We start from the raw sequence: 57,496 nt of genomic DNA, 5'->3' as shown, positions 1-57,496 counted from the left end.
ACCGACCTCACGAAGGCCCTGGCGACCCCCGGCCCGTCGGTGGTGGTCCTCCCGGCCGTACTGCGCATGTTCGAACCGACGCATCTGTGAGACCCACGCGGATACCGGCCCCTGGTCCTAGGACCAGGGGCCGATCTTGTCCCGGCTTCTGTTACGGCGGGATGAAATCGCAGCCCGGCCGCGTTGGAGCCTTCCGGTAGAGCAGGACGAACGGGAGGCACACGTGGCCGCGGCGGGGCGAAAAGAACAGGGGTGGGCGCGCAGGCTCGCCGGGTATGCCTGGCGGTACAAGGCCAACGTCGTGCTCGCCCTCGGGTCCTCCCTCGGCGGGATGGCGCTCCTCGCGCTCGTGCCGCTCATCACCAAGGTGATCATCGACGACGTCATCGGCGCGAAGACGCGGTCCCTGACCGTCTGGACCGGCCTCCTCATCGGCGCCGCCCTCCTCGTCTACGGGCTCACGTTCGTCCGCCGCTACTACGGCGGGCGCCTCGCCCTCGACGTCCAGCACGACCTCCGTACCGAGATGTACGGCACCATCACCCGCCTCGACGGCCGCCGTCAGGACGAGCTGTCCACCGGGCAGGTCGTCGGGCGGGCCACCAGCGACCTCCAGCTGATCCAGGGCCTGCTCTTCATGCTCCCGATGACGATCGGGAACTTCCTCCTCTTCCTGATCTCGCTGGCCGTCATGGCCTGGCTCTCCCTGCCCCTCACCCTCGTCGCCCTCGCCGTCGCCCCCGCCCTCTGGTTCATCGCCAAGCGCAGCCGCACCCGCCTCCACCCCGCCACCTGGTACGCGCAGGCGCAGGCCGCGGCCGTCGCCGGGGTCGTGGACGGCTCGGTGACCGGCGTCCGGGTCGTGAAGGGCTTCGGGCAGGAGGACCAGGAGACCGGGAAGATCCGCGCAGCCAGCCGCAAGCTCTTCGCCGGGCGGCTGCGCACCATCCGGCTGAACTCCCGGTACACCCCCGCCCTCCAGGCCGTCCCGGCCCTCGGCCAGGTCGCCGTCCTCGCCCTCGGCGGCTGGCTCGCCACCCGCGGTGAGATCACCCTCGGCACCTTCGTCGCCTTCTCCGCCTACCTCGCCTCCCTCGTCGGCCCCGTCCGCATGCTCGCCATGGTCCTCACCGTCGCCCAGCAGGCCCGCGCCGGCGTGGACCGCGTCCTGGAGCTCATCGACACCGAGCCGGTCATCGAGGACGGCACGAAGGAGCTGCCGGCGGACGCCGAGGCCACCGTCGAGTTCGACGACGTCGGCTTCGCGTACGAGGACGGCCGGCCCGTCCTCGACGGGTTCTCCCTGGAGATCCGGGCCGGCGAGACCGTTGCCGTCGTCGGCGCCTCCGGCAGCGGCAAGTCGACCGTCTCCCTCCTCCTGCCGCGCTTCTACGACGTCGACCACGGAGCCGTCCTCGTCGGCGGCCACGACGTCCGCGAGCTGACCCAGGACTCCCTGCGCGCGGCCATCGGGCTCGTCCCCGAGGACAGCTTCCTGTTCTCGGACACCGTCCGGGCCAACATCGCGTACGGCCACCCCGACGCCTCGCAGGAGCAGATCGAGACCGCCGCCCGCGCCGCCCAGGCGGACCGTTTCATCGCCGAGCTGCCCGACGGCTACGACACCAAGGTCGGCGAGCACGGCCTCACCCTCTCCGGCGGCCAGCGCCAGCGCATCGCACTCGCACGCGCCATCCTCACCGACCCCCGGCTGCTCCTCCTCGACGACGCCACCTCCGCCGTCGACGCGCGCGTGGAGCACGAGATCCACGAGGCCCTCGCCTCCGTGATGGCCGGCCGCACCACCCTCCTCATCGCCCACCGCCGCTCCACCCTCGGCCTCGCGGACCGGATCGCCGTCCTCGACGGCGGCCGGCTCTCCGACGTCGGCACCCACGAGGAGCTGGAGCGCCGCTCCCCGCTCTACCGCAGGCTCCTCACCGACCCGGACGAGCTGGGCGGCGTCTCGCCCGGCCACGTCGTCCGCGCCGAGGTGCCCGAGGACCGCACGCTGCGCGCCGAGCTGGACGCCGAGTTCGACGCCGAGCGGGGCATCACCCCCACCCTCTGGGTACGGGAGGAGACACCCACCGAGGAGTCCCAGGCCCCCGGCGCCACCCCCGAGCTGCTCGCCGCCGTCGAGGCGCTGCCGCCCGCCACCGACACCCCCGACGTCGACGAGGCGCGCGCGGTCACTCCCGAGGAGTCGTACGGGCTGCGCCGCCTGCTGCGCGGTTTCCGCACCCCGCTCCTGGTCAGCCTCGGGCTCGTCGCCGTCGACGCGGGCATGGGCCTGCTGCTGCCGATCCTCATCCGGCACGGCATCGACGACGGCGTGAACAAGCTCGCCCTCGGCGCCGTCTGGGCCGCCTCCGCGCTCGCCCTGCTCACCGTCCTCGTGCAGTGGGTCGCGCAGACCGCCGAGATCAAGATGACCGGCCGCACCGGCGAGCGCGTCCTCTACGCCCTGCGCCTGAAGATCTTCGCCCAGCTCCAGCGGCTCGGCCTGGACTACTACGAGCGCGAGCTGACCGGCCGGATCATGACCCGGATGACGACGGACGTCGACGCGCTGTCCACCTTCCTCCAGACCGGCCTCGTCACCGCCTTCGTCTCGGTCACCACCTTCTTCGGGATCATGGGCGCGCTGCTCGTCCTCGATCTCCAGCTCGCCCTGGTCGTCTTCGCGACGCTCCCGGTCCTCGCCGTCGCCACGTACTTCTTCCGGCGCTCCAGCGTGAAGGCGTACGAGCTGGCGCGTGACCGGATCAGCGTCGTCAACGCCGACCTCCAGGAGTCCGTCGCCGGCCTCCGCATCGTCCAGGCCTTCCGCCGCGAGCGCTCCGGCTCGGCCCGGTTCGCGGCCCGCAGCGACGAGTACCGCGAGGCCCGCGTCCGCGGCCAGTGGCTGATCTCCGTCTACTTCCCCTTCGTCACGCTGCTCTCCTCCGTGGCCGCGGCCGCCGTGATGATCGTCGGCGCGAACCGGATCGAGGCCGGCACGCTGACCACGGGAGCCCTGGTCGCGTACCTCCTCTACATCGACCTCTTCTTCGCGCCCGTGCAGCAGCTCTCCCAGGTCTTCGACGGCTACCAGCAGGCGACCGTCTCCCTGAAGCGCATGCAGGAGCTGCTCCAGGAGCCGACGTCGACGAAGGCCGCCGCCGAGCCCCGGGAGGTGCCCTCGCTGCGCGGCGAGATCGCCTTCGAGGACGTGTCCTTCGCCTACGGCTCCGAGGAGGAGGCGCTGAGCGGCATCGACCTGCGGATCCCGGCCGGGCAGACCGTCGCCTTCGTCGGGGAGACCGGCGCCGGAAAGTCCACGCTGGTCAAGTTGGTCGCACGGTTCTACGACCCCACCGCCGGCCGGGTCACCGCCGACGGCGCCGACCTGAGGGACCTGGACCTCACCGCGTACCGCCACCGGCTCGGCGTCGTCCCGCAGGAGGCGTACCTCTTCGCGGGGACGATCCGCGACGCCATCGCGTACGGCCGTCCCGACGCGACCGACGCCGAGGTCGAGGCCGCGGCCCGCGCGGTCGGCGCCCACGACATGATCGCGACTCTGGACGGCGGCTACCTCCACGAGGTCGCCGAACGCGGCCGCAACCTCTCCGCCGGACAGCGCCAGCTGATCGCGCTGGCCCGCGCCGAGCTCGTCGACCCGGACGTCCTGCTCCTCGACGAGGCGACGGCCGCGCTCGACCTGGCCACCGAGGCCCAGGTCAACCAGGCCACCGACCGCTTGGCCGGCCGCCGCACCACCCTGGTGGTCGCCCACCGCCTGACCACGGCGGCCCGCGCCGACCGCGTGATCCTCATGGCGCACGGCCGCGTCGCCGAAGACGGTACGCACGACGAACTGCTCGCACGCGACGGCCGGTACGCGGAGCTGTGGCGCGCGTTCATCGGCGAGGAGGAGCCGGCGACGGCGGTGTGAGCCCGCGACAGCCGTGTGAGTCCGCGACGGCGGTGTGAGTCCGCGACGGCGGTGTGAGTACGGGAGCCGGGCGGGGATGAGTACCATCGCTCATGCCGCCGCCCGTCCCGCCCTGGTTCGATCGGGCCATGATCAACGAGTCTCCCGGCTGGCTCTCTCCCTCCGCCCTGGGCCCGCCGCCCGCGACCCCGGCCCGCCGCCTGCGCACCCGCGCGCTGTGGGCCGGACTGCTGCTCGTGCCCTGCGCGGTCCTGGCCGGGTTCCTCGCCCTGACCACGGAGAACGCCTCCAGCTGCGTCACCCACGGCCATCACTGCGGCTCCACCCCGGGCTGGCTCTACCTCGCCACCTTCGTGATCATCGCGGCCGCCTGGATCCACGCCCTCTGCACCCCGGACGCCCCCGCCGAGCCCGCCACGTCCCGCAAGGCCGCGCTCTGGACCCTGATCGGCGCGGAGTCCGTCTTCGTGCTGCTGGTCGCCACCTCGTTCGCATGAAGGCAACCACGCAGGCCTCCCCTGCGTCGTACGCATGTACGGCAAGGCGTCGGGAGGGGATCCAGGTGTTCGATGGGACCAGTGTGACCAAGGCAGGGCGCGGCGCACGGCTGCTCGGATGTCTGCTGGGGGTGCTGCTCACCGCGGGCGTCCTCACCCTCGCCGGACCGGGGGCCGCGCGGGCCGAGGCCGCCTCGGTCTGCAGCGGCAGGGCCACCAAGACCGTCACCTTCGCCACCGGAGAGCTGCGCCTCTACCGGAGCCGGCAGTACGTCTGCGCCCTCGCCGTCGCCAAGCGCCCCGGCGAGCGCCGTGCGATGTCCGTCTCCCTGCAGCCGCGCGGCGGGCGCCCCGTCGTCGACAGCGGCCGGTTCACCCGCCAGGCCGGGCCGGTCACCGTCCACGCCCTCAACCGCTGTGTCCGCGCCACGGGTTCCATCGACGGCCGGAGCGGCTCGACGGGCTGGGTCCTCTGCTGAGGCCGGGGCCGCCGAGACCCGGCCCGAAACCTGTGCCGATGCAGAGGTAAGGGCCAACTGGGTCTGGCGGTACGCACGTTGCCCCCGCTAGGTTCGCGACACCGTTGTGAATCAAGGGGAGGGTGAATGCGCAAGTCGCTTCGATGGCTGATGTCGCTCACGGTGCTCATAGGCACCGTCGGCGCGAGTGGCGCGGCTACCGCCGCCGAGCCGGCCACCGGCAGCAGCCCGACCGCCGCCGCTGACAGCGCCGTCGGCACGGACATCAAGGACCGCCTCCTGGCGATCCCCGGGATGAGCCTCATCGAGGAGAAGCCGTACGCCGGCTACCGCTTCTTCGTCCTCGACTACACCCAGCCGATCGACCACCGCCGGCCGTGGAAGGGCACGTTCAAGCAGCGGATCTCCGTCCTCCACAAGGACACGGACCGCCCGACCGTCTTCCACACCAGTGGCTACGGACTCAGCACCACCCCCAGCCGCCGCGAGCCCACCCGGATCATCGACGGCAACCAGGTCTCCATGGAGTACCGGTTCTTCACGCCGTCCCGGCCGCAGCCCGCCGACTGGTCGAAGCTCGACATCTGGCAGGCCGCGAGCGACCAGCACCGCATCTTCACCGCCCTGAAGAAGGTCTACGGGAAGAAGTGGCTCTCCACCGGCGCCTCCAAGGGCGGCATGACCGCCACCTACTACGAGCGCTTCTACCCGCGCGACATGGACGGCGTCGTCGCGTACGTGGCGCCGAACGACGTGGTCAACAAGGAGGACTCGGCGTACGACCGGTTCTTCGAGACCGTCGGGACCGAGGAGTGCCGGGACCGGCTCAACGCCATGCAGCGCGAGGCGCTCGTCCGCCGCGAGCCGCTGCAGAAGAAGTACAAGGAGTGGGCCGAGGCCGAGGGCGCCACGTTCAACACCGTCGGCACCCTCGACAAGGCGTACGAGGCCGTCGTCCTCGACTTCGTCTGGGGCTTCTGGCAGTACTACGGCGAGGACGTCTGCGGCTCGGTCCCGGAGGCCGCGACCGCGACCGACGACGAGGTCTACGAGACGATCGACGCCTACTCGGGCTGGTCCTTCTACACCGACCAGGGCCTCGACCCGTACACGCCGTACTACTACCAGGCGGCCACCGAGCTCGGCTCGCCCAGCATCAAGCTGCCGCACCTCAAGGGCCTGACGCGCTACGGCTACCAGCCGGCGCGGAACTTCGTGCCGCGTGAGATCCCGACGACGTTCAGGCCGTCGGCGATGCGGGACGTGGACGACTGGGTCCGCAAGAACGCGAACCGGATGCTGTTCGTGTACGGCGGCAACGACCCGTGGGGAGCGGAGCCGTTCCGCGTCGGCAAGGGCGCCCGTGACAGCTACGTCTTCACGGCCCCCGGAGCCAACCACGGTGCCCAGGTCGCCGGTCTCGTCGAGGCCGAGCGCGCCAAGGCCACGGCCCGCATCCTCGCCTGGGCCGGTGTCGACGCCCCGGCGGCGTCGGCCGCGCAGCCCCTGGCCCGCTTCGACGCCCGCCTCGACAAGCCGGCGGACGACGAACTGAACCGGGAGCGGGGCGTCCGCCCGTAGCGGTGTCCGTTGCGCCCGGCGGTGTCACATCCGCCGGGCGCAGCCCACGGGGCGCTCACCGCCCAGCGACACGAACAGCGCCGTGGACGGCGGGCAGCGGTCGCGGACCGTGACCGCCGAAGCGACCCGGAACGCGGGCCGTTCCGCCCCCGACCCGTCGCACGGCATCTCCTTCACCCGGCCCTCGCGCGAGGACGAGACGCAGTCCCCGACGATCGTGTGCGGCCCGCCGCCCTTCCCGGGGTCGCCCGGATGCGGCGGCTCCAGATTGCGCATGCAGGCGTACCCGCGCGGCACGGCCCCGTCCCCGTCCTCGTCCGCCGCCGGCCGGCTCTCCGAGACGTGCAGCACGAAGTCCGTGGTCGCCGGGCACGTCGGACCGCCCGAGGTCGCGCCCTGGTACCGGGTGGACACCCGCGCGACGGCCCGCTCGCTGGTGCACGGGACCTCGCGGAACACCGTCCCGCGCGTGGAGCAGTCCCCGGCCCCGAGGAACATCGCCCCGTGGCCGTCGGGCGAGCTCGTGTACGTGACGGGCCGCGGCGGCCGCCCGTCCGACGCCCCGTGACAGCCGGTCAGCGCCAGCAGCAGACCCGCGCACGCCAGGGCGAGTCCCGCCCCGCTCCCGCGAGCGCGCATGAAAGACCCCCCGATCTCCGAATCCAGGGTGGCCCGCCGGGGCGGGCGCACGCCAGGGAGAACGGGGGGTCCGGGCCGGGAGTTACGTCACGCGTAGGACAGGCCGTGGCCGACCGGGTACAGCACCCGCGTCGGATCGTCCGCCCGCTGTACGGGGACGGGCAGACGGCCGTGCGGCCGGGCGTGGCCCGCGAGGACCCGTACCGCGGCCCGCAGCTCGACGTCGGTCCAGGAGTAGGCGGCGAGCGTGGCCCGCTGCCCGGTGATCCAGGCGACGTCGTACGGGTTGCGGATCGCGACCGTCACGACGGGCACCCCGGTCGCGACGAGCCGGTCGACGAGGGTGCGCTGGGGGCTGGCCGACGTGACGTTGTACGTGCCGACGACGACCAGGTCCTTGCCCGCCGCGGCCGCCACCGCCTCCTCGATCCTCGTCGCCGTGGGGGTGATCCCCGTGGACAGCGCCGTGGCGGTGAAGCCGAGTTCGGCGAAGGCGGTGGCCAGGGTGCCGGTCGGGGGTCCCGTGGTGCCCGACGGCGAGGCGGGATCGGCGCCGACGACCAGCACGCGGCCGTGGCTGCGGCGGCTGACCGGCAGGAACCCGCCCGTGTTGACGAGCAGGGTGGTGGTCTGTTCGGCGATCCGGTCGGCGCGCTCCAGGTGGGCGGCGGTGCCGACCGCCCGGTTCACCCCCCGACCGGTGACGTACGGCCGGCGGAAGAGCCCCAGCTTGGCCTTGAGGCGCAGGATCCGCAGGAGGGACTCGTCGATCCGGGCCTCGGTCAGTTCGCCGCCCTTGACGGCCTGGAGGACCGCGTTCCAGGCGACGTCCAGCTTCGGCGGGTTGAGCAGCTGGTCCACGCCCGCCTTGAGCGCGAGGACGGGCACACGGTCGTCGCCGTACTTCGTCCGTACGCCCTCCATGCCGAGGGAGTCGGTCACCACCACGCCGTCGTAGCCGAGTTGCTCGCGCAGGATGCCGGTCAGGATCGGGTGGGAGAGGGTCGCCGGGTCCTCGCTCGGGTCGAGCGCGGGCACGACGATGTGCGCCGTCATGATCGAGTCGATGCCGGCGGCGATCGCGGCCCGGAACGGCGGGGCGTCGAGCTCGGCCCACTGGGCGCGGGTGTGCGTGATGGTCGGCAGGCCGTAGTGGCTGTCGGTGGCCGTGTCGCCGTGGCCGGGGAAGTGCTTGGAGGTCGCCGCGATTCCGGCCTGCTGGTACCCCTTGACCTGGGCGGACACCATGGTGGCGACGGCCTGCGGGTCGGAGCCGAAGGAGCGGACGCCGATGACGGGGTTGGCGGGGTTGACGTTGACGTCGGCGACGGGCGCGTAGTTCTGCCGGATGCCGAGGGCGGCCAGCTCGGTGCCCGCGATCCGGGCGGCGTCACGGGCGTCGGAGCGGGACCCCCCGGCGCCGAGCGCCATCGCGCCCGGGAGCAGGGTGGCCGGCTTGCCGACCCGGCAGACGATGCCGTGCTCCTGGTCGGTGGAGATCAGCAGGGGGAGCGGGGTGGGCTGGGCGAGGCCCGCCCGCTGGATGCCGTTGGAGAGCTCGGCGATCTGCTGCGGGTCACGGGTGTTGTGCGCCCAGGAGAAGTAGATGACGCCGCCGACGTGGTACTTCTCGACGAGTTCGGCGGCCGTGCGGACGCCGATCTCCTTGAGGTTGGCATCGATGTCGGCCTGGTCGGGCGCGGTGGCGGAGTGCCCGTACACCCGCATCACGAAGAGCTGGCCGACCTTCTCCTCCAGCGACATACGGGAGATGAGCCGCTGGAGGCTCCTGGTCGACTCGGCGCTGTCGTCCGACATGGCGCTGTCGGCCGACGGGGCGCCGTCGACCGGTTCGGCGTGGGCGAGCGGGGCGGCGCCGGTGACGGCGGCGGCCGCGGCGGCGGCGGTGACGGTGAGGAGGGTGCGTCGGGAGGGGGCGCGGTGGTGCACTGATGCTCCTTCCGGCCGTGCGGGGTCGAGGGAAGTGGTGAAGGAAACTTCCAAGGTGCAACGGATAGCCCGAAAGTAACTGCCAGGTCAAGGATCCGCGCAAGGATCGGCGCGAACGGCGGTGCGGACGGGCGGTCGGGACCGGGCGGTGCGGACGGGCGGTCAGTTCAGATCGGGGCGGAGACCTCGGGCCAGAGCTCCCGGAGCGTGCGGACCGTCTCGGTGATCGCGGGGCGGCGGGCCGCGCCGGTACGCCAGAGCGCGTGCAGCCGGCGCGTCGGCATCGGGTCCAGTCGGATCGGGGTCACCTCGGGCGGCAGGGTGCCGCGGCCGAGACGCGGCACCAGCGCGATCCCGAGGCCCGCGGCGACCAGGGCGACCTGGGTGTGGTTCTCCTCCGCCTGGTGGACGATGCGCGGCTCGTACCCGGTGGCCCGCAGCGTCCGCATCAGCCAGTCGTGGCAGACCGACCCGGGCGGCTGGGCGATCCACCGCTCGTCCGCCAACTCCTCGCGCCGCACCGACGCGCGCGCCGCCATCGGATGGTCGCGCGGTACGAGTACGTCGCACAGGTCGTCGCCGATCACCGCGTGCTCGACCCCCGGCGGGACCGGCATCGGTGCGATGTCCCAGTCGTGGGCGACCGCGAGGTCGATCACCCCGCGCTCGACGAGCTCGACCGAGATGTGCGGGTCGACCTCCGTGAGACGGGCGTCGAGGGCGGGGTGACGGGTGGCCAGCTCGGCGAGGACCCGGGGCATCAGACCGCGCGCGGCGCTCGCGAAGCACCCGATCGACAGGCGCCCCGAGGGGAGCCCGCGCCGCTCTTCGAGCCGTACCTCCGCCTCCTCCACGAGTGCCAGCAACTGCTCTGCGGTGGCGGCCAGTTGATGGGCCTCGTCGGTGAGTCGCACGCCGCGGCCCCGGCGTTCGAGCAGGGTCGTACGGGTCTCGCGCTCCAGCTTGGCGATCTGCTGGGAGACCGCCGACGGGCTGAAGCCGAGGGCGGCGGCCGCGGCGCCCACCGAACCGTGCACGGCGACGGCGTGGAGGGCGCGCAGACGTCCGAGATCGAGCACGGCGGGCTCCTGACGAACCGGTTGGATGAAGAGTTGCTTCATCCAACCATGAAGAGAAACGTGCTGGTGCTACACGGTCGACATGCGTGACGCTCTCTCCCATGCGCCCTGCCCACATCGCCCTGGCCGCTCTCGTCGCCGCCCTCTGGGGAGTCAACTTCGTCGTCATCGAGGTCGGCCTCGACCACTTCCCGCCGCTGCTCTTCTCCGCCCTCCGCTTCCTCGCCGCCGCGCTCCCGGCCGTGTTCCTGGTCGGCCGGCCCAAGGTCGCCTGGAAGTGGATCGTGGGGGTGGGTCTCGCTCTGGGAGTCGCCAAGTTCGGCCTTCTCTTCACGGGCATGGACCTCGGCGCGCCCGCCGGGCTCTCCTCGCTGATCCTCCAGATCCAGGCGGTCTTCACGGCCCTGTTCGCCTTCGTCGCGCTCGGCGAACGGCCGGGGACGGTGAAGACCGTCGGCATGGCGGTCGCACTCGCGGGCATCGGCGTGGCGGCGGTCGACGAGGGCGCGAGCGGCCCGCTCGCGGGTTTCGTGCTCTGCATCGCCGCGGCGGCATGCTGGGGCGTCTCCAACGTCCTGACCCGCAAGGCGTCCCCGCCGGACGCGCTCAACTTCATGGTCTGGGTCAGCGTCGTGCCCATCCTGCCCCTCCTCGCACTCTCCCTCCTCCTGGAGGGCCCGGACCGGGATCTCGCGGCGCTGCGCGGGCTCGACTGGGCGGGCGCGGGCGTCGTCCTCTACGTCGCCTGGGTCGTCACCATCTTCGGCTTCGGCGCCTGGGGATGGCTCCTGCGCCGCTATCCGGCGTCGTCGGTGGCTCCGTTCTCGCTCCTGGTCCCGGTCTTCGGGATGTCCTCGGCGGCGCTCTTCCTGGGCGAGGGCGTCAGCCCCCTGCGCTGGTGCGCGGCGGCACTGCTCGTGGGCGGAGTGGCCCTGACCTCGCTGTCGCGCGGGGGAGGCCGGGCGGCGCCCCCGCCGGGCCGCGATGTGCGGCCAGGTCCGGCTGTAACCTTGGTTCCTTGATCGAGAGGAGCCCCGATGTCCTTCGACCTGGTGCCGGTCGACCGCGAACCCGCGCCCGCGGCACTGCTGTTGAGCGGGATCCCCGGCAGCGGCAAGTCGACGGTCGCGGCGGCCCTGGCGGCCCGGTTCGCGAGGGCCGCGCACATCGAGGTGGACGGGCTCCAGGAGCTGATCGTCAGCGGCGGCCACTGGCCGACGATGGAGCACGATCCGGAGGCCGACCGTCAGATCTTCCTGCGCGCCCGCAACGCGTGCCTGCTGGCGGACAGCTTCACGACCGCCGGGTTCCTGCCGGTCGTCGACGACGTCGTGGTCCGCCGCGGCCACCTCGACTTCTACCGCGCGACCCTGAGGGCCCGGCCCTTCCACACGGTCTTCCTCGCGCCCGGCCCGGCCAAGGCGTGGGAACGCAACAACGCCCGCGACAAGCGCCTGACGACCGACTGGGCCCCGCTGGACGGCGCGATGCGCGAGGAACTCGCGGCCGACGGCATCTGGATCGACAACGCGGAGTTGTCGGTGGAGGAGACGGTGACCGCGATCCTCGACGCCACGGGACTGGCCGCACCCGCGGGAGCGTAGGGCCGGGGCGCGCGGGCGCGCCTCGTCAGTCCCGGGGGCGCGCCGTGGAGTCCCGTACCAGCAGCTCCGCCGGGATCGTCGTCACCCCGCCCGGCGGGGGCTCCTCCGTGCCCACCGCGAGGCGGCCCGCACGGGCGCCCGCGTCGTGGAGCGGGAGCCGTACCGTCGTCAGCGCCGGGACCGCGTCGACCGAGAACGGCAGGTCGTCGAAGCCGGCCACCGACACGTCCTCCGGGATCCGCAGCCCCCGGTCCCGCAGCGCCGCGCAGGCGCCCAGCGCCACCGTGTCGTTGGCCGCCACCACCGCCGTCAGCGAAGGCTCCCTGCGCAGGAGTTCGAGGGTCGCGTCGTAACCGGACCGCCGGTCGTACCGGCCGTGCACCGTCGGCCCCTCCGCCACACCGGCAGCCGCGAGCGCCTCCCGGTGACCCTCCAGCCGGTGCCGGGTCGTCGTCCGGTCCGCCGGCCCCGCCACGTAGCCGATCCGCCGGTGCCCCAGCGAGAGCAGGTGCTCGGCGAGCCGCCGCGCCCCCGCCCGGTTGTCGAAGGTGAGCGCCGCCACGCTCGCGTCGCCCCGCACCGGCGGCCGTCCGCACAGCACGATCCGGGTCCCCGCATCCGTCAGCTTCGCGAGCTTCGCCGACACGGCCGCCATGTGGTCCGGGGCCTCCAGGGACCCGCCGGTCAGGATGACGGCGGCGGCGCGCTGCCGCTGGAGCAGCGTGAGGTACGTGAGTTCGCGCTCGGGCGAGCCGCCCGTGTTGCAGACGACGGCCAGCTTCTCGCCGCCCGCCCGGCCCGGCGCCCCTTCCCCGATCGCGTTCTGCGCCGCGCCCGCCATGATCCCGAAGAAGGGGTCGGCGATGTCGTTGACGAGGATGCCGATCAGGTCGGACGTGGCGGCGGCGAGTGAGCTCGCGGGCCCGTTCAGGACGTAGTCCAGCTCGTCCACCGCCCGCAGCACCCGCTCCCTCGTCGACGCGGCGACCGGGTAGTTGCCGTTCAGGACGCGGGACACGGTGGCGGGGGAGACCTGGGCACGCGCGGCCACATCCGCCAGCGTCACGGTCATCGCGTACCTCCGGGGAGAAATCGGTGGATCCAGCGTGCGGCACCGGGTGAGGAGGGCGGACCCCTTGTCCGGTGTGTTGTCGGCAGGCTAGCGTCTCCGTTCGTAGAAAGCGCTTTCTGTTTGGGAGTACGCACGTGATGGAGGCACCTTCGTGACACGCAGGACAGTCCGTATCGCCATGAACGGCGTCACCGGGCGCATGGGCTACCGCCAGCACCTCGTCCGCTCCATCCTCGCCCTGCGCGAGCAGGGCGGGCTCGACCTCGGCAACGGCGAGACCCTCTGGCCCGAGCCCGTCCTCGTCGGCCGCCGCGAGCACGCCCTGCGCGCGCTCGCCGAACGGCACGGTCTCACCGAGTGGTCCACCGACCTCGACGCCGTCCTCGCCGACGAGACGGTGGAGATCTACTTCGACGCCCAGGTCACCTCCGCCCGCGTCGAGGCGATCCGCAAGGCCGTCGCCGCCGGGAAGCACGTCTACACCGAGAAGCCGACCGCGGGAGACCTGGCCGGCGCCCTCGAACTCGCCCGGTTCGCCACGGAGCAGGGCGTCAAGCACGGCGTCGTCCAGGACAAGATCTTCCTGCCGGGCCTGCTCAAGCTGAAGCGCCTCATCGACGGCGGCTTCTTCGGCCGGATCCTGTCCGTGCGCGGGGAGTTCGGCTACTGGGTCTTCGAAGGCGACTGGCAGGACGCCCAGCGCCCGAGCTGGAACTACCGCGCCGAGGACGGCGGCGGCATCGTCGTCGACATGTTCCCGCACTGGGAGTACGTGCTCCACGAGCTGTTCGGCCGGGTCACGGCCGTCACCGCGCACGTCGCCACGCACGTACCGGAGCGGTGGGACGAACACGGGAAGCCGTACGCCGCGACCGCCGACGACGCCGCGTACGGCATCTTCCAGCTGGAGGGCGGGGCCGTCGCCCAGATCAACTCCTCCTGGACGGTCCGCGTCAACCGCGACGAGCTCGTCGAGTTCCAGGTCGACGGCACCCACGGCTCCGCCGTCGCCGGGCTGCGCGACTGCCGCGTCCAGCACCGCTCGGCCACCCCCAAGCCCGTCTGGAACCCGGACATCCCGGCGACCGAGCCCTTCCGCGACCAGTGGCAGGAGGTCCCGGACAACGCCGTCTTCGACAACGGCTTCAAGGCCCAGTGGGAGCTCTTCCTGCGCCACGTCGCCCTCGACGAGACGTACCACTGGGACCTGCTCGCGGGCGCGCGCGGCGTCCAGCTCGCCGAGCTGGGACTGCGGTCCTCGGCCGAGGGCAGGCGCCTGGAGGTCCCGGAGGTGTCGCTGTGATCCGCCTCCCCGACGGCACGGGCGGAGTACGGGAGTACAGCCCGCGCCCGGCCCGCACCCCGGCCACCGTGGGCGGCGCGCCGACCTCCCGTACGGTCTTCTCGGCCGCCCACGTCGTCGCCGACCCGTACGCCGACACCACCCCCGACGGGCCGGCCGCCGTCGACTGGGACGCCACGCTCGCCTTCCGCCGCCACCTCTGGGCGCAGGGCCTCGGAGTCGCGGAGGCGATGGACACCGCGCAGCGCGGGATGGGCCTCGACTGGGCGGGCGCGGCGGAGCTGATCCGCCGCTCGGGGGCGGAGGCGAGGGCGGTGGGGGGCCGGATCGCGTGCGGAGTGGGCACGGACCAAATCACCGGAGCCGAAGACCTCGTGTCCGTCCGCAAGGCGTACGAGGAGCAGCTCGCCCTCGTCGAGGAGACCGGCGCCCAGCCGGTCCTGATGGCCTCGCGCGCCCTCGCGGCCGCCGCGGAGGGCCCGGAGGACTACCTCGACACGTACGGCCATCTCCTGCGCCAGGCGAGCGAACCGGTGATCCTGCACTGGCTCGGCCCGATGTTCGACCCGGCGCTCGACGGCTACTGGGGTTCGGCCGACCTCGACACCGCGACCGACACCTTCCTGGAGGTCATCGCGGCCCACCCGGACAAGGTCGACGGCATCAAGGTCTCCCTCCTCGACGCCCAGCGCGAGATCGACCTGCGCCGCCGGCTCCCGCAGGGAGTGCGCTGCTACACCGGTGACGACTTCCACTACCCGGAGCTGATCGCGGGCGACGAACAGGGGTTCAGCCATGCCCTGCTCGGCATCTTCGACCCGCTGGGCCCGCTGGCGGCGGAGGGGGTGAGGATCCTGGACACGGGCGACGTGGACGGCTTCCGGGCGCTGCTCGACCCCACCGTGGAGCTCTCCCGCCACCTCTTCGAGGCACCGACCCGCTTCTACAAGACGGGGGTCGTGTTCCTCGCCTGGCTGGCGGGTCACCAGGACCACTTCACGATGGTCGGCGGCATGCAGTCCGCCCGTTCGCTGCCGCACCTGGCCCGGGCGTACGAACTGGCCGACGGGCTCGGCCTGTTCCCCGACCCGGAGCTGGCGGAGTCCCGGATGAGGTCGCTGCTGACGGTGTACGGAGTGGGCCGATGACGGCCGGATCGCTGGCCCGCTTCAGCATCAACCAGATGACGGTACGGCAGCTCTCGCTGCCGGAGCTGGTCGAGCAGTGCGTACGCCTCTCCGTTCCGGGCGTGGGCCTGTGGCGGGAACCGGTCGCGGAGTACGGCCTGGAGGCGGCCGCCGAGCTGGTACGCGACGCGGGCCTGACGGTCACGTCGCTGTGCCGGGGCGGCTTCTTCACGACGGCGGACTCGCTGGACGACAACCGCGCGGCGATCGACGAGGCGGCGGCCCTGGGCACGGACACCCTGGTCCTGGTCTCGGGCGGCCTCGCCCCCGGCAGCCGCGACCTGTCGGCGGCCCGCGCCCGGATCACGGACGCGATCGCCGAACTCGCCCCGTACGCGGGCGATCGCGGGGTCCGGCTGGCGATCGAACCCCTCCACCCGATGTACGCGTCGGACCGCTGCGCGATCTCCACCCTGGACCAGGCCCTGGCGATCGCCGAACGGTTCCCGGCCTCGCAGGTGGGCGTGGTGGTGGACACGTACCACGTCTGGTGGGACGACCGAGCCCCGGCAGCGGTCGCCCGCGCGGGCGCCGCGTCCCGCATCCACGCCTTCCAACTGGCGGACTGGACGACCCCCTTGCCGGCGGGCGTCCTCAACGGCAGAGGCCCGCTGGGCGACGGGGCGATCGACCTGGGGGCCTGGTGCGCCCTGGTGGAGGAGGCGGGCTACCGGGGCCCGATCGAGGTGGAACTCTTCAACGACGAGCTCTGGTCGAGAGACGGCGTGGAGGTCCTGGAGGAGACGGTGGAGAGGTTCTTGGAGGTCTGAGGGCGGGGGCCGGGGCGATCGGCCGCCGGTGCCGTCGGGTGGCAGGTGGCCGGATGGAGCCGGCCGCGCCCAGCTCCTGCGTTACGCCGTTCCGGAGCGGGTCGTCACTCATGCGGGAAGTCACGTTTCCCGACGCTCGGCACGCGGGGACGGACCTTGCGGACTCGGGCTCCTGGGCGGGAAGCGGCCAGGGTCCCGGCGAGCCTCCGCTGGACGGGGATCATTGGCGGCTGACCGCGCGGGTCACGCCCGTGACGATCGCCGTCGCCAGGATCCAGCCGGTGATGATCAGGGCGTACGACAGCCACTGGTGCCAGCCGTCAGGGGCGAACGCCGACTCCTGGCCGAAGGTGACGACCGGCAGCAGCAGGTCGAGAGTGTAGAAGACGGGGTTGAACTCGGGGGCCTCGTCCGCTTTGAGGGGACGTGGGTGGTCCATGCCGTACGCGACGGATCCGACGGCCATGAAGGACAGCAGCCAGACTGCCGCGCGCAACGGGCGGAAGCCGTATCCGACGGTCGCGTCCTGGACGTATCCCCACAGGCGCCCGTACCAGGCGAGTGTGGCGCGTCGACGTCGCTGCTTGGCGAGTTGGACGAGTCGGGCTGCGTCGTCGTCACCGGCGTGGCGGTAGCTCGCCGTCAACTGCTCGTAGCCGTACGGCTCGTACCGGCCGTCCTCCCGCTCCAGCATCGGGATGCGGCGCGGTGCGGGCTCGTGCGGGGTGAGCACGGTGTACGTGAGATTGCCGAGATATACCTGATCCGGCAGCATCTCCGGTTCAAGAGTCAGGATCTCTATCTGGGAGCGCCTCAGATTCAGGGCACCCTCGATGCGGTCGCCCCCACGCAGCCAGAGCTCACCGATGACACAACTGCTCGCCCGTAGCGCCGTGTCGCCGGGATGCGACAGGTGGGCGTGGAGCAGGTCCAGACGGCCCGGTATGCGCGCACCCCGGAGGTCGATCCGGCCCTGCGCACGGATGCACCGCGCCCGTACGTGGGCGCCCACGGTGAGGTTCTGTGCGTCCAGCGCGATGCCGTCGGGCTTGGCGAACTCGGCGTCCTGAACGTTGATCCGCCCGGCGACCGTGGCGCCGGTGAGACGTACCTGCCCGTGTGCGCGCATCTCCGGCGCCCACAGGTCGTCGCCGATCGCCACCTGGTTGAGCTGCAGCACCGGCTCGGAGTCGTCGAGTGCCGTGAACTCCGCCCGTTCCATGAACAGCGCCCCGGATATCTGAGCGCCGCTGAGCCGTACCGGCCCCCGCATGCGGCAGTCCGTCATCCGCAGCACCCCCTCGACCCGCACGGTCGCCGCGGTCAGGCCCGGCAGGACGGACGTGCTCAGGTTGAGCTGGCGCAGCTGGGCGCCGTACAGGTCGGGAGCGTCGTCGAACCGGCAGTGGCTCAGCCGGATGGCGGCGTCGATCGTGGCGTACTTCAGGTCCAGTACGCCAGTGATGCGCGCCCCCGTGATCTTCAGCGCGGCGATCTCACCCTCGCACTGCGGAGACGTGAGCAGCAGTCTCCGCAGCACGCTCGCCCGTACGGTTCGCTCGGCGCCCCAGGTGGCGCCAAGCGCCGGATTCTCGTTCTCGGCGGCGCGAAAGTCCACGGATTCTCCGCGCGGAAAGGCCCGCCAGACACGTGACTCGGCCGGCGTCAGATCGTCTGTCTCGCTCACGCCGGGACTCTACGTGCTGCGTTCGAGGCGTCAACTGCCTTACGGGCACGTCACGCTGTCCGAGGTCCTCGATACCCGCTCGGCCCTCGCCGAGTCAGCCGCGACGGCAGTCGAAGCAGCCGTGCTTGACCGCCATGACGAAGGAGGACCAGCCGTCCGCCGAGAAGACCAGGGCCGGGCCCGTGGCGGCCTTGCTGTCGCGGACGGGTACGCCGGCGTGGCCATGGGCGACCTCGACGCATTCGCCTTGGCCGCCGCCGCTGTAGCTCGACTTGTACCACCCGGTGAGGGAGGACGAGTCGCCGACGGTGCGCTCACTGCTGACCATGTGCGTGTTCCTCTGCTGCTGCCCTGACCAGGGCCAGTGACTCCTGTTGCGACAGTGCATCGCTCAGCGCAAGAGCGTAGGCCGTGCGACTGCTGTTCACCAGGGACGGATCGTCCATCAGGTTGCCCGTGAGGAAGCCTTCCACGTACGCGACCGGGGCGGAGTCCTCGAAGCTCATGAGAGTGAGCAGGCTCTCCATGAGCGCGTGTGCCCCGGCGCTGTTCGGCAGTACGTGCAGCCGGATCCGTCCGGCCTCGGCCAAGTCGGCGATCTTGTGCAGCTGTTCCGCCATGACCTGCCGTCCCCCGACCACGCGTCGCAGCACGGCCTCGTCGAGCAGTGTCCAGATGACGGGGTTCAACGGTCCGTCGAGCAGCCGGGAACGCTTTGTGTGGATGACGACGGCCTCGTCAAGTTCCTCCGCTGTGTGATTCGGCCGGTACGCCTGGAACAGAGCGCGAGCGTAGTCAGGTGTCTGGAACACGCCGGGAACCAGCGACAGCGCGAACTGTTCGATCAGCGTGGCCTGCTTTTCCAGCTCGGCCGCCGAAGCGAAGTGGTCCGCGTACTTCGACTCCAGGTCCTCCAGCCATCGCGCGAAGAACCCGTCCGTCCCGAGCGCCCGGTCGATCCGCCGCGCGTCGTCCGGCTTGGGGAGCCTTCTACCCGCCTCGAAGTGGCTGATCAGCGTGGGCGAGCACACGACCAGATCGCCGAGTGCCTCCTGTGTGAGTCCGGCCGCCACCCGACGCAGCCTCAGCTCCTCCCCGTACTTCTCACGCGGTGTGCGCGGCTTACGGCGCTGCTCCATGCGACCAACTCCCCAACCTGACGGGTGTGCTGTCAAGCCTCCGGTACTGGAATCGTAGCCGCGCCCCACCCCAGGCTGTGAGGAGTTCGATACACAGCGCGACGAAAGAAGGCTGATGGTGAAGGATCTCCTCACCCGGCTCGTCAGCCGGTTCCGGCTCCGGCGCCGGACCGCCGACCCGGGGTCGTACGTCCACCCGTACTCCTGTCCCTACATCGGTGGGCCGACCCGCCACCGGTCCGGTGAGCGGCCGTTGCGCGGCGAGGACAGTCCGCTGGTCCGCCCGTACCTGCCGGCGCACGAAAGGCGACAGAAGCGGCGGCGCGTGCTGTTGATCGCCGCGCACGGGCTGGCGATCCGCCCCGGCGTGGAGGTGGCCGCGTGACCGGCGGGGCGCGGTTGCTGCCCTGGACGGGGGAGGGAGGCAAACCGTGCTACCTCGCGAGCGATGGCGACGGCTACGTCTCGCGTCTCGCGGACGGCATCGAGAGTGTCCAGCTCGGTATGGCGGGCGACCTGCTCGGCCATGCCGACGAGTTGCTCGCCGATCGGCGAGCGAGCGGCGGCGAGTTGCGCTATCTCGCCCACCGGCTCGCCGAGTCGCTGCGGGACGTCAAGCGGGTCGCGGAGAGCCGGGGCGCACGGCTCGGGAAGGCGAGGGCCTGAGCGTTTCCACAGATACGTCGGATCAGCGGTCCGGGTGTCCGAGGCCTTCGCTACCGTCGGGGCATGTCCAACCAGGGTCAGGGTCAGGCGGTCGTCGAAGGGGTGCTGGAGCGGATCACCTATGCCAACGAGGAGAGCGGGTACACGGTCGCCCGGGTCGACACCGGGCGCGGTGGCGGCGATCTCCTCACGGTCGTCGGGGCGCTGCTCGGGGCTCAGCCGGGTGAGTCGCTGCGGATGCAGGGGCGTTGGGGCTCCCATCCGCAGTACGGCAAGCAGTTCACGGTCGAGAACTACACGACCGTGCTGCCCGCCACCGTCCAGGGCATACGCCGCTACCTCGGCTCCGGGCTGGTCAAGGGCATCGGGCCCGTCTTCGCCGACCGCATCACCCAGCACTTCGGCGTGGACACCCTCGACATCCTGGAGGCCGCTCCGGCCCGGCTGATCGAGGTGCCGGGGCTCGGGCCCAAGCGGACGAAGAACATCACCGCCGCCTGGGAGGAGCAGAAGGCGATCAAGGAGGTGATGGTCTTCCTCCAGGGCGTGGGCGTCTCCACTTCCATCGCCGTGCGCATCTACAAGAAGTACGGGGACGCCTCCATCTCCGTCGTGCGGAACCAGCCCTACCGGCTGGCCGCCGACGTCTGGGGCATCGGCTTCCTCACCGCCGACAAGATCGCCCAGTCGGTCGGCATCCCGCACGACAGCCCGGACCGGGTCAAAGCGGGGCTGCAGTACGCCCTGTCCCAGTCCACCGACCAGGGGCACTGCTTCCTGCCCGAGGAGCAGCTCATCCGCGAGGCCGTGAAGCTGCTCCAGGTCGACACGGGGCTCGTCATCGAGTGCCTCGCCGAGCTGGCGGAGGATCCGGAGGGTGTGGTGCGGGAGACCGTGCCCGGGCCCGAGGGGCTGCCCGTCACCGCGGTGTATCTCATCCCGTTCCACCGCGCCGAGCTGTCCCTCGCCGCGCAGACGAAGCGCCTGCTGCACGCCCCCGAGGACCGGATGGCGGCCTTCCGGGACGTCGCCTGGGACAAGGCCCTCGCCTGGCTCGCCGACCGTACCGGCGCCTCCCTCGCGCCCGAGCAGGAGGAGGCGGTGCGGCTCGCCCTGACCCGTAAGGTCGCCGTCCTCACCGGCGGCCCGGGGTGCGGGAAGTCGTTCACCGTCCGCTCGATCGTGGAGCTGGCCCGGGCCAAGCGGGCCAGGGTCGTCCTCGCCGCGCCCACCGGCCGCGCCGCCAAGCGCCTCGCCGAGCTGACCGGTACCGACGCGTCGACCGTCCACCGGCTCCTGGAGCTCAAGCCGGGCGGGGACGCGGCCTACGACCGGGACCGCCCGCTCGACGCCGACCTGGTCGTCGTGGACGAGGCGTCCATGCTCGACCTGCTCCTCGCCAACAAGCTGGTGAAGGCCGTGGCACCCGGTGCCCACCTCCTCCTCGTGGGTGACGTGGACCAGCTGCCCTCGGTCGGCGCGGGGGAGGTGCTCGGCGATCTGCTGGCCCCCGGCAGCCCGGTGCCGGCCGTCCGGCTGACCCGGATCTTCCGCCAGGCCCAGCAGTCCGGGGTCGTCACCAACGCCCACCGCATCAACGCCGGTCTGCCACCCGTCACCACCGGTCTGCCGGACTTCTTCCTCTTCGCGGAGGACGAGACGGAGGACGCCGCCCGGGTCGCCGTCGAGGTCGCGGCGCGGCGGATTCCCGCCAAGTTCGGGCTCGACCCCCGCCGGGACGTCCAGGTCCTGGCGCCCATGCACCGCGGCCCCGCCGGAGCCGGCGCGCTCAACGGGCTGCTCCAGCAGGCGATCACCCCGGCCCGCCCCGACCTCCCCGAGAAGCGGTTCGGCGGCCGGGTCTTCCGCGTCGGCGACAAGGTCACCCAGATCCGCAACAACTACGAGAAGGGCGCCAACGGCGTCTTCAACGGCACCGTCGGCGTCGTGACCTCGCTCGACACCGTCGAGCAGCGGCTGACCGTGCGCACCGACGAGGACGAGGAGGTCGGCTACGACTTCGACGAGCTGGACGAGCTGGCCCACGCGTACGCCGTCACGATCCACCGTTCGCAGGGCAGCGAGTATCCGGCCGTCGTGATCCCCGTCACCAACTCCGCCTGGATGATGCTCCAGCGGAACCTGCTCTACACGGCCGTCACCCGGGCGAAGAAGCTGGTGGTCCTGGTCGGTTCGCGGAAGGCGATCGCGCAGGCCGTTCGCACGGTTTCCGCAGGCAGACGGTTCACCGCCCTGGCCCACCGGCTCTCGGCAGCCGTGTGAAAGACCACCCCGGACTTCCCCGAACGGGGCGAAGGGGGCAAGATGAGCAGGTTGGCGGCACTGAGTGCCGCCAAATGGCCCAATGGTCGACCCCGAGTGCACTCTCCTGAGCCAAATGGGGGATGGTAGAGACAGTCAGGGCACCTCGAAGAAGAGGCACTACGTCGGTGAGGGATGACGTGAGCGACAACTCTGTAGTACTGCGGTACGCGGACGGTGAATACACCTACCCGGTGGTCGAGAGCACCGTCGGCGACAAGGGCTTCGACATCGGGAAGCTCCGAGCCCAGACCGGTCTGGTCACCCTGGACAGCGGATACGGCAACACCGCCGCCTATAAATCCGCCATCACCTACCTCGACGGCGAGCAGGGCATTCTGCGGTACCGCGGCTACCCCATCGAGCAGCTGGCGGAGCGCTCCACCTTCCTCGAGGTGGCGTACCTGCTGATCAACGGTGAGCTTCCCAAGGTCGACGAGCTCGCGACCTTCAAGAACGAGATCACCCAGCACACGCTGCTGCACGAGGACGTCAAGCGCTTCTTCGACGGCTTCCCCCGGGACGCCCACCCGATGGCGATGCTCTCCTCGGTGGTCTCCGCGCTGTCCACCTTCTACCAGGACAGCCACAACCCGTTCGACGAGAAGCAGCGTCACCTCTCCACGATCCGGCTGCTCGCCAAGCTGCCGACGATCGCGGCGTACGCGTACAAGAAGTCGATCGGCCACCCCTTCGTCTACCCGCGCAACGACCTCGGGTACGTCGAGAACTTCCTGCGCATGACCTTCTCGGTCCCGGCCCAGGAGTACGAGCTCGACCCGGTCGTGGTCTCGGCGCTCGACAAGCTGCTGATCCTGCACGCGGACCACGAGCAGAACTGTTCGACGTCCACGGTCCGTCTGGTGGGTTCGAGCCAGGCGAACATGTTCGCGTCGATCTCCGCCGGCATCTCGGCCCTGTGGGGCCCGCTGCACGGTGGCGCCAACCAGTCGGTCCTGGAGATGCTGGAAGGCATCCAGGCCAACGGCGGCGATGTCGACTCCTTCATCAACAAGGTGAAGAACAAGGAGGACGGCGTCCGCCTGATGGGCTTCGGCCACCGGGTGTACAAGTCCTTCGACCCGCGCGCCAAGATCATCAAGGCCGCGGCGCACGACGTGCTCTCCGCGCTCGGCAAGTCCGACGAGCTGCTGGACATCGCGCTCAAGCTGGAGGAGCACGCGCTCTCCGACGACTACTTCGTCTCGCGCAACCTCTACCCGAACGTGGACTTCTACACGGGCCTCATCTACCGCGCGATGGGCTTCCCGACCGAGATGTTCACCGTGCTCTTCGCGCTCGGCCGTCTCCCGGGCTGGATCGCCCAGTGGCACGAGATGATCAAGGAGCCGGGTTCCCGCATCGGCCGCCCGCGCCAGATCTACACGGGTGAGGTCCTGCGCGACTTCGTCCCGGTCGAGGGCCGCTGACACGCTTCCTCGTCGCGCGGCGCCCGGCGCCGCGCCGATGAGGCGCTCGACGAGCGCGCTCCACGAGGCGCCGCACGAGGCGCTGAACGAAAAGCGCCCCGCTTCCGATCCCCCCACGGGTCGGCGAGCGGGGCGCTTTCCATATCCCCGGTGCGGATTCCCCCCACGGGATCCGGGCCGGGCGTCTGCCGGGTTCAGCAGAAGCTAGGCGGGTCTACGCGGTCTGCCGGGGTACGTACGTACGGGAGGGCCGCTCAAAGCTCCCCGGTGCACGTGCCCCGGCCAACGCTTGCCTGAGACGTCCCCCAAGACATCTCATGAACGTCCCCCAAGACGTTCTTGGCATCGCCCACTTAGACTCGCGAACGGCCCGAATGGTTACCCCTAAATATCTGTGATCTAGGTCTCTTTGTGAAGGTCCTGTGCGTCACGTGTAGGTGAATTCACGTGAACCTCCGAAGTCGCAGGCTGTTTGTCACGACAAATACGGACGAAAATGCCATGGCCAAACCGGCGATCATCGGGTTCAGCAACCCGAACGCGGCCAGCGGCAGGGCCGCCACGTTGTAACCGAACGCCCACGCGAGGTTCCCCTTGATCGTCGCCAGGGTCCGGCGCGCGAGCCGGATGGCGTCCGCCGCCACCCGCAGGTCGCCCCGGACCAGCGTCAGATCGCTCGCCTCGATCGCCGCGTCCGTGCCGGTGCCCATGGCCAGACCCAGGTCGGCCGTGGCCAGCGCGGCGGCGTCGTTCACCCCGTCGCCGACCATCGCGACGACCCGGCCCTCCCTCTGGAGGCGCCGCACGACGTCGACCTTCTCCTGCGGCAGCACCTCGGCGAAGACCTGGTCCGCCTCGATGCCCACCTCCGCCGCCACCGTCTCGGCGACCGCCCGTCCGTCCCCGGTCAGCAGGACCGGCCTCAGGCCGAGGGCGCGCAGCCGGGCGACCGCCTCCGCGCTGGTCTCCTTCACGGCGTCGGCGACCGTCAGCGCCCCGCGCGCCCGGCCGTCCCAGGCGACCTGCACGGCGCCTGGCTCCGGCACCCCGGGGATCTCGATCCCCTCCGCCTCCAGGAGCGCCGCGCGGCCGACCAGGAGCGTGCGGCCGTCGACCGTGCCGCGCACCCCGAGGCCGGGCACGCTCTCGAAGGACGCCGGTACGGGCAGCTCGCCCACGGGCACGCCGAGCCGCTCGGCGGCGCCCGCCGCGACGCCCCGGGCGACCGGGTGCTCGGAGGCGTGCTCCAGGGCGCCCGCGAGGCGCAGCAGCTCGGTCTCGTCCACGCCGTCGTACGCGTACACCTTCCGCAGCCGCATCCGGCCGGTGGTGATCGTCCCGGTCTTGTCGAGGACGACGGTGTCGACGCCGTGGGTGGACTCCAGGACCTCGGGGCCCTTGATCAGGATGCCGAGCTGGGCGCCGCGGCCGGTGCCGACCATGAGCGCGGTCGGGGTCGCGAGGCCGAGGGCGCAGGGGCAGGCGATGATCAGTACGGCGACGGCCGCGGTGAACGCGCCCGTGGTGTCCTGGACCACGAACAGCCAGGTCAGCAGTGTGCCGAGGGCGATGTAGAGCACGACGGGGACGAAGACGGCGGAGATCCGGTCGGCGAGGCGCTGCACCTCGGCCTTGCCGTTCTGGGCGTCCTCGACCAGCTGGGCCATCCGGGCGAGCTGGGTGTCGGCGCCGACCCGGGTCGCCCGGACGACGAGGCGTCCCGAGGTGTTGAGGCAGCCGCCGGTCACCGGGTCGCCGGACGTCACGTCGACCGGTGCGGACTCGCCGGTGAGCAGGGAGGCGTCGACGGCGGAGGCGCCCTCGGCGACCGTCCCGTCGGTGGCGATCTTCTCGCCGGGCCGTACGACGAAGAGCTCGCCGGCGCGCAGGGCGTCCACCGGGATCCGCACCTCCGCACCGTCCCTCAGCACGGCCACGTCCTTCGCCCCGAGCGCCATCAGGGCGCGCAGCGCGGAGCCCGCCTTCCGCTTGGCCCGGGCCTCCAGGTAGCGGCCGAGCAGGATGAAGGTGACGACGCCGGCGGCGACCTCCAGGTAGATCGTGGAGGCGGCGTCGGCGCCGCCGGTGGTGAGGTCGAAGCCGTGGCGCATGCCGGTCATGCCCGCATCGCCGAGGAACAGGGCCCACAGCGACCAGCCGAAGGCGGCCAGCGTCCCGATCGACACCAGGGTGTCCATGGTCGCGGCGCCGTGCCGCAGGTTGGTCCAGGCGGCGCGGTGGAAGGGCAGCCCGCCCCAGACGACGACCGGTGCGGCGAGGGTGAGGGAGAGCCACTGCCAGTTGTCGAACTGGAGGGCGGGGACCATGGCGAGCAGGACGACCGGCGCGGCGAGCACCGCCGAGACGGTCAGCCGGGTGCGGAGCGAGTCGAGCTCGGGATCGGCCTCGCGTGCCGTCTCCGAGGGCTCCGGGGCGGGAGGAGCGGGCTCCTCCGCGGTGTAGCCGGTCCTGACGACCGTCGCGATCAGATCGGCGACCCCCGTCCCCGCCGGGTGCTCGATCCTCGCCTTCTCCGTCGCGTAGTTGACGGTCGCGGTGACGCCATCCATCCGGTTGAGCTTCTTCTCGACACGGGCGGCGCAGGAGGCGCAGGTCATCCCGCCGATGACGAGCTCGGTCGTGGCGGTGGGCGCGGTGCTCGATGTCATGTGTGCCGTTCCAGAAGCAGAGCGGGGCCGTACCTGGTAACGGTACGACCCCGTCCGTGTGTGCCGGAGGTGTATGCCCGAGCCTCGGCCCCGGGCAGGGGACCCCGCGGGTGTCTCAGGCCCGGCCGACGAGCTCGTAGCCCGCCTCGTCGACGGCGGCGCGGACGGCCTCCTCGTCGAGCGGGGCCTGGGAGACCACGGTGACCTGGCCGGTGGAGGCCACGGCCTTGACGGAGGAGACCCCGGCGATCTCGGAGATCTCGCTGGAGACCGCGCCCTCGCAGTGCCCGCAGGTCATTCCCTTGACCTGGTACACGGTGGTGAGTTCGGTCGACGTCTCGGCGGTCATGACGGTCTCCTCTTCGAGGGCGTGCAGGTACAGGGTCGTACTGAAGCACAGTCTATACCCCTAGGGGGTATGAATCCAGTCATGCGCCGGCGCCCTGTCGGGCCTGTGCCCCTGGTGGTGGTGCGAGCCATGGTAGATACCGGACATGTCGCATTCCGGCGCCACACTGATCCTGATCATGGCGATCGCCGTCCTGGCACCGCTGCTGGCCTACGCGGTGGGGCGCCGGCTGCCCGTTCCGCTCGTCATCTTCGAGATCCTGCTCGGCATCCTCGTCGGCCCCGACGTCCTCGGCTGGGCGCACACGGGCCCGCTGATCGACGGCCTCTCGGAGCTCGGGCTCGCGATGCTGATCTTCCTCGCGGGGTACGAGATCGAGTTCGGCAGAGTGCGGGGCGACACCCTCAGGCGCTCGGTGGGGGCGTGGCTGGTCGCCCTGGCGCTCGGGCTCGTCGCCGGGGCGCTGCTGGGCGACGGATTCCACAACGGAGTCTTCATCGGGGTGGCCCTGACCAGCACGGCACTCGGTACCGTCCTGCCGGTGCTGCGGGACTCCGGTGATCTGCACGGCCGGTTCGGCACGGTGGTGATGGCCTTCGGCGCGGTGGGGGAGTTCGGGCCCGTCATCGCGATGACGCTCCTTCTGAGCGGCCGCAGCGCGGCCCAGTCCACGGTGCTCCTCGCGGTCTTCGCCGTCCTGACGGCGGCGGCCGTCCTCTGGGCGCTGAGGCCGAGGCCGCCCTGGTTCTCCCGGGTCATCGCCAAGACCATGCACACCAGCGGCCAGTTCGCGGTCCGCTTCGTGTTCCTGCTGCTCGCGCTGATGCTGGGCGCCTCGCAGGCCCTCGGTCTCGACGTCCTGCTCGGCGCGTTCGCCGCCGGGCTGATCACCCGGCTCGTCCTGACCGGCGCTGCGCCCGAGTCGGGGCCCGCGATCCTGGAGAAGGTCGAGGCGGTCGGCTTCGGCTTCCTCGTCCCGGTCTTCTTCGTCGTCACCGGCATCGAGTTCGACCTGGACTCGCTGCTCGACGGCGGCCGCACGCTGCTCCTGCTGCCGGTCTTCCTGCTGCTGTTCGTGGTGGTGCGGGGCGGGCCGGTCTGGTTCCTCGCCCCGGGCGACCTGGTGCGCAGGGACCGGAGCGCGCTGGTGCTCTACCAGTCCACGGCCCTGCCGCTCGTCGTCGCGATCACCACCATCGGGGTCGACGACAAGGCGCTGTCGGCGGGCGAGGCGGCGGCGCTCGTGGGGGCGGGGATGCTCTCCGTCCTCGTCTTCCCGATCCTCGCGATGAAGATCCGGGCGAAGGGGGCGGGCGCGGGGCGCGGGGCCGGGGTCGGGGAGTCCGTCAGCGGGGCGGAGTCGTGGTGAGCGCGCCGCCGGCGCCGCTGCCGGCGGTGGCCGGGGTCTGGGCCGTTGCCGGGGAGTCTCCGATGAGCGGGCCGAGGTAGCGCAGCAGGAGGGTCTTCAGCTCGGCGATCGCCGCGTCGCGTGCCGGCCCTTCGTCGGCGGCGAGGATGAGCGTGAGGCCGCCCTTGACGACGGCGAAGGTCATCTCGGCCTTGAGGGTGCGGTCCTCGGCTGTGTGGTCGGGCAGGTGGTGCTCGAACAGGCTCTGGACCGAGGTCAGGAGCGAGGCGTGCAGGGCGTCGTGCTCCTCGGCGATCCGGCCCGGGATCTCGGAGCCGTGCATCAGGGCGAGGAAGACCGGGTTCTTGCAGTTGAACTCGATCATCGGGTCGAGCACCGCGTCCACGAGCTCGGGCAGCGGCAGGGCGAGGTTGGCCGGGGTGAACGCCTGGCCGTGCATCTCGCGCATCTGGTGCAGCAGGCGGCCGCCGAGCTCGACGGCGATCGCCTCCTTGTTGGGGAAGTACTGGTAGAGCGTTCCGGGGGAGACGCTGGCCTCGCGGGCGATCGCGTTGGTGCTGGCGGCCGTGTAGCCGTTCGTGCAGAAGACGCTGGCCGCCGCCTGGAGCAGCTGCGCGATGCGGCGCTCGCCGCGGGCCTGTCGACGGCGCGGCTTCTGTTCGGCCGAACTCTCGGACCTCTCCTCGGACATGACTGTCCCCAGCTCTCTCAGCATGTTTGACAAACACGAGAGTTCGCTCGCATTCTTGTGAAACGCGAGCGATGACTCGTGTTTGCCAGTCTATGGCAATGGGCGACCCATGCGACCTGCCGGGAAGCGAGCGCATGGGTCATGGTGAAGGGGACACCGCGTCATGGCCGAAGTCAAGAATTCAGGGCCCGCACCGGGCGGGGGGTGGACCCGGTTCGTGACGGCCAGGCCACGCCTGTCCCTGCTGGTCGCACTGGTGATCACCGCGCTCGCCGTGTTCGCCGGCAGCGGTGTCGCCGACCGGATGGGGAGCGGCGGCTTCGAGGTCCCGGGCGCCGAGTCCACGTACGCGACCGAGGTTCTGGAGCGGGAGTTCCCCGCCTCCCAGCCCAACCTGCTCCTGCTGGTGAGCGCGCGGGAGGGCGCGGTCGACGATCCCGGCGTGGCCGCAGAGGCGCGGCGCCTCGCCGAGCGGCTCGACGCCGAGCAGGGGGTCGGCGGCATCGGCTCCTACTGGGGGACCGGCTCCCCGGCCCTGCGCTCCGAGGACGGCCGGCAGGCTGTGATCGTCGCCAGAGTAGAGGGCGACGAGAAGGCCGCCGGCGAGATCCTGGAGCGGATCGCCCCGGACTTCCGGGGCGCCCACGGACCCGTCGACGTCTCGATCGGCGGTCAGCTGGCCGTGCAGCACGAGATGCAGTCGACCGTGGAGGAGGACCTCCTGCGCGCCGAGCTGATCGCCCTGCCGGTGACGCTCGTCCTGCTCGTGATGGTCTTCGGAAGCGCGGTCGCGGCCATGCTGCCACTGGGCATCGGCATCGTGGCCATCCTGGGGACGAACGCGGTACTGCGGGGACTCACCGAGCTCACCGACGTCTCGGTCTTCGCGCAGAACCTGACGACGGCCCTCGGGCTCGGACTCGCCATCGACTACGCCCTGTTCGTGGTCCGCAGGTTCCGCGAGGAGCTCGGCCGGGGCGCCGACACCCGGACCGCCGTCGCCACGACCCTGCGGACGGCCGGGCGGACGGTGCTCTTCTCCGCCCTGACCGTGGCGGCCTCGCTCTCCGCGATGCTCGTCTTCCCGCAGTACTTCCTGCGCTCCTTCGCCTACGCGGGCATCGCCGTGGTGCTGCTCGCCGCGGCCGCAGCGCTGACCCTGCTGCCCGCCGCCCTGATGCTGCTCGGGGAGCGGGTCAACGCGCTGGACCTGCGCCGTCTGTTCAAGCGCCGGAGCCGAGCCGCCGAAGGCGCCGAGCCGGGCCGCGCCCGGCCGGGTGCCGCCGAGCCGGCCGGCGCCCGGTCGAGCCGCTCCGCGGAGGCGGAAGCCAAGGAGCCGGGGGCCGGCTGGGCGCGGACGGCGGCGCTCGTGATGCGGCGCGCACCGGTCTTCGCCGTCCTCACCACAGCGGGTCTGGTCCTGCTCGGACTCCCCTTCCTCGGTGCGAAGTTCGGCACGGTCGACGACCGGCAGCTCCCCACCACCGCCGAGTCCCGGGTGGTCCAGGACGAGCTGCGCGACGGATTCCCCGGCAGCCCGGGCGGCGGGCTCACGGTCCTCGCGGAGGGCGGTGCGACCCCCGCCGAGTACGCCGGGTACCGCGAGCGGACAGCGGCCCTCGACGGGGTCGTGCGGGTGGACGGGCCGGTGGCCTCGGGCGCCGACGCCGGAGCCCCCGCGTACTTCACGGTGATCCCGGAGGGCGAGGGCGTCGGCGAGACGGCCCAGCGCGTGGTGGGTGAACTGCGCGCCGCGGAGGCTCCGTTCGACACGTCCGTCACCGGGTCGGCCGCCCTCCTGGTCGACTCCAAGGACGCCATCGGCGACCGGCTCCCCTGGGCGGGGGCGATCATCGTGGTCGTCACCCTGCTCCTGGTCTTCCTGCTGACCGGCAGCGTGCTGATACCGATCCAGGCCGTCGTTCTCAACGGGCTCAGCCTGACCGCCATGTTCGGCGCGGTGGTCTGGGTCTTCCAGGAAGGCCACCTCTCCGGGTTCCTCGGCTTCACCCCGACCGGGGACATCGAGACGACCCTGCCCGTGCTGATGTTCTGCGTCGCCTTCGGCCTCTCGATGGACTACGGCGTGTTCCTGATATCCCGGATCAAGGAGGAGTACGACGCGACGGGCGACCACGACCACGCGGTCCGGTTCGGCCTGCGCCGTACGGGCGGCCTGATCACCGCCGCCGCCGTCATCCTCGCCGTCGTCATGGTGGCCATCGGCACCTCGCGGGTGACCAACACCAAGATGCTGGGCCTGGGCGTCGCGCTCGCCGTGCTGATGGACGCGATGGTGGTCCGCAGCCTGCTCGTACCGGCCGTGATGAAGCTGACCGGCCGCCTCACCTGGTGGGCCCCGGGCCCGCTGCGCCGCTTCCACGACCGGTTCGGGGTCAGCGAGGGAGGGGACGCGGCGAAGGCGCCGGAGCGGGTGGAAGCCCCTGAGCGGTCCGAGGAGCACGGTCGGGCGGAAGCGTCGGAACGGGCCGACGAGGACACCCGGGACAAGGAGTCCGTCGGCCGGTAGGGGCGGACGCCCGGATCGCCCCGGGCAGCCCGAGGGCCCCGCACCGGCTGTGTGGGTGCGGGGCCCTCGGGCGGCAGGAGGTCAGTCCCTGCGGACCCTGTTGCCGGGGCGGTTCGCCACCCAGGCGTGGATCGTGTCCGCGTACCAGTACGGCTTGCCCGACTCGACGTGGTCGGGCGCCGGCAGGAGGCCGTGCTTCCGGTAGGACCGGACGGTGTCCGGCTGCACCTTGATGTGTGCGGCGATGTCCTTGTAGGACCAGAGCCTTCTGTCCGTCATGCGGGGCACCTCCCTGCGCGCCTCGCAGCGGCGGCGGGGGTGCCGTTCGGGGGAGCTGCGGGGCCAGCGCTGGCGATCACTGAGCCTGTGCCCCTTGCAACGACCCCTTCCAACGGGAAGGGAGGGGCTGTCGACCGGCTGTGACGTAAAGCCCGCGTAATGGAGAGATCTGTGACGACAAGGGGACGGACGTGACGTAAGTGACGCATGGTCACAACGGCGCGTCGAACGGCCTTCTCGTGGCCTCTATGCTCCGCAGGAGCGCAGGAAGCGACGTGTGCGGACCGCGATCGGGTACGGCCTGTCCGGCTCGCACGGATACATGTCCTGCTCGACGATGGCGAAGAGCTCCACGTCCAGGGCCTGCGCCGCCGCGAGGACCGGCTCCAGCGCCGGCACCCCGGCGGGCGGCTCGCACATCACCCCTCGCGCCACGGCCGGACCGAAGGGCACCTCGTCGGCGACGACCCCGGCGAGGATCTCCGGATCGACCTGCTTGAGGTGGAGGTAGCCGATGCGTTCGCCGTACGTCTCGATCAGCTTGACGCTGTCGCCCCCGCAGTACGCGTAGTGCCCGGTGTCCAGGCAGAGCGAGACCAGCTCCGGATCGGTCGCGTCCAGGAGGCGGGCCACGTTCTCCTCGCTGTCGACATGGGTGTCCGCGTGCGGATGGACGACGATCCGCAGCCCGTAGCGGTCCCGGACCTCGCGGCCGAGGCGCTCCGTCAGACCGGTCAGATCGCGCCACTGTTCCGCGGTGAGCGTGCGGTCCTCCAGGACCTCGCCCGTCTTGTCGTCCCGCCAGAAGGAGGGGATGACGACGAGGTGCTCCGCGCCCATCGCCTGCGCCAGCGCCGCGTTGTCGGCGACATGGGCCCAGGTCTTCTCCCAGACCGCCGGACCGTGGTGCAGCCCGGTGAAGACCGTGCCCGCCGAGACCCGCAGTCCCCTGCGGCCCGTCTCCTCGGCCAGGACGGCGGGATCGGTGGGCAGATAGCCGTACGGTCCGAGCTCGATCCACGCGTAGCCGGCGTCGGCGACCTCGTCGAGGAAGCGCTGCCAGGGAACCTGCCGGGGATCGTCGGGGAACCAGACGCCCCAGGAGTCGGGGGCGGAGCCGATACGGATACGGGACAGCGGCGACGGCTTCGTCATGAGAGCCACCTTGACCGGGCCCGGAACGACGCGTCAAGACGCTCGTCCGAATGTAAGGACATAGCGTTGACAGGGTTCGGGGCGGACGGCTAGACCTGGGTGCGGGGCCGAGGCGAGAGGTGGCGCGCGTGGATGCGGAGCCGTACGAGCTGATCACGATGGGGCGCATCGGCGTGGACCTCTACCCCCTCCAGGTGGGCGTCCCGCTCGCCCGGGTGGAGACCTTCGGGAAGTTCCTCGGCGGCTCGCCCGCGAACGTGGCGGTCGCGGCGGCCCGGCTCGGGCGGCGCACGGCGCTGGTGAGCCGTACCGGAGCGGACCCGTTCGGGGAGTACCTCCACGAGGAGCTGGCCGCGTTCGGGGTCGACGACCGCTGGGTGACGGCGGTGGAGGCGTATCCGACTCCGGTCACCTTCTGCGAGATCTTCCCGCCCGACGACTTCCCGATCCACTTCTACCGCCGCCCCCGGGCGCCCGACCTGGAGATCCACCCGGCGGAACTGGATCTCGGGGCGGTCCGGGCGGCTCGGGCGTTCTGGGTGACCGGGACGGGGCTGAGCGCAGAGCCCAGCCGCACGGCGACGCTGGGCGCGCTGCGCGAGCGGGGCGGCGCGGAGCTGACCGTGCTCGACCTGGACTGGCGCCCGGTGCTCTGGACCGACCCGGACGAGGCCGGGCCGCTCTACCGGGAGGCGCTGCGATCGGCCACGGTCGCGGTCGGCAACCTGGACGAGTGCGAGGTCGCGACGGGGGAGCGCGAGCCGTACGCGGCGGCCCGCGCGCTGCTCGCCGCCGGCGTCCGGCTCGCGGTCGTCAAGCAGGGCCCGAAGGGGGTCCTCGCGATGACCTCGGACGGGGAGAGCGCGGAGGTCGCGCCGCTGCCGGTCGAGGTGGTCAACGGCCTCGGCGCGGGCGACGCGTTCGGCGGGGCGCTGTGCGACGGGCTGCTCGCCGGCTGGGACCTGGACCGCACCCTCCGCCGGGCCAACGCGGCCGGCGCCATCGTGGCGGGGCGCCTCGCCTGCTCCCCGGCGATGCCCCGCGCCGACGAGATCGACCGCGCCCTGGCCGCCGGCACCGGCACGCTCCCGGAGCGCACCCCGTGACCGCCCGCCCGGCCGACAGCTGGCGCACGCGAGCCGCCCACCGCCGGGCGAGCGGCCCGAAGAGCCCCTCCACGTCCCCCACTTCGGACCCTCAGAGCCCCATGCCGGCCCCACCGCCACCGCCACCGCCGGCGAGCGGCCGGACCGGCGCCGACTCGACCTCCCCGACCCCCGAGCGCGCTCCCGCGCCCGCCCAACCCGCTCCCGGGCGGGCGCCCGCGCCCGTGGCGCGTGCCCCGCACGGAACTTCGCACGAGACGCCCACCGCCACCGACCCCCTCCGTCAGGTCGCGCACCCCGCGCCGCCTCGGCGGCTGGCTCGGGCCGCGCAGGCCGTGCGGGGCGTGAGCGGGGCCGACGGAGTCGAGCCCGTCGACGTCGAGCGGCTCGTGTCACTGCGGGCCCGGCGGCCCGAGGCCGTGGCGGAGGCAGCCGAGGCGCGGCGGAGGCGGGCGTGGTTCGAGGGCCGCGAACGGCTGCTGATCGTCGCCGCCGACCACCCCGCCCGCGGTGCGCTCGGCGTCGGGGCGCGGCCGTACGCGATGGCCGACCGTGCCGACCTCCTCGCCCGGCTCCGGCTCGCGCTCTCGCGGCCCGGCGTCGACGGGGTCCTCGCCTCCGCCGACATCCTCGACGACCTCCTCCTGCTCGGCGCCCTGGACGACCGCCTGGCCATCGGGTCGATGAACCGCGGCGGTCTCGCCGGGGCCTCCTTCGAGCTCGACGACCGGTTCACCGGCCACCGGCCCCAGGACCTCGCCCGGCTCGGCTTCGACGCCGGCAAGCTGCTCCTGCGGATCGACCCCGACGACCCCGGCTCGCTCTCCACCCTCCACACCGCCGCCCGCGCCGTCGACGAGATGGCCGCCCTGCGGCTCCCCGTCTTCGTCGAACCGTTCCTCTGCCACCGCGACCGCGACGGCAGGCTGCACAACGACCTCTCCGCCGAGGCCGTCGTCACCTCCCTCGCCGTCGCCTCCGGCCTCGGCGGCACCTCCGCCTACACCTGGCTCAAGGTCCCGGTCACCGACCACCCCGACGACATGGCCCGCGTCCTGGAGACCACCACCCTTCCCACCGTCCTGCTCGGCGGAGACCCCGGCCCGGGCCCGGACGCCCAGGACGTCGCGTACGCGCGATGGCGCGACGCGCTGCGCCTGCCCACCGTCCGGGGCCTGGTCGTCGGCCGCACCCTCCTCTATCCCGCGGACGGCGATGTGGCCGGAGCCGTCGATACCGCTGCGCGGCTGGTGGGGGAAGCGGTAGGAAGGAGTACGCACCACCCATGAACGATCTCCATCTGCCCGCCGGGAGCGCCTCCCACGGGTCGTACGCGCTCCACGTCGACCCCGACCGGGCCGGCTGGGCGCACTCCGCACTGCGCGTCCTCGAGCTCGGCCCGGGAGCCACCCATCTCCTGGACACCGGGGACAGCGAGTGGATCGTGCTTCCGCTCTCCGGCGGCTGTACGGTGCACGTCGACGGCCGGAGGCTTCAACTCCAGGGCCGCGAGAGCGTGTTCGGCGGAGTGTCCGACTTCGCGTACGTGCCCCGCGACGCCCGGGTCCAGATCGCCTCCGGTGCGGGAGGCCGCTTCGCTTTGGCAGGAGCGAAGTGCGAGCGACGACTCCCCGCTCGCTACGGCCCCGCGCCGGAGGTACCCGTCGAGGCCCGCGGCACCGGCAACCGGGCACGGAGCGTACGGAACTTCGCCGCCGCAGGCGTCTTCGAGGCGGACCGCCTCATCGCCGTCGAGGTGATCACCCCCGGCGGGAACTGGTCCTCCTACCCGCCCCACAAGCACGACGAGCACCGCCCGGGCGCCGAGTCCGAGCTGGAGGAGATCTACTACTTCGAGATCGCCGGCGGCGGGGTCGGCTACCAGCGGATCTCCCCCTCCCGTCCCGGCGGCGCCGACCTCCTCGCCGAGGTCCGCACCGGTGACGCCGTCCTCGTGCCCGACGGCTGGCACGGCCCGTCGATCGCGCAGCCGGAGCACGACATGTACTACCTGAACGTGATGGCGGGACCAGGACCGGAGCGGGAGTGGAAGATCTGCTTCCATCCCGACCACTCGGAGGGGTACACGTGAGCACTCTGACCGTCGCGCAGGCGCTGGTACGGTTCCTCGCCGCGCAGCACACCGAACGCGACGGTGTACGAAGGCGGTTGATCGCCGCGACCTGGGGCATCTTCGGGCACGGGAACGTCGCCGGGATCGGCCAGGCGCTCGTGGAGTACGCCGACGCGATGCCGTACCACCAGGGGCGCAACGAACAGGCCATGGTGCACGCGGCCGTCGGCTACGCCCGCCAGTCGAACCGGCTCTCCGCGCACGCCGTGACCACCTCCATCGGCCCCGGCGCCACCAACCTCGTCACCGGTGCCGCGCTCGCCACGATCAACCGCCTCCCGGTGCTGCTGCTTCCCGGCGACAGCTTCGCCACCCGCCCCGCCGACCCGGTCCTCCAGCAGCTGGAAGTCCCGTACGCGGGCGATGTGTCCGTCAACGACTGTCTGCGGCCGGTCTCCGCGTACTTCGACCGTGTCACCCGCCCCGAGGCGCTGATCCCCGCCGCTCTCGCCGCCGTGCGGGTCCTCACCGACCCCGTCCAGACCGGGGCGGTGACGCTCGCCCTGCCGCAGGACGTCCAGGCGGAGGCGTACGACTGGCCGGAGGAGTTCTTCGCCGAGCGGGTCTGGCGCGTGCGCCGCCCGGTGCCGGACGACGCCGAACTGGAGGCGGCGGTCGAGGCGATCGGCCGGGCTGCCCGTCCGCTGATCGTCGCGGGTGGCGGGGTCAAGTACAGCGGCGCCGAGGAGGCGCTCGGCACCTTCGCCTCCCTGACCGGGATCCCGGTCGCCTCCACCCAGGCGGGCAAGGGCGCCCTGCGTCACGACCACCCGCAGGACGTCGGCGCCGTCGGCCACACCGGCACCGCCGTCGCCGACCACCTGGCGCGCACGGCCGACGTGGTGATCGGGGTCGGCACCCGCTGGACCGACTTCACCACCGCCTCCGGGACCCTGTTCGCCCACCCGGACGTACGGTTCGTGAACCTCAACATCGCCGCCTTCGACTCGCACAAGCTGGCCGCGCTGCCGCTGGTCGCGGACGCCCGCGAAGGCATCGAGGCGCTCCACGCGCTGCTCGACCCGCACCATGTCACGGAGCACTACGCGCGCGAGTACACGGAGGACAAGCACCGCTGGGAGGCCCGCGTCACCGCCGCCTGCACCCCGGCCGACGAGGCCGCCCGGCCCACCCAGCCGCAGGTCCTCGGCGCACTCGACACCCTGGTCACCGGGGACGACATCCTGATCAACGCCGCCGGCTCGCTTCCCGGGGAGCTCCACAAGCTCTGGCGGGCCCGCTCCGCCGACCAGTACCACGTCGAATACGGCTACTCCTGCATGGGATACGAGATCCCGGCGGCGATCGGAGTGGCCCTCGCCGCGCCCGGGCGGCCGGTCTGGGCGCTCGTCGGCGACGGTACGTACCTGATGAACCCCACCGAAATCGTCACCGCCGTGCAGGAAGGGCTGCCCATCAAGGTGGTGATCCTGCAGAACCACGGGTACGCCTCCATCGGAGGGCTGTCCGAGGCCGTGGGCGGTGAGCGGTACGGCACCGCGTACCGCTTCCGCGCGCCGGACGGCACCTTCACCGGGGACCCGCTCCCCGTCGACCTGGCCGCCAACGCGGCCTCGCTCGGGATGCGGGTGCTCACTGCACGTACCGCACGTGACCTGCGAGAAGCCCTCGCCGACGCGCGGGCGTCGACCGTTCCCACATGTGTCTATGTCGAGACCGAAACGGCAGACACAGTGTCGGGCGCGCCCCCCGCCGAGGCGTGGTGGGATGTGCCCGTGGCCGAGACCTCGACCCGCGCGTCGGCGGTCAAGGCCCGGGAGGAGTACGACCGGCACGTCACCGCCCGACGCCGCCATCTCTGAAGGAGCATTCCGGCATGACGAACACCGAGAAGACCGTCAACCACTGGATCGGTGGCAAGACCGTCGAGGGCACGTCGGGCAACTGGGGCCCGGTCACCGACCCGGCCACGGGCGCCGTGACCACGAAGGTGGCGCTGGCGTCGGTCGACGAGGTCGACGCGGCCGTGGCCGCGGCGAAGACCGCCTTCGAGACCTGGGGCACGGCGTCGCTGGCGCAGCGCACCACGATCCTCTTCAAGTTCCGCGCGCTGCTCGACGCCAACCGGGACGCCATCGCCGAGCTGATCACCGCCGAGCACGGCAAGGTGCACTCGGACGCGCTGGGCGAGGTCGCCCGCGGTCTGGAGATCGTGGACCTGGCCTGTGGCATCACCACCCAGCTCAAGGGAGAGCTGTCCACCCAGGTCTCGAACCGGGTGGACGTGGCCGCGATCCGCCAGCCCGTGGGCGTGGTGGCCGGCATCACGCCGTTCAACTTCCCGGCGATGGTCCCGATGTGGATGTTCCCCATCGCCATCGCGTGCGGCAACACCTTCATCCTCAAGCCGAGCGAGAAGGACCCCTCGCCGTCGCTGAAGATCGCGGAGCTGCTCGCCGAGGCGGGCCTGCCGGACGGCGTCTTCAACGTCGTCCACGGCGACAAGGTCGCCGTCGACCGGCTCCTGGAGCACCCGGACGTCTCGGCGATCTCCTTCGTCGGCTCGACGCCGATCGCCCGGTACATCCACACCACCGCCTCGACGGCGGGCAAGCGCGTCCAGGCGCTCGGCGGCGCGAAGAACCACATGCTGGTGCTGCCGGACGCCGACCTGGACGCGGCGGCCGACGCCGCGGTCTCGGCGGCGTACGGCTCGGCCGGTGAGCGCTGCATGGCGATCTCGGCGGTCGTCGCGGTCGGTGCGATCGGCGACGAGCTGGTGCAGAAGATCCGCGAGCGCGCCGAGAAGATCAAGATCGGCCCCGGCAACGACCCGACCTCCGAGATGGGCCCGCTGATCACGGCGGTCCACCGCGACAAGGTCGCCTCGTACGTGAAGGGCGCGGCGGACGAGGGCTGCGAGGTCGTCCTCGACGGCACCGGCTACACGGTCGACGGGTTCGAGGACGGGCACTGGATCGGCCTGTCCCTCCTGGACCACGTGCCCACGACCGCGAAGGCGTACCAGGACGAGATCTTCGGCCCGGTGCTCTGTGTGCTGCGCGCCGAGACGTACGAGGAGGGCGTCGCCCTCATCAACGCCTCGCCGTTCGGCAACGGCACCGCGATCTTCACCCGGGACGGCGGCGCGGCCCGCCGCTTCCAGCTGGAGATCGAGGCGGGCATGGTCGGCGTGAACGTGCCGATCCCGGTGCCGGTGGGCTACCACTCGTTCGGCGGCTGGAAGGACTCGCTCTTCGGCGACCACCACGTCTACGGCAACGACGGCGTCCACTTCTACACCCGCGGCAAGGTCGTCACGACCCGCTGGCCGGACCCCTCCGAGGCCCCGGCAGGCGTGGACCTCGGCTTCCCGCGCAACCACTGACCCGTTCCGGACTGTCGACCCCTGCCGGCTCCGGCCGGCAGGGGTTCTTCCCGCACCGAGGTCAACCGGTGTGACGGAAGGAGCCCGGCGCTCGTGTCCTGAAGGTGGCGAGGAGTCGCCACGCCCCATCCGGTTCGTGGAGCTGGTGCAGAGCTCTGGGGAACGCCAGTTCATCGTCGTCGGGGTCGAGCTGGTCACGCAGCGCCCGCCAGGTGGCCTCATAGTCCGCACACGCCTGTCGGACGGCGGCCTGCATCACGAAGTTGGGCGATGTCCCGCTGTGTTTGACCGCTCTGATCCACTGGTCGCTTCGGCCGATGGGTGACAGCCCGTTGGCTGTCCCGCCGAGCGCTTGACCCAGAACCGCCATCCGCTCCTCGATGACCCCCTCGAATCCGGTGATGCTCTCCTTCGCCGAGCTGATCTCGAACCACGTCGCGTCGTCCAGGAGGTCGTCCAGCTCGGGCAGTTTGGACGGAAGGCCGTACTTGGCCAGCAGCGTGGAGTCGGCGATGTCGCGGACGGTCTGAAGGAGCTTCTCCCGGTCGCGCCAGTCCCGGCCCTGATTGGCGGCCACCCGGTGGACGCACTGCCAGACCCATTTCTCGGTGATGAACCACTGGGCGATCACGTGTGCCTCGGCCGGCAGGACCTTCCCGCGCAGGCGCCACGTGTGTTCCATGACATGTGCTGTGCCGCCCAGCAGTTGCTGGTCGTATGCCTTCATCTCGGCCTTCACTGGACGCTGGGGCCGATCGCGGTCGGGGGCGTCATGGGGGTAGATCTCGCGTTCGAAGCGTATGAATCGCGGGTTAGGGCGCAGCCATTCGAGATCCGGATCCTCGATGAGCAGCCAGGAACGCATGATGGGGTGAAAACTGGTCAGGTCCGCTCTGGCGGCGGCCTCCAGTTCCTCCACGGACCGCACGGCGAGTTCGTCCAGTTCCTGCTTGCTCTCATGGCCGCCCATCGCCACGGCGTATATGCATGCCGTGTTGTACCTGTCCTGCCAGGGCCGAGGGGGCCACAGCTGCCAGCTGCCGAGCCGCGCCGCCGTCCGCCGCCAGACCCACCATCCTCGCGCCTGCTCCACTCGCTTCCTGAGGTCCTCCTCCTTCATGGGCCAGACAAGGTCATTGCGCAGACCCGGCACCACGCCGTTCTTGGTCTGCCTCTCGGCCCATGCCAGACGCAGCGGTGCCCACACGTCCCGATTGAGCCGGAGCGAGGTCCAGGTGAGTCCTCTGGACCGCCGTCTGCTGGAGTTCCTGAAGAAGCGGAGGAGGGGGTAGTCGGCGGCGAGTTGGTACATCTCCTCCTCGCAGGCAAGCTGAAATATGAGGCTGACGTTCGCCTTGTCGAGGCCCTCTTCCCCGAGCTGCTCCTCGAGCCACGCTCGTGCCGTCTTCTCGTCGCAGATGGGATCGTCCGCACCGGGCGGCGTCAGGTGGACGACCGTCCGCCAGTACCTCTCGACGAGCGCCGGGGTCAGCGACTTGTGAATCTCCCATCGGGTGTGTGCGCGCCGCGGGGCTTTGCGGTAGTCAGCGGGATCCACCTTCGACCTGCACCACTGGTGAGCAGTGCGTTCGGACATGCCGAGGACGACCGCATAGCGGAACCGCGCTTCGAGCAGGCCGTTGCGCCACCACCCGTAACGCTTGCAGAAGGACCGACGCGGATTCCAGGGTCCCCTTCTCAGGCGGGCGTTCCGCTCCTCCCTGCTCTGCCCGTCCAGGAGGATCGCTCCGTGGTACGTCTCGAGGGCATCGAGGTGCAGCCACAGCTTCTCCTGTGTCCCCGCGATCTGGGTGCGCAGGTGAACGTTGGTGGGATCGAGCCGTAGTGCCGTGTAGTAGCGGTCGAGGGCATCGTCGAACTTCCGGTCCTGGCTGAGTTCCCTCGCCTCCTGATAGGCGGCGAACAGCTCGGGTTGGAGGTTCCGTCCGCGCCATTCCTGCCAGGGTGCCCGTCGGCTCGCCTGTGTGACCGGTACCAGTGCTGCCATCACCCAGTACCCGCTGGCCCGGACCGCCTCCTCCCAGGTCGGTCGCCACATCGTGTCGGTCCGACTGCCCCTCGTCGCATAGGAGGTGACGGTGACGGTGACGCCGAACGCCGGTTCCTCGTCCCGGACGCGCAGCACCCCGCGCACCTTGTAGGCGACCTTCGGCCGTAGGCGACTGAACAGACGCAGGATGCTCGTCCCCAGCTTCTTCGGCTCGAGGTCTATGTCGCCGAGCAGATCGAGGAAGCTCTCGGCCGGCGATTCCGCGGGGAGTGCGGACGGGGGATACAGGTTCGTCTCCGACAGCTGCTTGCGCAGCTGGGCGGTGAGACCTTCGAGGCTGGGCTCGTGGTCCGCGGTCGCGGAGACGAGCCGCTGAACGTCCACCGGCCCGGGCATGTACGCGTTCCGCTGGAGCATCCAACGGCGCAGGGCCGCGAAGCAGAGAAACAGGAGGAGGACGCACAACAGACGGAGGTTCAGGCCGGCTCCCTCCGAGCCCCCCGTCACGATCCGCGACGCGCCTTCGAAGAAGCGCATGAACCACTCGGTGGCGTATTGGAAGAAGGTGGGCCAGCTCTCCTTGGCCTCCCAGGCCGGGGTCACCCAGCCGACACCGCTGACAGCGGCGATGAGGAGAACGACGGAGAGGACCGCCACCACCCCAGCACGCATCACGTGAGGTACCGGAAGTGACGACGAATCGATCGGAGAGTGCCGCTCAGAACGAGAGGACATGTCGACCTCTGGTGGTTCTAGTCGTCACTCCCCAGTCTTCTACGCTTTCCGGCGAGAGCAAGTCGGCGGCACACGGATGCCCGAGGAGCGTCCGGACCCGCCGGGTACGGAGCTCCTCGGGCATCTGGTGGGGTGGTCGGCTAGAAGACCGAGTGCAGCAGCTTGTTCGGGGAGCCCGAGAGCGGGTTCTGGACCTTGCCGCTCGTGGCGTTGTCCACCAGCGCGGTGCTCACCTGGGCGGGGGAGGCCGTCGGGTTCGCCGCGAGGTAGAGCGCGGCCACGCCCGCCGTGTGCGGGGTCGCCATCGACGTGCCCGAGATGGTGTTCGTCGCCGCGTCGCCGTCCTTCCACGCCGAGGTGATGGAGACGCCCGGGGCGAAGAGGTCCACGCACGTGCCGTAGTTGGAGAAGGACGCCCGCTTGTCGGCGGAGTCCGTCGCGCCGACCGTGATCGCCTCCGGGACGCGGGCGGGGGAGTAGTTGCACGCGCGGGCCGGCAGCCCGAGGAAGTTGCCGTTGCCCGCGGCGACCGCGTAGGTGACGCCGGAGGCGATCGAGCGCCTCACCGCGTCGTCCAGGGAGGTGTTCGCGCCCCCGCCCAGGCTCATGTTGGCGACCGCGGGCTTGACGGCGTTGGCCGTGACCCAGTCGACGCCGGCGATGACGCCGGCGGTCGTACCGGAGCCGTTGCAGTCCAGGACGCGGACGGCCACCAGCTTCGCGCCCTTGGCGACGCCGTACTTCGTGCCGCCGACCGTGCCCGCGACGTGCGTGCCGTGGCCCTGGCAGTCCTGCCCGTTCTGGCCGCCGCCGACGGTGTCCGTGCCCACCCTCGCCCGGCCGCCGAACTCGCTGTGCGTGGTGCGGATGCCGGTGTCGATGATGTACGCGGTCACGTTCGAGGCCTGCGTGTTGTACGTGTACGTGGTCGACAGCGGCAGATCACGCTGGTCGATCCGGTCGAGACCCCACGTCGCGCCGGGCTGCGTCTCGGCCATGCGTACGGTCGCGTTCTGCTCGACGTACGCCACGCGCGGGTCGGAGGCCAGGGCCGCGGCCCTGGCCCGGGACATCGTGGCCGAGAAGCCCTTCAGGACCGAGCGGTACTCGTGCTTCGGCGTCACACCCAGGTCGGCGGCGCGGGTCGAACCGTCCTTGAGGACGACGATCCAGCTGTCGTCGACGGCGAGCGAGGCCGGGGCGAGGCGGAGGTCGCCGACGGTCGCGCTCTGCGCCGTGGGGGAGGCGGCGAACTGCAGGCCGGCGGCGAGGGCGAGAACGGGGACGATCGCCAGGGCGCGGCGGGATATACGGGTCATGTGGTGGGGCACCTGAACCTTTCGTTGACCGGGTTACCGGCAAGTACGGGTGTTCGTGGTGCGCCACAGAGTCTCGTGTTGTCATGGGTGCTACAAGGGCACGTCGGCTCCCCTCACCGGTCCTTCACCTCGAACTCCCAGGTCAGCATCGCGAACCCGCCGTCGTCCCCGGCCCCCGCCGACCGGTACGTCCGCAACGCGGCCTCGTTGTCCGGATCCACGCCCACCCACACGTCGTAGCAGCCGCGCTCCCGGGCCTCGGCCACCAGCGCCTCCGTCAGCGCCCGCCCCACACCCCGCCGCCGGTACCCCTCGTCCACCGACAGCTCGTAGAGACACATCTCCACCCCCTTGTCCGGGTGGAGCATCTCGATCCCGGACACCAGCCCCGCGGGGAAACCGTCCTCCGCGTACGCGATCAGCATCAGATGGCCCGCGGCGGCGAGGAACGCCTCCGCCCACGACTCCCTCGGCGGGCCGTCGTAGAGATGCCCCGCCGCGAGCAGCTCGGCCACCGTCGTCGCCCGCCTGATCTCCATGCACGACCCCTCGCCTCGCACCGCGCGTACCGCGCCTGGTGTACGGGACGGTACGGCGTACGACTCCAGGAGGCCGCCGATTTCCGCCCGTGGACAGCCGAGCCGCACGCGCGGGCCGCCTAGGCTCGACACCATGCCACTCCGACTTCCCCGGTGGGCCGCGGTCACCGCCGCCCTCGCCGTGCTCGCGGGCGGCGGTACCTGGACCGCCGTCGCCTCCGACGAACCGCCGCCCGTGCACCGCGCGGACCAGGTGCTCGCCATGCCCGGGGCGCGGATCGACACCTCGTACTTCACCTCGGGACCCGCCGCCGACCGCAGGCCGGCCGTCCTGCTCGGCCACGGCTTCGGCGGTTCCAAGGACGACGTCCGCGCCCAGGCCGAGAATCTCGCCCGCGACGGCTACGCCGTCCTGACCTGGTCGGCGCGCGGCTTCGGCGCCTCGACAGGAGAGATCGGACTCAACGACCCCGACCACGAGGTCGAGGACGTCCGGCGGCTCGTCGACTGGCTCGCCGCGCGCCCCGAGGTCCAGCTCGACAAGGCCGGTGACCCGCGTGTGGGCGTCACCGGCGCCTCCTACGGCGGCGCGGTCTCCCTCCTCGCCGCCGGCCACGACAGCCGCGTCGACGCGATCGCCCCCCAGATCACGTACTGGAACCTCGCCGACGCCCTCTTCCCGGACGGCGTCTTCAAGAAGCTCTGGGCCGGCATCTTCTTCTCCACGGGCGCCGAGACGGGCGCCCAGGGCGCCCCGGCCGGAGCCGGCAGCGGAGCCGACCGCGGCGCCGGTCCGTCCGCCACGACCGGCAGGGCCGGGTGCGGGCGGTTCACCGCAGAGCTGTGCGCCATGTACGAGAGCGTGGCCGTCTCCGGGAAGCCCGACGCCGCCGCCCGGGCGCTCCTCGAAGCCCGCAGCCCCTCCGCCGTCGGCGACCGGATCAAGGTCCCGGCGCTCATCGTCCAGGGGCAGAGCGACTCCCTCTTCCCGCTCACGCACGCCGACGCCATGGCGAGGACGATCGCCGCCAACGGCGCGCCCGTCGCCGTCGACTGGATCGCGGGCGGCCATGACGGCGGCGACCGTGAGACGGACCGGGTCGAGGCCCGGATCGGCGCCTGGTTCGACCGCCACCTCAAGCAGGACAAGGGCGCCGACACCGGACCCGCGTTCCGCGTCAGCCGTACCGGCGGGGTCGACTCCACCGACGGCCGGGCGCAGCTCCGCGGGGCGAGCGCCGACCGCTACCCGGGGCTCACGGACGCCCCGCTCTCCGTGCCGCTCGACGCCTCCGAGCCGCAGAGGTTCGCCAACCCCGCCGGAGCCAACCCACCCGCCATCTCGGCCGTCCCCGGCATCGGCGGCGGGCTCTCCCAGCTCTCCTCCCTCGGCGTCGGCCTCTCGCTCGACTTCCCCGGCCAGTACGCCCGGTTCGACGCGAAGCCGCAGACCGTGCCGGTACGGATCACCGGCACGCCGACCGTCCGCGTCAAGGTCACCTCGGACAGCCCGGACGGCTCGGCCGTCCTGTTCGCCAAGGTCTACGACGTCGGGCCGGACGGCCGTCAGCAGGTGCTGCCCGCGCAGCTCGTCGCCCCCGTCCGGGTCGAAGGTGCCGCGAAGGGCCGGAGCGTCGCACTGACACTGCCCGCGATCGACCACGAGATCGAGGCCGGCCACCGGCTGCGGCTCGTGTTCTCCGCCACCGACCTCGGCTACGCCTCCCCGGCGACACCGGCCGGCTACACCGTGGCCGTCGAGTCCCCGCTGACCGTGCCGACGGCGCCGGCCGTGGACACCCAGGCCGCCGCACTGCCCTGGTGGGTGTGGGGCCTGCCGCTCGCCGGCGCCCTGATCGCCGCCGCGCTGCTGCTGACGTCCCGGCGCCGGACCGCGGCCCCCGCCCCCGACCCCGGACTCGCCGCCGTACCGCTGCAGATCACGGGCCTGACGAAGAAGTACGCCAGGTCCTCGGACCGGTATGCCGTCCGGGACCTCTCCTTCCGCGTGGAACAGGGCCAGGTCCTCGGGCTCCTCGGGCCCAACGGAGCCGGGAAGACCACCACCCTGCGCATGCTCATGGGCCTGATCACCCCCGACGACGGGGAGATCCGGGTCTTCGGGCAGGCCATCCGCCCCGGCGCACCGGTCCTGTCCCGGGTCGGCGCCTTCGTGGAGGGCGCCGGCTTCCTGCCGCACCTCTCCGGGCGGGAGAACCTGGAGCTGTACTGGAAGGCCACCGGCCGCCCCGCCGAGGACGCCCACATCGAGGAGGCCCTGGAGATCGCGGGCCTCGGCGACGCCCTGGCCCGCGCCGTCCGGACGTACTCGCAGGGCATGCGGCAGCGGCTCGCGATCGCCCAGGCCATGCTCGGCCTGCCGGACCTGCTGATCCTCGACGAGCCGACCAACGGCCTCGACCCGCCGCAGATCCGCGAGATGCGGGACGTGATGATCCGGTACGCGGCGCAGGGCCGGACCGTCATCGTCTCCAGCCACCTCCTCTCGGAGGTCGAGCAGTCCTGCACCCACCTCGTGGTGATGGATCGCGGGCAGCTCGTGCAGGCCGGGCCGGTCGGCGAGATCACCGGCGCCGGGGACACCCTGCTCGTCACGCTCGGGGACAGCGTCCCCGAGCCGCTCGTCGACAAGATCGGCGCGCTGCCCGGGATCGGTTCGGCCGCGCGGACCGAGGGCGGGCTCCTGGTCCGTCTCGACGGCGCCGACGCGACCGCGCTGATCGGCGAACTCGTCCGCCTGGACGTGCCCCTGACCGGTGTGGGACCGCACCGGCGCCTCGAGGACGCGTTCCTGACCCTGATCGGAGGTGGCTCCGCATGAGCACCAGGACCGCCGAATCCACGGAGCTCGTGGAGACCGCAGCCGGCTATCGGGCGCGGCGCACCCTGCCGCTGCGCGTCGAAGCCGTACGGCAGCTGAAGCGGCGCCGCACCCTGGTCATGGGGGCGGTGCTCGCCGCACTGCCCTTCATCCTGATCATCGCCTTCGCGATCGGCGGGGGGCAGGACGGCGACGGCGGCAACGGACGTGTCACGCTGATGGACACGGCGACGGCGTCGGCGGCGAACTTCGCCGCGACCTGTCTCTTCGTCTCGGCAGGCTTCCTCCTCGTGGTGGCGGTGGCCCTGTTCTGCGGGGACACCGTCGCCTCCGAGGCGAGCTGGTCCTCGCTGCGCTATCTGCTGGCCGCACCCGTGCCCCGGGCCCGGCTGCTGTGGTCCAAGCTGGCCGTGGCGCTCGGCTTCAGCGCGGCGGCGATGGTCCTGCTGCCCGCGGTCGCGCTCGTCGCGGGCACGTTCGCCTACGGTTGGGGGCCGCTGAAACTCCCCACCGGCGGCGCTCTGCCCGCCGCCGAGACCCTGCCCCGGCTCGGTCTGGCCGTCGCGTTCATCTTCGTCTCCCAACTGGTCACCGCCGGGCTCGCCTTCTGGCTCTCCACGAAGACGGACGCGCCGCTGGGCGCCGTCGGAGGCGCGGTCGGCCTGACGATCATCGGCAACGTGCTGGACGCCGTCACGGCGCTCGGCTCCTGGCGCGACTACGTGCCCGCGCACTGGCAGTACGCGTGGGTGGACGCGCTCCAGCCGCAGCTGGAGTGGGGCGGGATGCTGAAGGGCACGGCCATCTCGGTGACGTACGCCCTGATCCTCTTCGCCCTCGCCTTCCGGGGCTTCGCGCGCAAGGACATCGTGTCGTAGGCCTACGGGACGGCGTGGGCACCCGGGAGGGCGCAGCCCCACGGGAGGCCGACGGCCCGTACCCGGTCACAGCCACCCCCTTCGAGCCGCTTCCGCACCCGCGCGGAAGCGGCTCGTCGTGCCCAGGGCGTGCATCAGCTCGCCGACGCGCCGGCTGTACGTGCGGCCGGACATGCCGAGGCGGGCGGCGGCCGTCTCGTCCGTGAGTCCGGCGAGGAGCGCTTCGAGGACCGGACGGAGCTGGGGAGACAGCTGGCCGCACGGCCCGTCCGTCGCCCGGGTCAGCTCCTCGCCCGCGTCCCAGCTGGCGTGGTGGGCGCGGACCAGGGCCTGCACGACGACCGGGTCGCGGATCAGCAGCACCCCGTTGTACAGCAGCTCCAGATCGAGCGGGACCGCCGCGACCGTGCGGTCGACGACGATCATCTTGAAGGGGATCGTGTCCGTCAGCCGGGCGCTGCCCGGCCGCCGGACCGCCCCCGCCACATGGGGCAGGGCGTGGCGCGGCACGATCCGTCTGACCTCCGGGGCCCGCTCCGCCGCGGCCCGCATGCACGCTCCCGCCAACTCCAGGAACGGCTCGGGGATCGCACGGCCCACGGAAGCGGCCGGGTCGTCGAAGGTGAGCAGCTCGTGCCGCGTCGAGGCGGCAAGCCCGGCCAGCGCCGCGCTGATCCGTCTCGTGCCACGGACGGGGCGGCCCGGAGGCCGCTGTGCCTCGGGCACCGCTCTGTTGATCGCCGATCGCGCGAGCATCACGGAGCCCGCAGTCTCTGCCACCGCTGACCACCCCCGCCCCATCGGTGTGCCACTCCATGTACGCACGCGACTGCACACGGTGACAACCCCTGTTGAGAAGACTGGCGAGTCCATGCCACGCGCCTCCGGCACGGTCTCCGTTGCCGCATCGAGATCCATCCGCAACCCCATCGTCTGCTCCCGCACGGCCTCCCGGACGTCACATTCACAAGTGACGGACACCGAGGGGGAGATGACGTGAACCGACGACACCGCGCGCGCCTGACGGCCGGGATCCTGGCCGCAGGACTGGTCCTGACGGGCTGTGGGGCAGGCGAGAACCACGACCGGACGTCGAGCCGGGAGGGCGGCGGCAACCACGCGCCGGACGCGCCCGGGTTCGAGGCGCCCCGGCCGGACGCCGGCCGCGAGGACGCCCCCGAGGGTGAGCAGAAGTCCGCCCGCCCGTCCGCCGACTACCTCTCCACCTTCGCCCTGGACGTGGACACCGCCTCGTACGGGTACGCCCGCCGCACGCTCGCCGAGGGCCGGCTGCCCACCCCCACGTCCGTACGGCCGGAGGAGTTCGTCAACAGCTTCCGCCCGGACTATCCGCGGCCCGAGGGCGACGGGTTCAGCGTGACCGTCGACGGGGCCAGGACCGACGACGAGGGCTGGTCGCTCGTCCGGGTCGGGCTCGCCACCGCGGCCGCGCAACGGCAGGGCGAACGGCCGCCCGCCGCCCTCACCTTCGTCGTCGACATCTCCGGTTCGATGGCCGAGCCCGGCCGCCTCGACCTGGTCAAGCAGTCCCTCGGCATCCTCACCGACGAGCTCCGCGACGACGACTCCGTCGCCGTGGTCACCTTCAGCGACGAGGCCGAGACCCGGCTCCCCATGACCCGGGTCAAGGGGCAGCGCGAGCGCATCCACGACATCGTCGACGCGCTGGCGACCACCTCCTCGACCAATGTGGAGGCAGGGGTGCGGACCGGGTACGACGTCGCCGTCGAGGGCCACCGCAGGGGCGCCACCAACCGGGTCGTCCTGCTCTCCGACGCCCTCGCCAACACCGGGGACACCGAGGCGCAGTCGATCCTGAACCGGATCGACGAGGAGCGCCGGGAGTACGGCATCACCCTCTTCGGGGTCGGTGTCGGCAGCGAGTACGGCGACGCGTTCATGGAGCAGCTCGCCGACAAGGGCGACGGGAACACGACGTACGTCTCGACGAGCGAGCAGGCCCGGAAGGTCTTCGTGGACCAGCTGCCCACCAACGTCGAGCTGCGTGCCCGCGACGCCAAGGCGCAGGTCGCCTTCGACCCGGAGACCGTCGAGCGGTTCCGGCTCATCGGCTACGAGAACCGCGACGTCGCCGACGAGGACTTCCGCAACGACCGGGTCGACGGCGGCGAGGTCGGCGCGGGCCACACCGTCACCGCGCTGTACGCGGTGAAGACCCGGCCCGGCCGCACCGGGCGGCTGGCCACCGCCACGGTCCGCTGGCTCGACCCGAAGAGCCGCGCGCCCCACGAGAACTCCGGGAGCGTCGGCACGAGCGCGCTCACCGGCTCGCTCTGGGGGCCGGGCCACGACAGCCTGCAACTGAGTGCCGTAGCCGCCTACTTCGCCGACCGACTGCGAGGCGGCGAACTGCCGGGCGCACCCCGGCTCTCGGTGCTCGCCGAGCGCTCGGGGGCGATCGCCGACCGGTCGGGCTCGAAGGTGGTGAGGGAGCTGACCGACGCCATCCGGCAGGCGGACAGGCTGCTCGGCCGGGAGGCCGGCGGGGAATCGGGTGATCCGTACAGCGGCTGATCCGGAAGCCCTGCGCGAGGGCGGGTGTCCGGCCATGATTGGCCCCATGGCCACCACGTTGCTCGCCCTCGCCGTCGCCTCCACCGGCCTCTACGCCGGGTTCATGCTGATCTTCCTGAGCGGGATCATGCCCGCGCTGGCGCGGCTCGACGACGCCACGTTCGTCGACGCGATGCGGCGGATCAACGAGTACGTGCCCAAGGCGGTGTTCCTGCTCGTGTTCCTGGGGGTCGTCGCCTTCCCGCTGGCCGCGTTCCTCGTGGCGGTCGAGGACCGGTCCGACACCCAGCGGTGGCTGATCCTGGCCGGCCTCGTCTGCGCGTCCCTGAACCACCTGGTCACGGTCGCGGGCAACATCCCCCTCAACAACGCGCTGGCCGCCTCGGAGCGCACGGGCGAACCCGCGTCCGCCGTCCGGGGGGCCTTCGAGAAGCGCTGGAACAGCTTCCACCTCGTCCGCACGGTGCTGATCCTCGTCGCGTTCGGGCTGCTGATCGCGGCCACCCTCAACTGACCCGGCCGGATCCTCCCCGGGCAGGCCGTGGCCGGACCCGCCGCGCGGCGCGCATAGCCTGGCGGGCATGAAACTCCGCGGAGAGCTGCCGGTCGTCGGGGTCGTGGCCGCCGGTGGGGCCGTCGGGGCGACGGCCCGCTACGGCGCGTCGCTCGCGTGGCCCACCCCGGCCGGCGCGTTCCCCTGGACCACCTTCACCGTCAATGTGGCCGGCTGCGCCGCGATCGGCGTCGTGACGGTCCTGCTCACCGAGGCCGCCACCGCGCCCCATCCGCTCCTGCGGCCCTTCCTCGGGACGGGGGTCCTCGGCGGCTTCACCACCTTCTCCACCTACGCCCTCGACGCCCAGCAGCTGTTGAGCCGGGGGGACGCCGGCCGCGGTGTGGCGTACCTGGGGGCCACGGTGGTCACGGCGCTGGCCGCCGTGTGGGCCGCGACCGCGGCGACCCGTGGCGCTCTGACGCGGAGGCCCCGGTGAACTGGCTGCTCGTCGTCGCGGGGGCGGTCGTCGGCGCGCCCCTGCGGTACCTCACCGACCGGGCGGTGCGGGCGCGCCACGACTCCGCCTTCCCCTGGGGCACGTTCGCGGTCAACGTCGTCGGCTCCTTCGTCCTCGGTCTGCTCACCGGAGTCTCCTCGGCCCAGGCCCGCCTGCTCCTCGCGACCGGCCTGTGCGGTGCTCTGACGACGTACTCCACGTTCTCGTACGAGACGTTGAAGCTGTACGAGAACGGGGCGAAGGGGTACGCGGCGGCGAACGTGGCGGGGAGCCTGGCGGCCGGGCTCGGAGCCGTATGGCTGGGAGTGGAGGCCGCAGGGACCTGGTGAGGAGCCGCACTCCGGTGGCAAGGTGCTCCCACGACGACCTCCGAGGGGCGGTACCCGCACATGAGCTGGGCGGACTTCCAGTACGAGATCTATCTGAACGGGCTGACCGGAGCGGTTCCCCGGCTCCCCACGGATCTGACGCGCCTGGAGGAGCTGGCCGCCGCCCGGCTCGGCCCCGGCCCGGTCGGCTACGTCGCCGGCAGCGCGGGCGACGGCTCGACGGCGCGGGCCAACCGGGCGGCGCTCGAACGCCACCGGATCGTCCCGCGCATGCTGCGGGACGTGCGCGAACGGGACCTGTCCGTCGAGCTGTTCGGCCGCACGCTGCCCGCGCCCGTCGCCCTGGCGCCCGTCGGCGTCCTGTCGATCCTGCATCCCGACGCCGAGCCCGCCGCGGCCCGCGCGGCGGCGGCGCGGGGGGTCCCGTACATCCTCTCCTCCGCCTCCAGCACGCCGATGGAGCAGGTCGCGGAGGCGATGGGGGAGGGGGAGCGGTGGTTCCAGCTGTACTGGCCGAAGGACGTCGAGGTCGCCCGTTCCTTCCTGCGCAGGGCCCGGGCGGCGGGCTACACGGCGCTCGTGGTCACCCTCGACACCCCGTTGCTCTCCTGGCGGCCGCGCGATCTCGACCAGGCGTACCTGCCGTTCCTGCACGGGGTCGGGACCGCCAACTACTTCTCCGACCCGGCGTTCCGGGCGGGTCTGGCCAAGCCGGTCGAGGAGGACCCGAACGCGGCCGTCATGCACTTCGTGTCGATGTTCGCGGACCCCGGCAAGACCTGGCCGGACCTGGCGTTCCTGCGTGAGAACTGGGACGGCCCGATCGTCCTGAAGGGCGTCCTGCACCCCGACGACGCGCGGGCCGCGGCCGACGCGGGCATGGACGGCGTCGTCGTCTCCAACCACGGTGGCCGCCAGGTCGCCGGTGCGATCGCCGCCGCCGACGCCCTGCCCGCCGTGGCGGACGCGGTCGCCGACCGGCTGACGGTCCTCTTCGACAGCGGCGTGCGCACGGGCGCCGACATCGCCAAGGCGCTGGCGCTGGGCGCCTCCGGAGTCCTCGTCGGCCGTCCCTACGCGTACGGTCTCGCCCTCGACGGCGGTCCGGGCGTGGACCATGTGATCCGCTGTCTGCTGGCCGAACTCGACCTCACCCTGGCCCTGTCGGGCCACGCGACCCCCCGCACCCTGACACGGGCCGACCTGTCGGAGGCCGACCCGCGCGGTCTGTGAGCCGCGCGGGGCCGCGCGTTCACCGCTGACCACTGCTGTTCGCCGAGTGCTTCCTCGGCGTCAAGATTTATCTTCCCTAAAAAAGAAGTGGTCATTATTATCTTATGGTCGCAGGACGTGAACCATGGAGGGGGCGCTATGGATCTGAAGGTGCTGGGCTTGCTCACGGTCCAGGAGAGAGGGACGCCCATCGTCCCCGCCGAGGCACCGGCGCGTCAGCTGCTCGCACTGCTCGCGGCCCATGCCGACCACATCGTGCCGACGGCCGTCCTGACGCAGGAGCTCTGGCCGCAGGGCCCGCCGCAGTACGCGGGGGAGATGATCGAGACGCACGTCCGGCGGCTGCGCGAGCTGATCGACGCCGCGCTGGGCCTGCGCCGCGAGGAGGCGGCGGCCGCGTCCGCCGCGTCCGGACCCGGCACCGCGCGGGACGTCCTCGTCACCCTGTCCGGGGGCTACCGGCTCGCCACCGGAGGCGGCACCTCCGACCTGCGCGTCTTCCAGCGCTCGGCCGGCGCGGGCTACCGGGCCATGGAGCTGGAGGACTACGAGACGGCGGCCGAACGGCTGGGCCAGGCACTGGAACTGTGGACGGCCGACGCCTTCACCGGAGTGGTGACCGGACCCCATCTGCGGGCCCACATCGCCCGCCTCGAACAGTCGCGGCTGCGTGCCCTCGACCAATGGGTGGAGGCGCAGCGCAGGCTCGGCCGACGGCACGACCTCTACACCGGCCTGTCCGTCTTCCTCTCCCGGTTCCGCACCTCGCCGCCCCGGTACGGGGCGATGGTGGCGGAGCTGGAACGCGGCGCCGACCGGGGCCGTGCGATGAGGCCGTACCTGGAGGCGGCCGCGAGGGCCCGCGTCGGGACCGTTCTGCACACGACGCGCCACCCGCTTCCGGCCCGTCACCGCCTCCCCGTCGCCAGTTGACCGGAAGATCACCGTCGAACTAGTTTCGGACCGATTACGGGCGAAACGCGCGCGACGGGCTGGGGGCTCCCACATCATGACGGTTTCACACAGCCATGAATCCGGCCTGATGGCCGTCCTCGAACTCCTCGCCGAGCAGGCTCCGTCGGGCCGCTTCGACGAGGTGCTGCAGCGGGCCCGGCGCGACGGCACCACGGATCAGGAGCTCGCCCGCCTGGAACGCGCCGTACAACTGGCCCGAGGCGTACAGGCCTGGCAGGGGCAGCGCCGCCAGCGGGAGGACGGGCTCGCCGACCTGGTGGACACCGCGCGGGACCTGACCTCCCCCCACGACGTCGAGTCCCTGCTCCAGGTGGTCACCCGGAGGGTCAAGCGGCTCCTCAACTTCGACATGACGTCCATCGCCCTCCTGGAACCGGAGGGCGACCTGCGCGTCTACGTCTCCGACGGTTCGACCACCGCGCTCGCCACCGGCCACGCGATCACCGCCCCCTACGGCCTGGGCCACCCCACCCTCGCGGCCAGAGCGCCGCTGTGGACGGCCGATTACCTCGACGACGACACGCTCGCCCACGACGAGAGAGCCGACGAGGTCGTACGGGCCGAGGGGCTGCACGCCATGATGGCCGTGCCGATGTGCAACGGCGACCAGATCGTGGGGGTCCTCTACGGCGCCGCGCGCTCCGTACGCCACTTCAGCCCGGACGAGATAGGACTCGTCTGCTCCCTGGCGGCCCTCGCCGCCGTCGCCATCGAGCGGGCCGGCAGCTTCGAACAGGCCAGGGGCGAGGTCGGCCGGCTCGAACTGGACGGCTTCCGCACCCGTACGAGCCTGGTCAGACTGCAACAGCTCACCGAGGCCCACAGCCACATCCTCGGCCTGCTGCTCGCGGGCGCCGACCTCACCACCGTGGCGAAGGCGGGCGGCGACGCGCTGGACTCCGCGCTCCAACTGCGCGACCCGGCCGGCCGGCCGCTCGCCACCAGCGGCGACCTCGGCGATCTGGACGAACAGGCCGTGGCCGAGGCGGCCCTGGACGCCCACGCCCATCTGCGTCCCGTCGTCACCGCCCAGGGCGCCTGGGTCGCCCCGGTCACCGCGGGCGCGGAGGACCTGGGCGTGCTCGTGCTGCGCCCGACCACGGCGCTGGTGGGGGAGGACGAGGGGCTGCTCCAGCTCACCGCGCAGACCTTCGCGATCCAGCTCCTCCTGCGGCGCAGCACGGCCGTCGCCGAAGGGCCCGTCCGCGACGACCTGTTCGACGAACTCCTCGCGGCCGGCCCCGGCAGCGGGCACCAGACGCACTACCTCGTACAGCGTGCGCGCCGCCTCGGCATCGACCTCGAGACGCCCCACGTCCTGCTCGTCGTCCATCCCGAGGGCGGCGAACAGGGGCGGGCCGTGGTGTGGGCCTCGTCCTACGCGCACCGGATGACCGGGCTCAAGACGGTCCACAGCGGCAACATCGTGCTCCTGCTGCCCGGGACGGACGCCTCGGCCGCGGCCCGCGCCGTGGCCGGCCAGCTGCCCCCGCTGCTGGGCCACCCGGTGTCGGTGGGCGCGGCCGGACCGGGCCGGGGCGCCGCAGGCATCGGCCGGATGCACAAGGAGGCCGTGCGCTGCCTCGACGCGCTGACCGCGCTCGACGGCGCCGGCGGCACCGCCTCCGCCAAGGACCTCGGCTTCCTCGGCCTGCTGCTCTCCGACGACCACGACGTGGACGGCTACATCCGCTCCGCGATCGGTCCGGTACTCGACTACGACCGGGAGCGGCTCACCGACCTGACCGGCACCCTGGAGTCGTACTTCGCCTCGGGCTGCAGCCAGGCGGGCGCGGCCGAGGTCCTGAACGTCCACCCCAACACGGTGTCCCGGCGGCTCGACCGGGTCACCGACCTCCTCGGTGACGCGTGGCAACAGCCGGGCAGAACACTGGAGGTGCAGCTCGCGCTGCGGCTGCACCGCTCCCGCGAGGTGCTGCGCGGACAGCGCCGGACGGCCGCCGGCGACGCGGAGGCACGGCACGCCACGGACGGCCGGCCGGACGCCACGGACGCTCAGGCGGAGGCGAGTTCGGCCGGGCGACCCCTCTGGGACTCGCCCTCGTAGCCACCGCCGAACCCCTCGCCGGAGCCGTCCCCGGCGTCGCCCTCGTACCCGCCACCGGACAGCACGACGGCCGCGTGCGCGGCGGAGGCCAGCGTCATGTGCCGGTGCCAGCCGCGGAAGGAACGGCCCACGTAGTCCCGTAGCCCGGTCTCCTCACCGACACGGGCGAAGTCCGCGTCCACGCGACGGGTGAGCTTGGTGAGGCGCAACAGCGGACCCGGTCCCGGTTGCGTCATGCCCGTCACCCACAGCGCGGACGGCGGACGCGAGGGGTCGCCCCACTCGCCGAGCAGGGACAGTCCGCGCGTCCCCCCGGAAGGTTCCGACAACGCCACCGGGACCATCGCGGCCAGCGACGTGCGCGGGGCGAGGCCGGCGGCCGCGTCCTGCCACGGCACCGGCCGGCGTACCCCCTTGACCAGCTGCAGGATCCGCTGAGCCGGCAGCGGACCGCCCCGGTAGCCGGGCATGGCACGGTCCGCGACGGACAGCCGCTGGGTACCGCTGATCCGGAGGAGGAAGGGGACGCCGGCCGCCGCGAGCGGCGCCACCGCCGCCGACACGTCACCGTCCCGTAGATCGATCAGGACCGGCCTGCGCGGACCCCAGCGGCGAGCGGCCTCCAGGGCGACCGCGACGGCGCACTCCTCCGGGCTCTCGGCCCCCGCCTCCGCGGGAACGCCCGCCCGGTCGCGCAGCCGGTGGTCGTGGACCCACTGGTCCGGCAGGACCAGACGCCAGTCGACGGGCGCGCTCAGCTCCTGCGAGGCCGTCCACACGCCGAAGGCCTGCTGTCCGCGGAACGACTGGCGCAGGTGCGGGGCGGACCCCCGGTCGACACCGACCGAGTGCTCACCCGTCTTCGGGATCGCCATCTGGCGCACCACCCAGGCCTGGACCGCCGTCCTCCGCTCCAGATGGGCCGCCAGCGCGGCGCGCAGCGGCTGCCAGTTCCAGGTGGAGTCGGCGATGAAGTGATGCAGCGTCTGCTCCGTGGCAGGCGCTCCCAGGTGGGCCGCGATGTTCCGCGCGGTCTTGCGTCCCTCGGTGGTCAGCAGCCCGCGCAGGTACTGCTCCCCGCGCAGCCGCTGGTCCTTCCTCGGGAAGGAGGAGAACAGCGTGGCGCAGAGTTCGGAGACGGCGTCGTCGGCCATGTCCGGGTCGGTGAGGCGCCGGTTCCGGCGAGGCACCGGCAGCGGGCGGACCGGGTCTCGTCGCCTGATGACAGCTGTGTTCACGACACTCCAACCATGGGGGGTGGCCTGCTCTGTTGCCCTCCCACGATCGCTCCGGGAGGGGCCCGCGGACGAGGTGTCCACAGCACCCCCCTCCCGTCGCCGGTGCGTGCCGGACCACTGGTGATTCAGCCATCAGACGAGCCGGCGGACCCCATGGCGGACGGCGCTTCGACAGGGCTTTGACAGCGCGTTGACCGGGTCGCGGCGGAGTGTGGCCGGACCACCACGCGGGCCCGGCGGGTGCGCGGTCACACACCGCCGGAGGCCCGTACGGCCCCGTCCGCGAGGTCCGTCACCGGATCTGCAGGTTGTCGAGGTACGAGCGCACGTTGCGGCGGGTCTCGGGCACGGAGTCGCCGCCGAACTTCTCGACGACGGCGTCCGCGAGCACCAGCGCGACCATGGCCTCGGCCACGATCCCCGCGGCCGGGACGGCGCAGACGTCGGAGCGCTGATGATGCGCGACCGTGGCCTCACCCGTGGCCGTGTCGACCGTCGCCAGCGCACGCGGCACCGTCGCGATCGGCTTCATCGCAGCCCGTACCCGCAGCAGCTCACCCGTCGTCAGGCCACCCTCCGTACCACCGGAGCGGCCGGAGGTGCGCTTGATGCCGTCCTCGGTCCGCACGATCTCGTCATGCGCCTGCGAACCCGGCACCCGCGCCAGCCCGAAACCGTCACCGACCTCCACGCCCTTGATCGCCTGGATGCCCATGAGCGCGGCGGCGAGCCGCGCGTCGAGCCGACGGTCCCAGTGGACGTGGGACCCGAGCCCGACCGGAAC

General features: G+C 72.0%; 48 protein-coding genes (1 of these 48 cut by a window edge). 30 read left to right on the top strand and 18 right to left on the bottom strand.

Annotated elements, in window-relative coordinates:
* The 5 genes from ACZ3IJ_RS33735 to ACZ3IJ_RS33715 all read left to right on the top strand — a co-directional run.
* Nucleotides 1–90 carry the 3' portion of a thiamine pyrophosphate-binding protein gene (locus ACZ3IJ_RS33735; protein ID WP_467474658.1) on the top strand. Its footprint begins 1,593 nt before the window's first position, so only the last 90 of its 1,683 coding nucleotides appear in the window; the start codon falls outside the window, past its left edge; it ends in the stop codon at nt 88–90.
* Nucleotides 91–223: 133 nt separating this feature from the next.
* Nucleotides 224–3,940 carry an ABC transporter ATP-binding protein gene (locus tag ACZ3IJ_RS33730; RefSeq protein ID WP_467474656.1) on the top strand — a complete coding sequence of 1,239 codons (3,717 nt, stop codon included), beginning with the start codon at nt 224–226 and terminating at the stop codon, nt 3,938–3,940.
* Nucleotides 3,941–4,068: 128 nt separating this feature from the next.
* Complete coding sequence (locus ACZ3IJ_RS33725; RefSeq protein ID WP_467474654.1) at nt 4,069–4,437, top strand: hypothetical protein; 369 nt, start codon at nt 4,069–4,071, stop codon at nt 4,435–4,437.
* A gap of 83 nt (nt 4,438–4,520) precedes the next feature.
* Complete coding sequence (locus ACZ3IJ_RS33720; protein ID WP_467474652.1) at nt 4,521–4,916, top strand: hypothetical protein; 396 nt, start codon at nt 4,521–4,523, stop codon at nt 4,914–4,916.
* A 126-nt stretch (nt 4,917–5,042) separates the two neighbouring features.
* Nucleotides 5,043–6,497, top strand: coding sequence for an aminopeptidase (locus ACZ3IJ_RS33715; RefSeq protein WP_467474650.1), 1,455 nt, complete (start codon nt 5,043–5,045; stop codon nt 6,495–6,497).
* Between the two features lie 24 nt (nt 6,498–6,521).
* Here ACZ3IJ_RS33715 and ACZ3IJ_RS33710 read toward each other — a convergent pair whose 3' ends face one another.
* The 3 genes from ACZ3IJ_RS33710 to ACZ3IJ_RS33700 all read right to left on the bottom strand — a co-directional run bounded on the left by ACZ3IJ_RS33710 (nt 6,522) and on the right by ACZ3IJ_RS33700 (nt 10,165).
* Nucleotides 6,522–7,136, bottom strand: coding sequence for a hypothetical protein (locus tag ACZ3IJ_RS33710; protein WP_467474648.1), 615 nt, complete (start codon nt 7,134–7,136; stop codon nt 6,522–6,524).
* Between the two features lie 87 nt (nt 7,137–7,223).
* Complete coding sequence (locus ACZ3IJ_RS33705; protein WP_467474646.1) at nt 7,224–9,086, bottom strand: glycoside hydrolase family 3 protein; 1,863 nt, start codon at nt 9,084–9,086, stop codon at nt 7,224–7,226.
* Nucleotides 9,087–9,253: 167 nt separating this feature from the next.
* Entirely contained in the window at nt 9,254–10,165 is a 912-nt protein-coding gene (locus ACZ3IJ_RS33700) for a LysR family transcriptional regulator (protein WP_467474643.1), read from the bottom strand.
* 101 nt (nt 10,166–10,266) lie between these two features.
* Here ACZ3IJ_RS33700 and ACZ3IJ_RS33695 point away from each other — a divergent pair, with 101 nt between their 5' ends.
* Both ACZ3IJ_RS33695 and ACZ3IJ_RS33690 read left to right on the top strand, forming a co-directional pair.
* On the top strand, nt 10,267–11,187 hold the full coding sequence (locus ACZ3IJ_RS33695; protein WP_467474641.1) for an EamA family transporter: 921 nt from the start codon (nt 10,267–10,269) through the stop codon (nt 11,185–11,187).
* A 15-nt stretch (nt 11,188–11,202) separates the two neighbouring features.
* Nucleotides 11,203–11,769, top strand: coding sequence for an AAA family ATPase (locus ACZ3IJ_RS33690; protein WP_467474639.1), 567 nt, complete (start codon nt 11,203–11,205; stop codon nt 11,767–11,769).
* Nucleotides 11,770–11,794: 25 nt separating this feature from the next.
* Here ACZ3IJ_RS33690 and ACZ3IJ_RS33685 read toward each other — a convergent pair whose 3' ends face one another.
* Nucleotides 11,795–12,841, bottom strand: coding sequence for a LacI family DNA-binding transcriptional regulator (locus ACZ3IJ_RS33685; protein ID WP_467474637.1), 1,047 nt, complete (start codon nt 12,839–12,841; stop codon nt 11,795–11,797).
* Between the two features lie 151 nt (nt 12,842–12,992).
* On the opposite strand from ACZ3IJ_RS33685, the gene ACZ3IJ_RS33680 reads away from it, so the two are divergent.
* Genes ACZ3IJ_RS33680 through ACZ3IJ_RS33670 form a run of 3 tightly spaced genes read left to right on the top strand, consistent with a single transcriptional unit; the run spans nt 12,993 to nt 16,101 of the window.
* Nucleotides 12,993–14,144, top strand: coding sequence for a Gfo/Idh/MocA family protein (locus ACZ3IJ_RS33680; RefSeq protein WP_467474635.1), 1,152 nt, complete (start codon nt 12,993–12,995; stop codon nt 14,142–14,144).
* Nucleotides 14,141–15,292, top strand: a complete 1,152-nt coding sequence (locus ACZ3IJ_RS33675) for a dihydrodipicolinate synthase family protein (protein ID WP_467474633.1) — start codon at nt 14,141–14,143, stop codon at nt 15,290–15,292. Before ACZ3IJ_RS33680 ends, ACZ3IJ_RS33675 begins: the two co-directional genes overlap by 4 nt.
* Nucleotides 15,289–16,101 (top strand): sugar phosphate isomerase/epimerase family protein, encoded by an 813-nt coding sequence (locus tag ACZ3IJ_RS33670; protein ID WP_467474631.1) that lies wholly within the window; start codon nt 15,289–15,291, stop codon nt 16,099–16,101. Before ACZ3IJ_RS33675 ends, ACZ3IJ_RS33670 begins: the two co-directional genes overlap by 4 nt.
* 220 nt (nt 16,102–16,321) lie before the next feature.
* On the opposite strand, the gene ACZ3IJ_RS33665 is transcribed toward ACZ3IJ_RS33670, so the two are convergent.
* The 3 genes from ACZ3IJ_RS33665 to ACZ3IJ_RS33655 all read right to left on the bottom strand — a co-directional run bounded on the left by ACZ3IJ_RS33665 (nt 16,322) and on the right by ACZ3IJ_RS33655 (nt 18,927).
* A complete protein-coding gene (locus ACZ3IJ_RS33665) occupies nt 16,322–17,788 on the bottom strand; it encodes a membrane-associated oxidoreductase (protein WP_467474629.1) in 1,467 nt (488 codons plus the stop codon).
* A 94-nt stretch (nt 17,789–17,882) separates the two neighbouring features.
* A complete protein-coding gene (locus ACZ3IJ_RS33660; RefSeq protein WP_467474627.1) occupies nt 17,883–18,116 on the bottom strand; it encodes a DUF397 domain-containing protein in 234 nt (77 codons plus the stop codon).
* The gene (locus ACZ3IJ_RS33655) at nt 18,103–18,927 is read right to left on the bottom strand and encodes a helix-turn-helix domain-containing protein (RefSeq protein WP_467474625.1); all 825 of its coding nucleotides are present in this window, start codon (nt 18,925–18,927) and stop codon (nt 18,103–18,105) included. The genes ACZ3IJ_RS33660 and ACZ3IJ_RS33655 overlap by 14 nt, the downstream gene beginning before the upstream one ends.
* Before the next feature lie 115 nt (nt 18,928–19,042).
* On the opposite strand from ACZ3IJ_RS33655, the gene ACZ3IJ_RS33650 reads away from it, so the two are divergent.
* From ACZ3IJ_RS33650 to ACZ3IJ_RS33635, 4 genes are all read left to right on the top strand, one after another.
* Nucleotides 19,043–19,312, top strand: a complete 270-nt coding sequence (locus ACZ3IJ_RS33650) for a hypothetical protein (RefSeq protein WP_467474623.1) — start codon at nt 19,043–19,045, stop codon at nt 19,310–19,312.
* The gene (locus ACZ3IJ_RS33645; RefSeq protein ID WP_467474621.1) at nt 19,309–19,593 is read left to right on the top strand and encodes a hypothetical protein; all 285 of its coding nucleotides are present in this window, start codon (nt 19,309–19,311) and stop codon (nt 19,591–19,593) included. The genes ACZ3IJ_RS33650 and ACZ3IJ_RS33645 overlap by 4 nt, the downstream gene beginning before the upstream one ends.
* A 63-nt stretch (nt 19,594–19,656) precedes the next feature.
* Complete coding sequence (gene recD2, locus ACZ3IJ_RS33640; RefSeq protein ID WP_467474619.1) at nt 19,657–21,876, top strand: SF1B family DNA helicase RecD2; 2,220 nt, start codon at nt 19,657–19,659, stop codon at nt 21,874–21,876.
* 179 nt (nt 21,877–22,055) lie between these two features.
* Nucleotides 22,056–23,345 carry a citrate synthase gene (locus tag ACZ3IJ_RS33635; RefSeq protein ID WP_352190558.1) on the top strand — a complete coding sequence of 430 codons (1,290 nt, stop codon included), beginning with the start codon at nt 22,056–22,058 and terminating at the stop codon, nt 23,343–23,345.
* A gap of 443 nt (nt 23,346–23,788) precedes the next feature.
* Here the strand turns inward: ACZ3IJ_RS33635 and ACZ3IJ_RS33630 are convergent, their stop codons facing one another.
* Nucleotides 23,789–26,014 (bottom strand): heavy metal translocating P-type ATPase, encoded by a 2,226-nt coding sequence (locus ACZ3IJ_RS33630; RefSeq protein WP_467474617.1) that lies wholly within the window; start codon nt 26,012–26,014, stop codon nt 23,789–23,791.
* A 115-nt stretch (nt 26,015–26,129) separates the two neighbouring features.
* Nucleotides 26,130–26,363: a heavy-metal-associated domain-containing protein gene (locus ACZ3IJ_RS33625; protein WP_467474615.1), complete on the bottom strand. Its 234-nt coding sequence runs from the start codon at nt 26,361–26,363 to the stop codon at nt 26,130–26,132.
* A 145-nt stretch (nt 26,364–26,508) separates the two neighbouring features.
* Here ACZ3IJ_RS33625 and ACZ3IJ_RS33620 point away from each other — a divergent pair, with 145 nt between their 5' ends.
* Entirely contained in the window at nt 26,509–27,732 is a 1,224-nt protein-coding gene (locus ACZ3IJ_RS33620; protein WP_467474613.1) for a cation:proton antiporter, read from the top strand.
* Here ACZ3IJ_RS33620 and ACZ3IJ_RS33615 read toward each other — a convergent pair.
* On the bottom strand, nt 27,710–28,423 hold the full coding sequence (locus ACZ3IJ_RS33615; protein WP_467474611.1) for a TetR/AcrR family transcriptional regulator: 714 nt from the start codon (nt 28,421–28,423) through the stop codon (nt 27,710–27,712). The genes ACZ3IJ_RS33620 and ACZ3IJ_RS33615 overlap by 23 nt on opposite strands.
* A gap of 163 nt (nt 28,424–28,586) precedes the next feature.
* Here ACZ3IJ_RS33615 and ACZ3IJ_RS33610 point away from each other — a divergent pair, with 163 nt between their 5' ends.
* A complete protein-coding gene (locus tag ACZ3IJ_RS33610) occupies nt 28,587–30,953 on the top strand; it encodes an MMPL family transporter (protein WP_467474609.1) in 2,367 nt (788 codons plus the stop codon).
* Between the two features lie 81 nt (nt 30,954–31,034).
* On the opposite strand, the gene ACZ3IJ_RS33605 is transcribed toward ACZ3IJ_RS33610, so the two are convergent.
* Entirely contained in the window at nt 31,035–31,232 is a 198-nt protein-coding gene (locus ACZ3IJ_RS33605; protein WP_467474607.1) for a helix-turn-helix transcriptional regulator, read from the bottom strand.
* Nucleotides 31,233–31,478: 246 nt separating this feature from the next.
* Nucleotides 31,479–32,387, bottom strand: a complete 909-nt coding sequence (locus ACZ3IJ_RS33600; RefSeq protein ID WP_467474605.1) for a sugar phosphate isomerase/epimerase family protein — start codon at nt 32,385–32,387, stop codon at nt 31,479–31,481.
* 158 nt (nt 32,388–32,545) lie between these two features.
* On the opposite strand from ACZ3IJ_RS33600, the gene iolC reads away from it, so the two are divergent.
* The 5 genes from iolC (at nt 32,546) to mmsA (ending at nt 38,976) form a co-directional block, all read left to right on the top strand.
* Entirely contained in the window at nt 32,546–33,493 is a 948-nt protein-coding gene (gene iolC, locus ACZ3IJ_RS33595; protein WP_467474714.1) for a 5-dehydro-2-deoxygluconokinase, read from the top strand.
* A gap of 344 nt (nt 33,494–33,837) precedes the next feature.
* Complete coding sequence (locus ACZ3IJ_RS33590; RefSeq protein WP_467474603.1) at nt 33,838–34,782, top strand: Cgl0159 family (beta/alpha)8-fold protein; 945 nt, start codon at nt 33,838–33,840, stop codon at nt 34,780–34,782.
* Nucleotides 34,779–35,585, top strand: coding sequence for a 5-deoxy-glucuronate isomerase (iolB, locus tag ACZ3IJ_RS33585; protein WP_467474601.1), 807 nt, complete (start codon nt 34,779–34,781; stop codon nt 35,583–35,585). Before ACZ3IJ_RS33590 ends, iolB begins: the two co-directional genes overlap by 4 nt.
* On the top strand, nt 35,582–37,450 hold the full coding sequence (iolD, locus tag ACZ3IJ_RS33580) for a 3D-(3,5/4)-trihydroxycyclohexane-1,2-dione acylhydrolase (decyclizing) (RefSeq protein WP_467474599.1): 1,869 nt from the start codon (nt 35,582–35,584) through the stop codon (nt 37,448–37,450). The genes iolB and iolD overlap by 4 nt, the downstream gene beginning before the upstream one ends.
* A 14-nt stretch (nt 37,451–37,464) precedes the next feature.
* The gene (mmsA, locus tag ACZ3IJ_RS33575; protein ID WP_467474597.1) at nt 37,465–38,976 is read left to right on the top strand and encodes a CoA-acylating methylmalonate-semialdehyde dehydrogenase; all 1,512 of its coding nucleotides are present in this window, start codon (nt 37,465–37,467) and stop codon (nt 38,974–38,976) included.
* 61 nt (nt 38,977–39,037) lie between these two features.
* On the opposite strand, the gene ACZ3IJ_RS33570 is transcribed toward mmsA, so the two are convergent.
* The 3 genes from ACZ3IJ_RS33570 to ACZ3IJ_RS33560 form a co-directional block, all read right to left on the bottom strand.
* Nucleotides 39,038–41,662 carry a hypothetical protein gene (locus ACZ3IJ_RS33570; protein WP_467474595.1) on the bottom strand — a complete coding sequence of 875 codons (2,625 nt, stop codon included), beginning with the start codon at nt 41,660–41,662 and terminating at the stop codon, nt 39,038–39,040.
* A gap of 200 nt (nt 41,663–41,862) precedes the next feature.
* Entirely contained in the window at nt 41,863–43,041 is a 1,179-nt protein-coding gene (locus ACZ3IJ_RS33565) for a S8 family peptidase (RefSeq protein ID WP_467474592.1), read from the bottom strand.
* Nucleotides 43,042–43,154: 113 nt separating this feature from the next.
* Nucleotides 43,155–43,580 carry a GNAT family N-acetyltransferase gene (locus tag ACZ3IJ_RS33560; RefSeq protein WP_467474590.1) on the bottom strand — a complete coding sequence of 142 codons (426 nt, stop codon included), beginning with the start codon at nt 43,578–43,580 and terminating at the stop codon, nt 43,155–43,157.
* Nucleotides 43,581–43,713: 133 nt separating this feature from the next.
* Here ACZ3IJ_RS33560 and ACZ3IJ_RS33555 point away from each other — a divergent pair, with 133 nt between their 5' ends.
* A complete protein-coding gene (locus tag ACZ3IJ_RS33555; RefSeq protein WP_467474588.1) occupies nt 43,714–46,422 on the top strand; it encodes an alpha/beta fold hydrolase in 2,709 nt (902 codons plus the stop codon).
* A complete protein-coding gene (locus tag ACZ3IJ_RS33550) occupies nt 46,419–47,300 on the top strand; it encodes an ABC transporter permease (RefSeq protein WP_467474586.1) in 882 nt (293 codons plus the stop codon). The genes ACZ3IJ_RS33555 and ACZ3IJ_RS33550 overlap by 4 nt, the downstream gene beginning before the upstream one ends.
* A gap of 66 nt (nt 47,301–47,366) precedes the next feature.
* On the opposite strand, the gene ACZ3IJ_RS33545 is transcribed toward ACZ3IJ_RS33550, so the two are convergent.
* Nucleotides 47,367–48,080 (bottom strand): helix-turn-helix transcriptional regulator, encoded by a 714-nt coding sequence (locus ACZ3IJ_RS33545; protein WP_467474584.1) that lies wholly within the window; start codon nt 48,078–48,080, stop codon nt 47,367–47,369.
* A 216-nt stretch (nt 48,081–48,296) separates the two neighbouring features.
* On the opposite strand from ACZ3IJ_RS33545, the gene ACZ3IJ_RS33540 reads away from it, so the two are divergent.
* From ACZ3IJ_RS33540 to ACZ3IJ_RS33510, 7 genes are all read left to right on the top strand, one after another.
* The gene (locus ACZ3IJ_RS33540; protein WP_467474582.1) at nt 48,297–49,856 is read left to right on the top strand and encodes a vWA domain-containing protein; all 1,560 of its coding nucleotides are present in this window, start codon (nt 48,297–48,299) and stop codon (nt 49,854–49,856) included.
* A 46-nt stretch (nt 49,857–49,902) separates the two neighbouring features.
* On the top strand, nt 49,903–50,370 hold the full coding sequence (locus tag ACZ3IJ_RS33535) for an anthrone oxygenase family protein (RefSeq protein WP_467474580.1): 468 nt from the start codon (nt 49,903–49,905) through the stop codon (nt 50,368–50,370).
* A 67-nt stretch (nt 50,371–50,437) separates the two neighbouring features.
* Nucleotides 50,438–50,848 (top strand): FluC/FEX family fluoride channel, encoded by a 411-nt coding sequence (locus ACZ3IJ_RS33530; protein WP_467474578.1) that lies wholly within the window; start codon nt 50,438–50,440, stop codon nt 50,846–50,848.
* A complete protein-coding gene (crcB, locus tag ACZ3IJ_RS33525) occupies nt 50,845–51,198 on the top strand; it encodes a fluoride efflux transporter CrcB (RefSeq protein WP_467474576.1) in 354 nt (117 codons plus the stop codon). The genes ACZ3IJ_RS33530 and crcB overlap by 4 nt, the downstream gene beginning before the upstream one ends.
* Before the next feature lie 60 nt (nt 51,199–51,258).
* Nucleotides 51,259–52,431, top strand: a complete 1,173-nt coding sequence (locus tag ACZ3IJ_RS33520) for a lactate 2-monooxygenase (RefSeq protein ID WP_467474574.1) — start codon at nt 51,259–51,261, stop codon at nt 52,429–52,431.
* 138 nt (nt 52,432–52,569) lie between these two features.
* A complete protein-coding gene (locus ACZ3IJ_RS33515; RefSeq protein ID WP_467474572.1) occupies nt 52,570–53,364 on the top strand; it encodes an AfsR/SARP family transcriptional regulator in 795 nt (264 codons plus the stop codon).
* Nucleotides 53,365–53,440: 76 nt separating this feature from the next.
* The gene (locus ACZ3IJ_RS33510; RefSeq protein ID WP_467474570.1) at nt 53,441–55,474 is read left to right on the top strand and encodes a helix-turn-helix domain-containing protein; all 2,034 of its coding nucleotides are present in this window, start codon (nt 53,441–53,443) and stop codon (nt 55,472–55,474) included.
* On the opposite strand, the gene ACZ3IJ_RS33505 is transcribed toward ACZ3IJ_RS33510, so the two are convergent.
* Nucleotides 55,423–56,628: an IS701 family transposase gene (locus tag ACZ3IJ_RS33505; RefSeq protein WP_467474712.1), complete on the bottom strand. Its 1,206-nt coding sequence runs from the start codon at nt 56,626–56,628 to the stop codon at nt 55,423–55,425. The two genes, ACZ3IJ_RS33510 and ACZ3IJ_RS33505, sit on opposite strands and share 52 nt — an antisense overlap.
* Nucleotides 56,629–57,004: 376 nt before the next feature.
* A partial coding sequence (locus tag ACZ3IJ_RS33500; protein ID WP_467474567.1) for a chorismate synthase occupies nt 57,005–57,496 on the bottom strand: 492 nt, incomplete at its 5' end.

This window comes from Streptomyces sp. NPDC013317 (assembly GCF_055563155.1).
The sequence above is the reverse complement of the archived record's forward strand: the minus strand, read 5'-3'. Positions and strand labels throughout refer to the sequence as shown.

Coding starts and splice junctions, on each gene's coding strand:
- ACZ3IJ_RS33725 (WP_467474654.1), top strand. CDS start 4,069: ATGATCAACGAGTCTCCCGGCTGGCTCTCTCCCTCCGCCCTGGGCCCG.
- ACZ3IJ_RS33715 (WP_467474650.1), top strand. CDS start 5,043: ATGCGCAAGTCGCTTCGATGGCTGATGTCGCTCACGGTGCTCATAGGC.
- ACZ3IJ_RS33710 (WP_467474648.1), bottom strand. CDS start 7,136: ATGCGCGCTCGCGGGAGCGGGGCGGGACTCGCCCTGGCGTGCGCGGGT.
- ACZ3IJ_RS33695 (WP_467474641.1), top strand. CDS start 10,267: ATGCGCCCTGCCCACATCGCCCTGGCCGCTCTCGTCGCCGCCCTCTGG.
- ACZ3IJ_RS33690 (WP_467474639.1), top strand. CDS start 11,203: ATGTCCTTCGACCTGGTGCCGGTCGACCGCGAACCCGCGCCCGCGGCA.
- ACZ3IJ_RS33685 (WP_467474637.1), bottom strand. CDS start 12,841: ATGACCGTGACGCTGGCGGATGTGGCCGCGCGTGCCCAGGTCTCCCCC.
- ACZ3IJ_RS33670 (WP_467474631.1), top strand. CDS start 15,289: ATGACGGCCGGATCGCTGGCCCGCTTCAGCATCAACCAGATGACGGTA.
- ACZ3IJ_RS33660 (WP_467474627.1), bottom strand. CDS start 18,116: ATGGTCAGCAGTGAGCGCACCGTCGGCGACTCGTCCTCCCTCACCGGG.
- ACZ3IJ_RS33655 (WP_467474625.1), bottom strand. CDS start 18,927: ATGGAGCAGCGCCGTAAGCCGCGCACACCGCGTGAGAAGTACGGGGAG.
- ACZ3IJ_RS33650 (WP_467474623.1), top strand. CDS start 19,043: ATGGTGAAGGATCTCCTCACCCGGCTCGTCAGCCGGTTCCGGCTCCGG.
- recD2 (WP_467474619.1), top strand. CDS start 19,657: ATGTCCAACCAGGGTCAGGGTCAGGCGGTCGTCGAAGGGGTGCTGGAG.
- ACZ3IJ_RS33630 (WP_467474617.1), bottom strand. CDS start 26,014: ATGACATCGAGCACCGCGCCCACCGCCACGACCGAGCTCGTCATCGGC.
- ACZ3IJ_RS33625 (WP_467474615.1), bottom strand. CDS start 26,363: ATGACCGCCGAGACGTCGACCGAACTCACCACCGTGTACCAGGTCAAG.
- ACZ3IJ_RS33620 (WP_467474613.1), top strand. CDS start 26,509: ATGTCGCATTCCGGCGCCACACTGATCCTGATCATGGCGATCGCCGTC.
- ACZ3IJ_RS33615 (WP_467474611.1), bottom strand. CDS start 28,423: ATGTCCGAGGAGAGGTCCGAGAGTTCGGCCGAACAGAAGCCGCGCCGT.
- ACZ3IJ_RS33610 (WP_467474609.1), top strand. CDS start 28,587: ATGGCCGAAGTCAAGAATTCAGGGCCCGCACCGGGCGGGGGGTGGACC.
- ACZ3IJ_RS33605 (WP_467474607.1), bottom strand. CDS start 31,232: ATGACGGACAGAAGGCTCTGGTCCTACAAGGACATCGCCGCACACATC.
- ACZ3IJ_RS33600 (WP_467474605.1), bottom strand. CDS start 32,387: ATGACGAAGCCGTCGCCGCTGTCCCGTATCCGTATCGGCTCCGCCCCC.
- iolC (WP_467474714.1), top strand. CDS start 32,546: ATGGGGCGCATCGGCGTGGACCTCTACCCCCTCCAGGTGGGCGTCCCG.
- iolB (WP_467474601.1), top strand. CDS start 34,779: ATGAACGATCTCCATCTGCCCGCCGGGAGCGCCTCCCACGGGTCGTAC.
- mmsA (WP_467474597.1), top strand. CDS start 37,465: ATGACGAACACCGAGAAGACCGTCAACCACTGGATCGGTGGCAAGACC.
- ACZ3IJ_RS33565 (WP_467474592.1), bottom strand. CDS start 43,041: ATGACCCGTATATCCCGCCGCGCCCTGGCGATCGTCCCCGTTCTCGCC.
- ACZ3IJ_RS33560 (WP_467474590.1), bottom strand. CDS start 43,580: ATGGAGATCAGGCGGGCGACGACGGTGGCCGAGCTGCTCGCGGCGGGG.
- ACZ3IJ_RS33555 (WP_467474588.1), top strand. CDS start 43,714: ATGCCACTCCGACTTCCCCGGTGGGCCGCGGTCACCGCCGCCCTCGCC.
- ACZ3IJ_RS33550 (WP_467474586.1), top strand. CDS start 46,419: ATGAGCACCAGGACCGCCGAATCCACGGAGCTCGTGGAGACCGCAGCC.
- ACZ3IJ_RS33535 (WP_467474580.1), top strand. CDS start 49,903: ATGGCCACCACGTTGCTCGCCCTCGCCGTCGCCTCCACCGGCCTCTAC.
- ACZ3IJ_RS33530 (WP_467474578.1), top strand. CDS start 50,438: ATGAAACTCCGCGGAGAGCTGCCGGTCGTCGGGGTCGTGGCCGCCGGT.
- ACZ3IJ_RS33520 (WP_467474574.1), top strand. CDS start 51,259: ATGAGCTGGGCGGACTTCCAGTACGAGATCTATCTGAACGGGCTGACC.
- ACZ3IJ_RS33515 (WP_467474572.1), top strand. CDS start 52,570: ATGGATCTGAAGGTGCTGGGCTTGCTCACGGTCCAGGAGAGAGGGACG.
- ACZ3IJ_RS33510 (WP_467474570.1), top strand. CDS start 53,441: ATGACGGTTTCACACAGCCATGAATCCGGCCTGATGGCCGTCCTCGAA.
- ACZ3IJ_RS33505 (WP_467474712.1), bottom strand. CDS start 56,628: ATGGCCGACGACGCCGTCTCCGAACTCTGCGCCACGCTGTTCTCCTCC.